This is a genomic window from Brachybacterium paraconglomeratum, assembly GCF_003994255.1.
Classification (GTDB): domain Bacteria; phylum Actinomycetota; class Actinomycetes; order Actinomycetales; family Dermabacteraceae; genus Brachybacterium; species Brachybacterium conglomeratum.
Map to the genome: position 1 here is coordinate 1 of NZ_ML133864.1, position 57,671 is coordinate 57,671.

The following is a 57,671-nucleotide window of genomic DNA, read 5'->3' on the forward strand; positions in this document are numbered from 1 at the left end:
GAGCTGACTGGTACTAATGGCCGATGACTTACAACAACATTCTTTGTGTTGGTTGTTTGCTCTGTGTGTGTTCGCGTCCACTGTGCGGTTCTTGGGGAACAACCCCGCTGCCGGCACCGGTTCTGGTGCGGGTGGGTGGCTGGTTGTGTCTCATCGTGTTACGGCGGTCATAGCGTCGAGGAAACGCCCGGTTCCATTCCGAACCCGGAAGCTAAGCTCGATCGCGCCGATGGTACTGCACTCGGGAGGGTGTGGGAGAGTAGGTCGCCGCCGGACATCTTCACTGGGAGTGGAGGAGTGCTTGAACCCCTTTTCGGGTGTTCGCCTCCTCCACTCCCATTTTTCATGCCCGCGAACAGAGACCGGCCCGTGAGCGAGGAGATTCCTCGGTCACGGGCCTTCTGCGGCCATTGGGGCTCGTCGCTCAGCCGCGTGCCGGCGCGGCCTCCTCCTGCTGCCAGCGGGACCAGCCGGCGTAGCTGCCGTCGACCTCGATCACCTCATGACCGGCTCGTCGCAGAGCGTTCGCGGCCACGGAGGCGCGCAGCCCCGACTGGCAGAAGGCGATCACGGCGCCCTCGGTGGGCGCGGGGAGCTGATCGCGATGGAACAGTGCCCTGCCGGCCGAGAGCTGCTGAGCACCCGGGATGGTCCCGGCGGAATGTTCGGACTTGTTCCGCACGTCGAGCAGCACGGCCTCCGGGCGGCTCGAGCGCAGCTGGTCGAGATCCGCGGGGGAGACGCGCTGAGGCACGCTCTGCTGGAGACCCTCCAGCGAGGTCACGTAGCCGCCGAGCACGTCGATCCCGACTCTCACGAAATGGTCCTGGATCCTCGCTGCGGTCTCCGCGTCCGGGGCGAGGACGATGATCTCGGCGTCGTCGGACTCCGGGTCGAAGGCCCAGCCGATATGGGAGGCGGCCTTGCCCGGGGCGGGGATGCTGAGCGCACCGGGCACCATGCCCTCGTGCACCGCGGCGACGGGCCTCGTGTCCACGAGGGCGATCGTTCCGGAGGCCATCCCTGAGGAGATCTCCGAGGCATCGACGCGGCGGGGGAGAGTCCTCTCTCCCAGCAGAGCCGGCCCGAGGACGTTCTGACGCTTCATCCGTCCGAAGTAGGCGTGGGCATCGGGCTGTCCGTCCAGGAGCTCGTCGATGAAGCCCTGCTCGTCGTCGGCCGCGAGGTGCGGAGCCCACCAGGCGAAGCTCCGCTCGTAGCCGACCGTCGTGGAGGGCACGGCCCCGAGGGCCTTCCCGCAGGCCGACCCGGCGCCGTGGCCCGGGAGCACCTGGACATGGTCGGGGAGGGAGAGGAACACGTCCCGCAGCGAGGCGAAGAGCTGCCGTGCCCCCTCGAAGCGCGTGTCCTGCATACCGGCCGCCTCGTCCAGCAGATCCGGGCGCCCCAGATCGCCCGCGAAGACGAAGTCCCCGCTGAGGAGATACCCGGGGCTCGGCGCGAAGGCGGTGTCGGTGATGAGGAACGAGAGATGCTCCGGTGTGTGCCCCGGCGTGTGGCGGGCGGTGATCGTGACCGCGCCGAGCTCGATCGTGTCGCCGTCGTGGAGGCGCTCGGCCGGGAAGTCGTACTGCCAGTCCTCGCCGCCCTCTCCCGAGACATAGGCGGTCGCGCCCGTCGCCGCGGCGAGCTCGCGCGTCCCCGAGAGGAAGTCCGCATGGACATGGGTCTCGGTCACGGCGACGATGCGCAGACCGTGATGCCGGGCGAGGTCGAGATAGTCAGCGATGTCGCGCCGCGGATCGACCACGAGCGCCTTCCCGCTGTCCTGGCAGGCCACGAGATAGCTCGCCTGGGAGAGGTCCTCGTCGTAGAGGCGTTCGAGAAGCACGGGTCCTCCTGGTGGCTGCGAGGCACGGTGACAGGGCGGGGCCGTCCATAATGGCGGAGGACTCACCCGCTCGCGAGGGTACGCCCCGTTCCTGAGGGACACACGGCGGGGGACCGGCGGGGATCGCGCAGGGGACCGGCGGGGATCGCGGAGAGGGAGGGGCGTGCGTCGCGGCGCCGAGCGGTGGTCCGGGGAGCCGGGTGCGGAGGGGGCGAGCGGTGCGCGACGCGAGGGCTCCGGGCAGCGCGCCGGGTGCGGGCGGGACGGGACGAGTGCGGCACGCCGCTGCGGCGGCGCCGGGTTCGCGGTCCCGAGCACCGTCGGTTCCCGGAGTCTGGGAGCCCCGTGAAAGCAGTCACGGATGATGCCGTTACCCGAGGGTCAAGGGTGTGCTCTGGCTTAGAGTCGCCGGGAGACAAACGCATAGGGCGCACAGGGCGAGACGAAGAGGCGGGCGGTCCAGGTGGCTGAGCACAGCAACAACGGGAGCGACCGCGGCCGGGACGACTGGGGTCGTGACGGTCGGCGGCGGGACGAGCGAGGCTCGACGCCTCGATCCGGCGCGTCCGTCGGCGGCCGCGCCGGGGGTCCTCGAGGCCGCCGCGACACAGGCCCCTCCCGCGACGGAGGAGCACGCCGTGAGGGCGGACCCCGCCGGGACGGCGACCGCCCCTACCGCCCCCGTCAGGACGACCGCCCGCGTCGGAACGATCGCCCCCGCACCGACGGCGCGGACCGCCGCGAGAACCGCCCCTACCGCGAGGACCGGGGACGGTGGCAGGATCGCCCGCACCGGGAGGACCGCCCGCGCCGTGAGGGCGAGCGCCGCGACGACACCCGCGGACGCGACGATCGTGCTCGCCGCGACGACCGCCCATGGCGCGAGAACCGCCCCCAGGGCGGGGAGCGCGGGGACCGCTACGCAGGGCCGCGCCGCGACGATCGGCCCTGGCGCGAGGACCGCGACCGACGGGGGAGCGGCGAGGAGCGTCGCGGAGGCACCGGTCAGCGCCGTGACGACCGGCCCCGCCGTGATGACCGGCCGCGCCGTGATGATCGGCCGCGCCGCGACGACCGAGACCGTCGAGGCGCTCCGGACCGCCGCGGCGGCCAGGACCGTTTCGACGACCGCCGGGGCGGCTCGCGCGACCGGGGCCGGGACGCAGGCCGCCGTGAGGACCGTCGCAGCGGTCGTCCGGGCGAGGAGCAGCGCTCCGATCGGCCGATCGAGCCGCGCGTGCCCGAGGGCGTCACCGGCCGCGAGCTCGACAAGGAGACCCACGAGGAGCTGCGGGGCCTGAGCAAGGAGACCGCGGAGCGCGTCGGCCGCCATCTGGTCTCCGCCCACCTCCTCGAGGACAGCGACCCCGAGACCGCCCTCGCCCACGCGCGCTTCGCCGCCCGTCTGGGCGGACGCGTCGGCATCGTGCGCGAGGTCTACGGGATCTTCGCCTATCACGCCGGCGACTACCGCACCGCCTCCCGTGAGCTGCGCACCGCGATGCGCATCACCGGGCGCACCGATGTGCTGCCGATGATCGCCGACTGCGAGCGCGGCCTCGGCCGCCCCGAGCGCGCCCTGGACATCGCCGCCTCGGAGGAGGCCGCCGCCCTCGGGGTCGAGTCCGCGATCGAGCTGATGATGGTCGTCGCCGGCGCCTACGCCGACACCGGCGACGTCCAGACCGCCCTGCGCACGCTCGAGATCCCGGCCCTGCGGCACAAGATCGACGGTCGCTGGCAGGTGCGGCTCTGGGTCGCCTACGCCGACCTGCTCGAGCGCGCGGACCGCGAGGACGAGGCGCGGCGCTGGATGACGCTCGCCGCCGACGCGGACACCGAGGGCCTCACCGATGCCGCCGAGCGTCTCGGCCGCCCGGCTCCCGCGCCCGCCGAGGCGCCCGTCCTGGAGGGCGACGAGCAGATCAGCGTGCTCGACGCCTTCGACCCCTACGCGCAGGACGAGCAGGACGGCGCCGACGACGCAGAGGACGGCGACGCCCCGGTGGATGCCGGCGCGGACGCCGACGCTGTCGAGACCGACGACGTCGACGGAACGGACGACGCGGCGGAGGCAGCGGACGACACCGAGGACGACGACGCGGAGGTCGCCGAGGGTGACGACGCGGAGGTCGCCGAGAGCGGCGCCGCGGAAGACACCGAGGGCGACGGCGCGGAGGCCGGCGACGCGACCGTGACGGCGGAGAGCGCCGACGTGGCCGACGACCCCGGCGCCCCGGAGTCCGGGACCCGGGAGGAGTCCGCGTGATCCGCCGGCCCGACCCCTCGCTCCTGGACCTCCACGACGCGCTGCTGTTCGATCTCGACGGCACGCTCATGCACGGCGCCCGGCCGATCCCGCACGCCGTCGAGGCGGTCGAGACTGCCCGCGCCGCGGGCCGCTCCGTCGTCTTCGCGACCAACAACGCCTCCCGCACTCCGCAGCAGGCCGCCGACCACCTCGCCGTGATCGGCCTCGAGGCGAGCCCCGAGGAGTTCGTGACCTCCCCGCAGGTCGCCTCGCGCCTGCTCGCCGAGGACCTCGCCCCCGGCGCGAAGGTGCTCGTCGTCGGCGGACCCAGCCTCGCCGACCAGCTCCGCGCCGACGGGCTCGAGCCCGTCGAGACGGATGCCGAGGACGTCGTCGCCGTGGTCCAGGGCTGGTCCCCGGACCTCGGCTGGGCGCGCCTGGCCGAGGGGGCCTACGCGATCCGCCGCGGGGCCCGCTGGATGGCCACCAACGTCGATGCGACCCTGCCCACCGAGCGGGGCCTCGCCCCCGGCAACGGCTCCCTCGTCGCCTCGCTGCGCCACGCCACCGGCGCCGAGCCGGAGGTCGCCGGCAAGCCCGAGCCGGGCATGTTCACCGTCGCCGCGACCCGGATCGGCGCCCGCCGCCCGCTCGTGGTCGGTGACCGGCTGGACACCGACATCGAGGGCGCCGTCCGTGCCGGGATGGACTCCCTGCTCGTCCTCACCGGCGTCGACACGGTCGAGACCGCCCTGCACGCCGAGCCGGTCCGGCGCCCCACGTTCATCTCCCCGGACCTCGTCGGGATCGCCGCACCCTTCCCGCTGCCCGTCGTCGACGGGGACGGTGCCCGCTGCGGCGCCGTCTCGGTGCGCCGCGAGGGCGAGGACATCGCCGTCGTCCACGGCGAGGCCGACGACCCGCGCGTGCTGCGGGCCGTGCTCGCGCTGCTGCGCGCTACCCATCCCGAGCACGCCTGGCAGGGACGCCTGCTGAGCCGCGACGGGGCCACCGCCCTGCCCGCCGCGGCCGCCGCCCGGTGAGCGGGGACCGGCTCGACGTCGCGCTGCTCGCCGCCGGCCTCGCACGGTCCCGCACCCATGCCCGTCGCATCGTCGAGGAGGGACGTGCGCGGATCGACGGGCGCCGAGCCGACAAGCCCTCCGCCCCCGTCCCCGACGGGGCGCGCCTGACCGTCGTCGACGTGCCCGACGGCATCGAGTACGCCTCCCGCGCCGCGCACAAGCTCGCCGGCGCCCTCGACCTGCTCGAGCTCGACCCCCGCGGCCTGCTCTGCCTCGACGCGGGCGCCTCGGCCGGCGGGTTCACCGACGTGCTGCTGCGGCGCGGCGCCGATCGCGTGATCGCCGTCGACATCGGCCACGACCAGCTCGCCGATCATGTGCGCGAGGACGTCCGCGTCGAGGTGCGCGACGGCATGAGCGTGCGCGACCTCACCCCGGACATGCTCGGCGCCCGCGTCGACCTCGTCGTCGCGGATCTCTCCTTCATCTCCCTGCGCACCGTCCTGCCCGCCCTCGCGGGCGTGACCGCGCAGCACGGGGAGCTGCTGCTCATGGTCAAGCCCCAGTTCGAGGTCGGGAAACAGGCGCTGCCCCGCACCGGCGTGGTCACCGATCCCGCCGCCCGGATCCGCGCCGTGGAGGGCGTGGTCGAGACCGCCGCCGAGCAGGGGATCGAGCTCGCGGCCATCGGCCCCAGCGCCCTGCCCGGCCAGGACGGCAACCGCGAGTACTTCGTGCACCTGCGGCCCGCCCGCTCGGTCCGGCCGCATGCTGCAGGGGCCACCGCGCCCGGCTCGTCCTGCACGCCGGATGCGCAGGCCTATGACATGATCGGGTCTGCCGTGGGTGGGGCACTCCCGCGGCGCCGCCGCGACCAGAACGCCCCCGAGGAGGACTGACCCATGCGACGGTTCCTCCTGTACGTGCACACCGGACGTCGGGCGGCGCTGCGCGCCATGCTCACGGTCCTCGAGGAGCTGCGCCGCCGGGGCGTGCGCGCGGTGGTCGTCGACGAGCAGGTCGACGAGATCCTCTCCCTGCCCGAGGACGAGGCGCCGCCGCGCCTGCTGACCTTCCTCACCAACGGCGGCGTGGACGTGCTCGACGCCGTCTCGGCCGCGGACGCCGTCGAGCTCGGCATCGTCCTCGGCGGCGACGGCACCATCCTGCGCGCCCTCGAGGCCGTGCGCGAGGCCGACATCCCCGTCCACGGCGTGAACCTCGGCCATGTCGGCTTCCTCGCCGAGAGCGAGGTCGAGGACCTCTCCATCACCGTCGCCCGGCTCCTGGACGGCGACTACGAGATCGAGAAGCGCTCCACCCTGGACATCGCCGTCCTCGACGAGCACGACGAGCAGATCGGGCACCACTGGGCGCTGAACGAGGCGTCCCTGGAGAAGGCCGACCGGCAGAAGATGATCAACGTCGCGATCGAGATCGACGGCCGGCCCGTCTCGAGCTTCGGCGCCGACGGGGTGCTGCTGTCCACCCCGACCGGCTCGACCGCCTACGCGTTCAGCGCCGGCGGTCCCGTCATCTGGCCCGAGGTCGACGCGATGATGCTCATCCCGCTCGCCGCCCACGCCCTCTTCGCCCGGCCGCTGGTGCTGGGGCGCTCCTCCGAGATCGCCGTCGAGATGACCATGGACAACCGCGAGGACGCGATCCTCACCCTCGACGGGCGCCGCGGGGAGGACATCGTGGCCGGGATGCGGATCGAGGCGCGGCTCTCCGAGCACTCGGTGCGCCTGGTCCGCCTCGCCCCGACCCCGTTCGCCGATCGACTGGTCGAGAAGTTCCAGCTGCCCGTCGTGGGCTGGCGGGGCCGCGGCCCGCGCACCCGCTGAAGGGCGCCGCCGTGCTGTCCACCCTGCGCATCCGCCACATCGGCGTGATCGACGATGCCCTGCTCGAGTTCGGGCCGGGATTCACCGCCCTGACCGGCGAGACCGGAGCCGGCAAGACCATGATCGTCACCGGCCTGACCATGCTGCTGGGCGGTCGCCTGGACCGAGGCCGCACCCGCGGCTCCAGCACCGTCGACGGTACTCTCGCGCTCGCCGGGCACGGGGAGCTCGCGGACGCGATGGACGAGCTCGGCGCCGAGGAGGAGGACGGCGAGGTGCTCGTGGTGCGCCGTCTGACCCGCGACGGCCGCTCCCGCGCCCAGATCGGCGGGGTCCCCGTCCCGATCGGGACCCTCGCCCGGCTGGTGGGCACCGCGGTCACCGTGCACGGCCAGTCCGACCAGCAGCGTCTGCGCGACCACGACGCCCAGCGCGAGGCCCTGGACCGCTTCGGCGCCGCCGAGATCGAGCCGCTGCTCGAGCGGCACCGCACGGTCTGGCGCGAGCGCACCGCCCTCACCGAGCGCCTCGCCGAGCTCGACGCCCTGCTCGCCGAGCGGGAGCGCCGCGGCACCGTCCTCACCGAGGCGCTGGAGCGGCTCGAGCAGGCCGACCCCCAGGCGGGGGAGGACGACGCGCTGCGCGCCGAGATCGAACGGCTCGGCAACGCCGAGGAGCTCCGCGGCGCCGCCGGGCAGGCCGCGCTCGCCCTGGTCGGCGACGACGACGGCCCCGCCGCCGGATCCCTGCTCGACATCGCGGGGGAGGCCCTCGCCCGCGCCGCACGCACCGACGGCACCCTCGTCCCCCTCACGGAACGGCTCGACGCGCTGCGGATCGAGCTCTCCGACATCGCCGGAGAGCTCTCGAGCTACGCCGACGGGATCGACGCCTCGCCCGGACGCATCGAGGAGGCCAACGAGCGCCTCCACGAGCTGACCGTCCTGGTGCGCGACCTCGGCGCCCTGCTGCCGGGCCAGGACGGCCCCGCCGAGGACGTCACCACCCTGCTCGAGACCTCCCGCACCGCGGCGCAGGAGCTCGACCGCTTCGAGGGCGCGGAGGAGGAGCGCGGCACCGTCGCGGCCCGCCTCGAGCAGCTCGAGACGGAGCTCGACGCGGCCGCTGAGGAGCTCACCGCGGCACGCACCGAGGCCGCCGGCGCCCTCTCCGGCGCGGTCCAGGAGGAGCTGCGCCACCTCGAGATGCCCGATGCGGAGATCCGGGTCGACGTCACGGGGCGCGCCCACCGCTCACACGGCCGGGACGAGGTCGCGATCCTGCTCGCCCCCCACCCCGGCGCCGACCACCTGCCGGTCGCGCAGGCCGCCTCCGGCGGCGAGCTCTCCCGCGTCATGCTCGCGCTCGAGGTGGCGCTGGCCTCCTCCCGCAGCGACCGCACCGCCGCGCCCGTGTTCGTCTTCGACGAGATCGACGCAGGCATCGGCGGGCGCGCCGCCCTCGCCGTCGGCCAGCGCCTCGCACGCCTGGCCCGCCACGCCCAGGTCATCGTCGTCACCCACCTCCCCCAGGTCGCCGCGCACGCCTCCACCCACCTGCAGATCGTGAAGACCTCGCAGGACGGCGCGACCAGCTCGACCGTGGAGACCCTGGACCGGCCGGGCCGGATCCGGGAGCTCGCCCGGATGCTCGCCGGGGACGACGCCTCCGACGTCGCCCTCGCCCACGCCGAGGAGCTGCTGGACGAGGCCGGACGGACGCAGCGATGAGCACGTCCCGCACCGAGGGCGTGGCCCGGCTCGGCAAGCGCACCAAGGACCTCACCAAGCGCCTCCGCCCCGGCGAGATCGCGATCATCGACCACGAGGACATCGACCGGGTCGCCGCCGAGGCGCTCGTCGAGCGGGAGCCGGCCGCGGTCCTCAACGTCGCCGCCTCCACCTCCGGCCGCTACCCCAACGCGGGCCCGCGCATCCTCGTCGACGCCGGGATCGTGCTCGTCGACTCCCTCGGGGACGAGGTCTTCGAGGGGATCCGCGACGGGGAGCGGATCACCGTCGAGGACGGGTGGGTGCTGCTCGAGGGGGAGCCGATCGCCGAGGGCGCCCGGCAGGACGACGCGAGCGTCACCGCCTCCCAGGAGGCGTCCCGTGAGGGGCTCTCCGAGCAGCTCGAGCTGTTCGCCGAGAACACGATGGAGTACATGCTCCGCGAGCGGGACCTGCTGCTGGACGGGATCGGCGCGCCCGAGGTCGCCACGCGCATGGACGGCCGGCCGGTGCTGATCGTGGTGCGCGGCTACCACTACAAGGAGGACCTGGCGACCCTCAAGCCCTTCCTGCGCGAGAACCGCCCGGTGATCATCGGGGTCGACGGCGGCGCGGACGCGGTGCTCGAGGCCGGGTTCCGCCCCGACATGATCATCGGCGACATGGACTCCGTCTCCGACCGGGCCCTGCGCTCCGGCTCCGAGCTCGTCGTCCACGCCTATCGCGACGGCCGCGCCCCCGGGATGGAGCGACTGGCGGAGCTGGGGCTGGCCGAGGGCGCGGTCTCCTTCCCCGCCTCGGGCACCAGCGAGGACATCGCCATGCTGCTGGCCGACGAGAAGGGCGCCTCGGTCATCGTCGCCGTCGGCACCCACGGCACCCTCGAGGAGTTCCTCGACAAGGGCCGTGCCGGCATGAGCTCGACCTTCCTCACACGTCTGCGCATCGGCTCCAAGCTCGTCGACGCGAAGGGCGTCTCCCGCCTGTACCGTCAGAGGATCTCCACCTTCCAGCTCGTGCTGCTGGCGCTGGCGGGTCTGGCCGCGCTCGCCGTGGCGCTCTGGGCCACTCCGGGCGGTCAGGCGCTCGTGCAGATCCTCTTCGCCCGCCTCGACGGGCTCCTGTCCTGGTTCACCACGCTGTTCACACCCCGGGCCACCGGGTCGTAGGAGGGTCCCGACCCCGTGATCGACTTCCGTTACCACCTCGTCTCGCTGATCTCCGTGTTCCTCGCGCTCGCCGTCGGCATCGTCCTCGGCGCCGGGCCGCTGCGCGAGAACCTGGGCGACCAGCTCGCCGGCCAGGTCGAGCAGCTGCGCACCGAGCAGGAGCAGCTGCGCACCGAGGCCGAGCAGCTCGCCGGCGAGAACGACCAGCTCTCCTCGTTCATCACCGAGGTCGGGCCGGAGCTCGTGGACGGCACCCTCGAGGGGCAGCGGATCGCGATCCTCACCGACGACGACTCCACCCGCGCCTCCACCGAGCGGATCACCTCGCTGCTGGACGCGGCCGGCGTCGAGCAGACCGTGCACGTCGAGCTGCAGAGCGCGCTGTGGGAGCCGGGACAGGAGCAGGCGCGGACCGACGCGGTCGCCGCGGCGGAGCAGATCGCGCCCGAGGCGCTCACGGCCGTCGGAGGAGAGGAGCTCACCGACTCCGAGCGCCTCTCCGCGCTGATCCCCGAGCTGCTGGCCGGCGGCGAGGGCGACAGCCTGGACGAGGAGCTGCGCGGGCAGCTGTGGCAGGTGCTCATCGATCACGGGATGGTGAGCGTGGACGGCGGGGCGCCGGGCACGGTCGACGGGGTCGTGCACGCGAGCGCCGCCCCCGAGGAGCTCGCCGTCGACACCGACGACGACCAGGCCGCCGCCGAGCGCGCCCAGGGCCTGCTCGCCTCCCGCACCAGCATGCTCACCGCCCTCGCCGGGACCGGCCTGCCCGCGGTGGTCTCCGCCGTGACACCCGCCAACGACGCCTCCACCGGCATCCTGCGCACCGTGCGCGGGGAGGCGACCTACGACGCGCTGTCGACCACGGACCGGCTGCAGGAGCCCGACGGCCCGGTCCTGTCCGTGCTCGCGCTGGTCGAGCAGACCCGCGGCGGCTCCGGCGCCTACGGCACCACGGCCGATGCCGCCGAGCGCCTCCCCGCCCTGCCCGAGACCGCCGAGGTCGGCACCGAGGGCGACGGCTCCGGGGGCGACGGCACCGAGGGCGGGGCCGCACCGTCCGACGGCGGGGGAGCGGAGTGATCGCCGCGCTGCGCGCCGAGCTCGCCCGCACCAACTTCGCCGGACGCGAGGTGAGCCTCGCCGAGGGCGCGCTCGTGGTCGCGGGCACCTGCGCCCTCGCACGGCGCACGGGCCGCCCCCTGGACCTCCTCGCGCTCGCCGGGATCGGCGGGCTCGGGCTGCTCGACGACCTGCTCGAGCCGCATCAGCGACGCGCCGGCCGCCCGGTCTCCAAGGGGCTGCGCGGCCATCTCGCCTCGCTCCGCTCCGGCCGGGTGACGACGGGTGCCGCGAAGGCGCTCGGCATCCCCGCCCTCGCGCTGCTCGCCGCGGCGGGCGGCCCGGCCCCGCGCGGCGGCGCGATGGTCCCCGTGGACGCCGCGCTCACGGCGGGCTGCGCGAACCTCGCCAACCTGCTCGACCTCCGCCCCGGCCGTGCGCTCAAGGCCGTGCTGCCGCCCGCGGCCCTGCTCGCGCTCACGGCAGGGCAGGACGAGCGCGCCCGCAGCGGTGCACGGCTCGCCGTCGCGGCACTGCTGCCCGGGGCGCTCGCGCTGCCGGCGGACCTGCGCGAGCACGGCATGCTCGGCGACGCGGGTGCGAACGTGCTCGGCGCCGCCGTGGGCGCCGCCGCGACCCGCACCCTCCCTGCGCCTGCCCGGCTCGCGCTGCTCGGCGGAGTCGTCGCGCTGACCCTGGCCAGCGAGAAGGTGAGCTTCAGCGCGGTCATCGACCGCACCCCGGCGCTGCGAGCGCTGGACCGCGCAGGCCGGCTGCCCGTGCCCTCCCGCGCCGTGGGCGGCTCCGCCGGCCCGGGGACGACCGACGGGCCCGCCGCGCCGTCGGAGCCGCCGAGGTCGTCCAGCGACCCGGACGACGCGGAGGAGGCACGATGACCGGGACCGGGACCGCACCGGAGGCACGGCCCGCGCCCTCGCCCCGCAGCGGCCGCATCGCCCGCTCCGTGCTGCGCGGCGCGGGGATCATCCTGATCGTCACCGTGTTCGCACGGATCGCGGGCTTCGTGCGCTATCTCGTGTTCGGCGCGAGCGTGGGCGCCGGCGACGTGGGCACCGCCTACACCACCGCCAACATGCTCCCCAACGTGCTCTTCGAGATCGTCGCGGGCGGGGCGCTCGCCGCGGCCGTCGTGCCGCTCATCGCGGGCCTCGTGCCCGAGCGGGACCCCGAGGAGACGGCGGGGACGGCCGACGTGCCCGTGCCTGCGCCCGCCGCCGGGACGACCGCGGTCCCAGAGCCGTCCACGGCGACGCCGGAGCCCACGACCCCGGCCCCGGCCTCACCGGCGTCGCCGCAGAGCGCCTTCTCGCCCGACTCGCCGACGCGCCCCGTCCCCGCCGGTGCGGCGCTCGCCGACCGGATCGTCTCGGCGCTGCTGACCTGGACGGTGATCGGCACCCTGCTCCTCGCCGCGCTCGTGATCGCCCTCGCCGAGCCGCTCTCGCAGCTGCTGCTCGCCTCCGACCAGACCGGGGCGGCCGGCGTCGGCCTCGGCGCGACGCTGCTGCGGATCTTCGCGGTCCAGCTGCCGTTCTACGGGATCTCCGTGGTGCTGGCCGCCTACCTCCAGGCCCGGCGGCGCTTCCTGTGGCCGGCGATGATGCCGCTGCTGTCCTCGCTGGTGGTGATGGCGTCCTATCGCGTCTACGCCCTGCTCGTGCCGTCGGTCGCGACGGTCTCCACCATCGACGGCGCCGCCGTGCAGTGGCTCGGCTGGGGCACCACCGCCGGGGTCGTCGTGATGGCGCTGCCCGTCGCGATCGCCGCCGCCCGGGCGGGGCTGCGCGTCCGCCCCGCGCTGACCATGCCCGCCGCGCACGCACGGTGCGCCCTCGCCCTCGGCGGCGCGGGGCTCGGCGCGGTCGGCGCCCAGCAGATCGTGCTCGCCCTGGTGATGCTGCTGGCCATGCGCGCGGGCGGCGTCGGCACCCTGCCCGTCTTCCAGTACGCCCAGGCGCTCTACCTGCTGCCCTACGCGGTGCTGGTGGTGCCGCTGGTGACCTCCGTCTTCCCGCACCTGTCCGAGCTGCGCCTGGTCGGGGACGTCACCGGCTTCGCCCGTGTCGCCGCCGTCTCGGTGCGCACCGTCATCGGCGTGTCCGTGGTCGGGGCGGCGATGCTCATCGCGGCCGGCCCGGCGCTCGGCCAGTTCTTCCGCCACATCGATCGGGCCGAGGCGACCGGGGTGGGCTCCGCGACCGCGGGCCTCGCGCTCGGGCTGGTCGGCTTCGCCGTGGCGACCCAGTGCACCCGCATCCTCTCCGCGGCGCTGCGCGCCCGGGACGCGCTGATGGTCGGCGCGGTCGGCTGGGGCATCGCCCTGGTCGCCCTGCTCGTCCTGGTGCTGCCCAGCCCCGCCCGCTCCGCCGCGGAGGCGGCCACCGCCTTCGCCCTCGCGATCGCGGCCGGCATGGCGGTGGGCGGCCTGGTCGGTCTCTCCCGCATCTGGGACATGCTCGAGCACGGCGGCCACGAGCGCCAGGTGCGCCGCACCGCCCTCGCGGTCCCCGTCGCCGTGCTCGTCGGGGCGGTGCCGGGACTGCTGCTGGGCCGTTTGCTGATCACGGTCGACACCGGCGAGGTGCTCACCGTGCTCTACGGCATCCTGTGCGGGCTGGTCGCGGCCGTGCTCTCCGCCGCGGTGCTCGGCGCGGTGGACCGGGAGCTCGCCGTCGGCGTGCTGCGACGCCTGCGGAGGGCGGGCTGATGCGCGTCCTGCTCGTGCGCCCCACCGCCAGCGGGGGACTGGCCGCGCACGTCGACCAGGAGCTCGCGCTGCTTGAGAGCGCAGGACGACGCGTCGCCGAGGCGCCGGTGCGGATCCGCGAGCGCCCCAGCCCCCGGCACGACGCCGCGACCGTGACGGCGCTGCGCCGGATCGTGCGCGGCGCCGGGGAGCCCGTCGCCGTCCATGCCCACGGGCTGCGCGCAGGGGCCCTGGCCGCCCTGGCCGTGCCCCGCCGGGGCGGGCACCGGCTCGTGGTCACCCTGCACAACCGCACCGTCGGCGGGGTCCCCGCCCGAGCGATCGGCGCCGCGCTGCTGCGGCTCCTCGCCCGCCGGGCCGACACCGTGCTCGCCGTCTCCCCGGACCTCGCCGAGGACGCCCGCCGCGCCGGCGCGCGCGACGTGCGACACGCCGTGATCCCCGCCCCGCGGCGCCCGGAGGAGGTGGGGGAGCAGCGGTCCGCGAGCGCCGGGAGCGGCGCCCGGGAGGCGACCGGGCCGGGAACGCCCGTGGCCCTCGTCGCCCTCGTCATCGCCCGGCTCGCCCCGCAGAAGGGGCTGCACGACCTGCTCGACGCGGCGGCGCTGCTGCGCGGCGAGGAGGTGCGGATCCTCGTCGCCGGCGACGGTCCGCTGGAGCGCGATCTCGCCGCCCGCATCAGCGCGGAGGACCTCCCCGTCGACCTGCTCGGCCGTCGTCAGGACGTCCCCGACCTGCTGCGCCGCGCCGATCTGGTGCTCTCCGCCGCCCGCTGGGAGGGACAGCCCGTCGCCCTCCAGGAGGCGCTCCTGGCCGGCCGCGCGATCGTCGCCACCGACGCCGGCGGCACCCGCTGGGTCACCGGAACGGCCGCGCACCTGGTCCCCGTCGGTGACGCGGAGGCGCTCGCCGCGGCGGTCAGCACGCTCCGCGCCCCGCTCGCACGGCGCCGCGCCGAGACCGCCTCCCGGCGGCGGGCCCGCGAGCTCCCGCGTGCCGAGGATCTCCTGGCCCAGCTCGAGGAGATCCTCGCCCCCGCACCCCGTCGATGGTAGGTTGGCCGTCCGTGGCAGACACGAGCGCGAGCGCACCCCAGACCGGCACCGGCCCCATCCCCCGGATCGGGGCGGCCGCATCGGCCAAGCCCTTCCGCAACGAGGGCACCACCAAGCACATCTTCGTCACCGGCGGCGTCGTCTCCAGCCTCGGCAAGGGATTGACCGCCTCCTCCCTCGGGATGCTCCTGCGCAGCCGCGGGCTGCGCGTGACGATGCAGAAGCTCGACCCGTACCTCAACGTGGACCCGGGCACGATGAACCCCTTCCAGCACGGCGAGGTGTTCGTCACCGAGGACGGCGCCGAGACCGATCTCGACATCGGCCATTACGAGCGGTTCCTCGACGAGAACCTCTCCGCGAACGCGAACGTGACCACCGGCCAGGTCTACTCCACCGTGATCGCCAAGGAGCGCCGCGGCGAGTACCTCGGCGACACCGTGCAGGTCATCCCGCACATCACCAACCAGATCAAGGAGTCGATGCGCTCCCAGGCCGGTGACGACGTGGACGTGATCATCACCGAGGTCGGCGGCACCGTCGGCGACATCGAGTCCCAGCCCTTCCTCGAGGCCGCGCGCCAGGTCCGCCAGGACATCGGCCGCGAGAACGTGTTCTTCGTGCACGTCTCCCTGGTGCCCTTCATCGGCCCGTCCCAGGAGCTGAAGACCAAGCCCACCCAGCACTCCGTCGCCGCGCTGCGCAGCATCGGCATCCAGCCCGACGCGATCGTGCTGCGCGCCGACCGGGCGCTGCCCGCCTCCGTGAAGTCGAAGATCTCCTCGATGTGCGACGTGGACATCGACGCGGTCGTCACCTGCGCCGACGCCCCCTCCATCTACGAGATCCCGCTCGTGCTGCACGGCGAGGGCCTGGACGCCTATGCGATCCGGCGCCTGGACCTGCTCAGCCACGACGTGGACTGGAGCCAGTGGGAGGAGCTGCTGCGCCGCGTCCAGCACCCCGCCTACGAGGTGACCGTCGCCCTGGTCGGCAAGTACGTCGACCTGCCCGACGCGTACCTCTCGGTCACCGAGGCGCTGCGCGCCGGCGGCTTCCACCACAGCGCGAAGGTCACGATCCGCTGGGTCGAGTCGGACCTGTGCGCGAGCGAGGACGGGGCCCGCGAGCAGCTCGCGGACGTCGACGCGATCGTCGTCCCCGGCGGCTTCGGCGTGCGCGGCGTGGACGGGAAGGTCGGCGCGCTGCGCCACGCCCGCACCCACGGCCTGCCCGCGCTGGGCCTCTGCCTGGGCATGCAGTCGATGGTGATCGAGTACGCCCGCACCGAGCTGGGCCTGACGGGAGCGCACTCCACCGAGTTCGACCCTGACACCGCCCATCCCGTCATCGCGACCATGGCCGAGCAGGAGGACATCGTCTCCGGCGCCGGGGACCTGGGCGGCACCATGCGGCTCGGCTCGTACGACCACACCCTCGCCGAGGGCTCCCTCGCCGCCGAGGTGTACGGCACCACCGAGGTCGCCGAGCGGCACCGTCACCGCTACGAGGTCAACAACGCCTATCGCGACCGGCTCGAGCAGGCGGGGCTGCGCATCTCCGGCGTCTCCGAGCTGACCGAGGACCACTCCCTGGTCGAGTTCGTGGAGCTGCCCGCAGAGGTGCACCCGTTCTACATCGGCACCCAGGCCCATCCCGAGCTGAAGTCCCGCCCCACCCGCGCCCATCCGCTGTTCGCGGGTCTGATCGGGGCGGCGCTCGACCTCCAGAAGGCCACCCGCCTGCTCGAGGTGGAGCCCGACGGGACCGTGCCCGAGCTCGCCGAGCGCGAGGACGACCAGGACCAGCAGGACTGAGACCCGCGCGGGCGCGCCGGGACCTCCCCTCCCGGCGGCCCGCGACGACCGAGGACGGAGCGGCGATGACCGACGGCACGACCCAGCACCCGCAGCACGGCGGCGAGGACCCGCTGCGCGACGAGGCCGACCAGCGCCCCGTCGCCGCGCACCGCACGGTGCACGAGGGGATGGTGTGGGACCTCGTGCGCGACACCATCGACTTCGCGCCGGGCGTGCGCTTCGACCGCGAGTACATCCGCCACACCGGCGCCGTCGCGGTCCTCGCCGTGGACGAGGCCGACCGGGTGCTGCTGATCCGCCAGTACCGTCATCCCGTCGGCCACCGGCTGTGGGAGATCCCCGCCGGGCTGCTCGACCTCGCCGGCGAGCCGCCCCACGTCGCCGCCGCCCGCGAGCTCGCCGAGGAGGCGGGATGCGAGCCGGTGCGGATGTCCACCCTGGTTGACCTCCGCCCGAGCCCGGGCGGCAGCGACGAGGTGATCCGGGTCTACCTCGCCGAGGGCGTGCGCGAGAGCGAGGAGGAGTTCGAGCGCGTCCACGAGGAGGCCGAGCTGATCAGCCGCTGGGTCCCGCTGGGCGAGGCCGTCGCCGCGGTGCTCGAGGGCCGGATCACCAACGGCACCACGGTCGCCGCCCTGCTCGCCCTGAAGTCGCTGCGCGGCGGTGGATCCCCCGCGGTCTCGCTGCGACCCGCCGACGCGCCGTTCATGGAGCGGCCCGGACGGGCCTGACAGGACGGTCGGCGGCCGGCGGTCCCCTGGACTCCGGGGAGCATTGCTGTGAGGGTCGAGGGCATGCTCGATCCCGACCTGCTCCCGCTCGCCTCCGACCGCGCCCGTCTGCGCCCGATGCGCGCCGAGGACGCCGCCGACTACGCCGAGGGCACCGCCGACGCCGCGGTCCGCGCCCGCGCCCACCTGCCCGAAACGCAGTACACCCCCGCCTCGGTCCGCGCGATGATCGCCGAGTCCGTGGAGCCCGGGCTCGCCCGCGGCGACCTCGCCGTGCTCACGATCGCCGATCCCGCCACCGACGCCTTCGCCGGGTCCCTGGTGCTCTTCGACGTCACCGCCGCCGAGGCCGAGGTCGGATTCTGGATGCATCCCGACCATCGCGGGCGAGGGCTCGCCCGGGCCGCCGTGGAGCTGGCCGCCGAGCTCGCCGCCGGCAGCGGCCTGAGGCGCCTGCGGGCGCGCACCGTGCCGGACAACACCGCCTCCCAGGCGCTCCTGACGGGCGCCGGCTTCGCCGTCGAGGGCCGAGGCGCGGGCACGGCCCCGTCCGGGGAGGAGGTCGAGCTGCTCACCCTCGTGCGGGAGCTGCCGCACCCCATGGACCTGCCCGTCGACACGGACCGTCTGCGCCTGCGCCTCCACCGCGAGCAGGACCGGGAGGCGCTGCTGGCCATCTACTCACGCCCCGACGTCGCCCGCCACCTGCTCGAGGAGCCGTGGACGCCGGAGGACTCCCGGCGCAGGATCGAGGAGCGGCTCGCGCGGACCGGGCTCCACACCGGCGAGGGCGCGCTCGCGCTGGTGATCGAGCACGAGGGACGCGTCCTCGGGGACGTGGCGCTGTGGCTGACCGACCGCGCGCACCTCGTCGCCGAGATCGGCTGGGTGCTCGATCCCGCCGCGGGCGGGCAGGGCCTGGCGACCGAGGCGGTGCGCGCGGTGCTCGACCTGGCCCTGAGGGAGAGCGGGCTGCATCGCGTCGCCGCCCGCATGGACGCGCGCAACACCGCCTCCGCCCGTCTCGCAGAGCGCGTCGGCATGCGGCGCGAGGCCCACCTGCGCGAGGACTGGTGGAGCAAGGGCGAGTGGACGAGCACCCTGGAGTTCGGGATGCTCGCGAGCGACCGCTGAGGTCAGCGCGCCTCGACGAGCGCCCGGTGGATCACCGGCGCGGACTGCTCCGCCTGCCAGGGACGGGCGCCCAGGTCGCGCAGCGCCTGCTCGACCTCCGCCTCGGTTCCGGCCTCCTCGTGCTCCCACACCCACTGGCGCAGCAGCGCGGGCTGGAGGAGGTTCTCCGGCGGCATCTCGAGATCCTCGGCGCGCTCGTTCACCGCGGCGCGCACCACCTGGTAGCGCTCGGCCACCTCGGGATGCTTCTTGGCCCAGAGCTTGTGCGGCGGGGGATAGGACCGCTCGGAGCGCTCCGGCAGGTGCGAGGCCGGCAGCTCGATGCCCGAGCGGGCGACCTGCCACCAGCGGTCCTTGTGCCGCATCTTCGACGGCAGCGCCCGGTCGAAGGCCTCCCTCCCGCGCGGCGCCTCCTTCGCGGCGGCGACGAGGTCGCGGTCCTTGATCACCCGGTGCGGGGAGAGGTCCGCCTCGCTCGCGAGCTCGTCGCGGCGGGTCCACATCTCCCGCGCCGCCGCGAGCTGCCGCACGGTGCGCAGGGCGCCCAGGCCGTGCAGCCCCCGCCAGCTCGAGGAGCGGGTGGGACCGTGCTCGCGGGTGCGCTCGTGGGCGAACTCCTGAGCGGCCCAGTCCGCCTTGCTGGCCTCCTCGAGGCGCTGCGCCAGCACGTCCCGCACCTGGACCAGCACCTCGACGTCGAGCGCGGCGTAGACCAGCCAGCTCTCCGGCAGCGGCCGCTTCGACCAGTCCGCGGCGGAGTGCTCCTTGGCCAGGCGCAGCCCGAGCGTGTCCTCGACCACCGCGCCGAGCCCCACCCGCTCCATGCCCAGCAGCCGCGCCGCGAGCTCGGTGTCGAACAGCCCGCCCGGGTGCAGGCCCAGCTCCGCGAGGCTCGGCAGGTCCTGGCCGGCCGCGTGCAGCACCCACTCGCGCTCGGCCAGCAGGGTGCGCAGCGTGCCCGGCATCGTGAACGCCAGCGGGTCGATCAGCGCGGTCCCGGCCGCCTCGGTGCGCAGCTGCACCAGATAGGCGCGGGAGCTGTAGCGGTAGCTGGAGGCGCGCTCGGCGTCCACCGCGACCGGCTCGGTGGGATCGGAGGCCGCGGCCTCGCACCAGGCCAGCAGCGGCTGGATCCGGTCGATCACGGGGACGAGTCCGTCGCGGGGTGCGGTGAGGTCGCGCAGATCGGGTCCTGCGGCGGGCGTGGTGGCGGTGTCGTGGGGCATCTGGGTGCTGGCTGCGCTGTCCGTGGTCTCGAGGGGGCGGGGGCGGCGAGGGCCGCGCGTGCGGGTGCGGCGGCGGGAGCGGGACGCCGCGTGATCGGCGGGGTCGGCGGGGGAGGCGTCGCTCGCGGCGTTCACCGCAGCTCCCCGTCGTCCTCCGCGGTGCGGGGCGCTCGCGCATGGTGGGTGGGGGCGATCGCCGAGATCTGTGGAGGCGCCGGGGGCAGCCCTCCGGCGGCGGCGAGCATCGCGGTCCACGCCGCGAAGTGCGGGGCGAGGGCGAGGTCGCCGTCCTCGGAGGGCTCCGGCGTCCACGACACCCGCATCTCGACGTCGACCGTGGAGGGCCGCGAGGCGAGCGCGCCGTAGGACTGGGAGACGACGCGGGTCGCCGTGCAGCCGAGCTCCCGGGCGTCGGCGTCGTGCAGCTCGAGGGACTCGGTCACCCAGGACCAGGCGACGTCGCCGAGCATCGACTCGATCGCGAACTCGGGCTCGAGCTGCGCCTGGACCAGCGCGACCATCCTCGAGGTGCCGTCCCAGGACTCCTGGCCGGCCGGGTCGTGCAGGACCACCAGACGACCGGAGGCGAGCTCGTCGTCATGGACCAGGATCTCCCCGGTGCAGGCCCACGTCGAGGGCGCCATCCGGGACGGCGCCGGGATGGTGCGCCATGTGAACTCCGGGCGATGGGGAGCGCTGGTCATGGCGTCGATGGCGGCGCGGAAGGTGTCGTCGCCGGTGCGGATTCGATGGACGGACACGCAGGGAGGGTATCCCCGGCGTGCCCGCCCGCCCGGCAGGCGCGCCGGGGTCAGCCGCGGTCGGCCCCGTCGTCGCTGTGCAGCAGGCTGATCGAGTTGATGCAGTAGCGCTGGTCGGTCGGGGTGGGGAAGCCCTCGCCCTCGAAGACGTGGCCGAGGTGCGAGCCGCAGCTCGCGCAGCGCACCTCGATGCGGCGCATGCCGAGCGAGGTGTCCTCGAGCAGCTCCACGGCGTCGGAGTCGCTCGGCGCGTAGAACGCCGGCCAGCCGCAGTGGGCATCGAACTGGGTCTCGGCGGTGAACAGCTCGACGCCGCAGGCGCGGCAGGCGTAGGTGCCGGCGGGACGCACCTCCTCGTACTCCCCGGTGCCGGGGCGCTCGGTGCCGCCCTGGCGGAGCACCTGGTACTCGGCGGGGGAGAGACGCTCGCGCCACTCCTCCTCGCTGATCGCGACCGGGTAGGGACGGGTGCCGATGGGCTCGGTGGACATGATGCCTCCGCTCTGCGGCGCCTGGCGCCGCCTGGGGCCGCGGACCGGCGGGGACGGGCTCGTCGCCGCCGGTGCGGACGGGTGTTCTCAGGGTCGATGCTAGTGCGTCGATAGGATGGGCGATATGACGTGCGACCCCTCCCGGAACCGCCCGGCCACGGCTGTGCCCCTTCGCGAGCGGCTGCTGTCCGCACGCCCCGACCAGGCCCGATGGCCCCACGTGGCGGGCTACGGGGTCACCGGCGCCGTCGGGGCGTTCGCGCTCAGCGCAGGGCTGCTGACCGTCGGCGCCCGGGTGATGGCGCGGCTGCCGCTGGTGCCGCGGGAGAGCCTGCGCGGACGGCCCGACGTCACCGTCCGCGCCGTCCACCCCGACCGGGTGCATCTCGACGCCTCCGCGACCACGCGCCGTGACGGCCTGATGGCGCTGCGCCAGTCCGGCGGGACCGTGCACGTGCGGCTCGGGCCGGTCGACGGCCGCCCCACGCCCACGACGGTCTCCCGTCCGCTGCTGGTCGAGGACACCGCCGAGCCGCTGCGCGTGGACCGGGCGAAGTCCAACGGCTTCTTCTGGGCGGGCACGCCGCAGACGGCGCACGGGCTGGAGACGGAGGAGGTGGAGATCAGCTCCCCCGTCGGCCCGATGCCTGCCTGGCTCGTACGGCCCGACGAGGCCGCGGGATCCGTGCCGGGTCAGGAGGACACCTGGGCGATCCTCGTGCACGGCCACGGCTCCGCCCGCGGCGAGACGCTGCGCGTGATCCCGCTGCTGCACCGGCTGGGGCTGACCAGCCTCGCGATCACCTATCGCAACGACGCCGGCGCCCCCGCCTCCGCGGACCGGATGCACCACCTGGGCTCGGCCGAATGGGAGGACGCCGAGGCCGCGATCGAGTACGCCGTCTCCCAGGGCGCCCGGCGCCTCGTGCTGGTGGGCTGGTCGATGGGCGGCGGGATCGTGCTGCGCACCTCCGTCCGCTCCGCACACCGCGACCGCATCGCGGCCCTCGTGCTCGACTCCCCGGCCGTGGACTGGCAGGACATCCTCGTCTACCACGCCACCGCGCTGAAGGCCCCCGCCCCGATGCGACGGCTCGCGCTGTGGATGATGACCTCGAGCATCGGGGCGCGGATGGTGCGCCTGCACGAGCCGCTGGCGCTGCACGAGATGACGCCCGCCTACTACGGCCGTCACCTGCGCCACCGCACCCTCCTCTTCCACGCGCTGGACGATGCGACGGTGCCCCCCGCCCCGAGCCGTCATCTCGCCGCGCTCCGGCCGGACCTCATCGAGTTCGAGCCCTTCGAGGGCGCCTCCCACACCCGCGAGTGGAACCGCGATCCCGCCCGGTACGAGCGGCTGCTGGCCGACTTCCTCGGCGATGCGCTCGGTCTCGGGGAGCAGGCCGCCGCGCTCGAGGTGCCGGTGCGCGATCCGGCCGCGCCCGCGCTCGAGGGGTCGATCGGGCTGCGTCTCTGAGCGCTCGAGCCCTGCGGGCCCCGGTCGCGCCCCGACCGGGGGTGCTCAGGCCCGCCGATAGCGCGACAGCGTCGCACCCTCGCCCAGCAGCAGGGACTCCAGCGTCCAGCGCGTCTCGTGCGCGGCGCCGTCGAGCACCCGCGGGGAGGGGCCGCCGACGGTGCGGTGCGCGGTGGTGAAGCACAGCTCGTCCAGCAGCTCCGCCTCCGCCAGCCGGGCGAGGGCCGACGGTCCGCCCTCGGCCTGGATCAGCCGCATCCCCCGGGCGGCGAGCGCCTCGACCGCCTCCTGCGGGGAGTCGGCGGCGAGCACCTGCGCGGCGGGCAGGCCCGAGCGGCGCGCGGCGTCCTTCGCCCCGGCCGACGGGGTGAGCAGATACGTCGGCTGATCAGGGTCGAGGTAGTCCGGCAGCTCCCCGCTGCGCGACCAGATCGCGAGCGCAGGTCGCGGGGCGCCGCCGGGCCGGAGGGAGGGCCGCAGCAGGTCCTCGCGGCCGCGCACGCTGCGGTAGTCCTCCGCCCGCACGGTCGAGGCCCCCACGAGCACCACGTCGGCGAGCGCCCGCAGCACGGAGAAGAGGAACGAGTCGTCGGGGTCGTGGAGCGAGCCGGAGGTCCCGTCGGCCCCCGCGATCGCGCCGTCGATCGTGGTGGTCATCATCGCGCGCACGTGCACCGCGCCCGGCGGGAGCTCCGGGGCGGCGTACAGCGCGGCGAGCGCGCGGGCGCCCTCGGCGTCGGCCGGGACGGGCACGGGGGAGGACAGCAGGGCGCCGTCGCGCAGCAGCAGGTGCACGGGGACTCCTTCGCACAGGGCACGGAGGGCAGAGGTGTGTCCTCGATCATCGCGCACCGGGGAACCGCCCGGGGCACGGCACGCGGTGCGGGATGCGCCCCTACACTGACCGGCGTGACCGACTCCCTCTGCGACCGTCGCCCCGAACCGACCCTCGAACGACTGCTCGCGGACCTCGTGCCCCCGCCCCGCTTCGCGCAGGCGCGCCTGGAGAACTACGTCCCCGACCCCGCGCACCCCTCCCAGCAGGAGGCCAAGGAGCGCGTCTCCGCCTTCGCCGCCGCCCTCGACCGGCCGCGCGGCGGATTCCTCTCCCGGCTGCGCCGACGCAGCGAGGCGGCCCGCGGCATCTACCTCGACGGCGGCTTCGGCGTGGGCAAGACCCACCTGCTCACCTCGCTCTTCCACGCGGTCGAGGGGGAGAAGGTCTACGGCACCTTCGTGGAGTACACCGACCTGGTCGGCGCGCTCGGCTTCCAGAAGGCCGTGGACCTGCTGGGGGCCTCGCGCCTGGTCTGCATCGACGAGTTCGAGCTCGACGACCCCGGCGACACCCTGCTCATGACGCGGCTGATCCGGGAGCTCTCCGACCGGGGCGTCTCCATCGTCGCGACCTCCAACACCCTCCCCGACGCGCTCGGCGAGGGACGCTTCGCCGCCCAGGACTTCCTGCGGGAGATCCAGGCGATGGCCGAGCGCTTCGAGGTGCTGCGGATCGACGGCGAGGACTACCGGCGCCGCGACGGGGTCGCCGAGATCTCCGCCCTGCCCGAGCAGGAGGTGCGCGAGCACGCCGCGGCGCAGGACGGCGCGACCCTCGACGGCTTCGACGAGCTGCTCGCGCATCTCATGCGCGTCCACCCCTCCCGCTACGGCGCCCTGATCGACGAGGTCGCCGCCGCGCACCTCACCGGGGTGCACGGGCTCACGCACCACCACGACGCGCTGCGCTTCGTGGTGCTCGTGGACCGGCTCTACGACCGGGAGGTCCCGGTGCTCCTCTCCCTCGCCCCGGTGGGCGGCGCGGACGCCGACGGCCGGGCCGCGGCGAGCGAGCCCGGGGACGGTGTGCTCGAGGACCTGTTCTCCGCCGAGCTGCTGCGCTCCGGGTATCGCAAGAAGTACCTCCGGGCGCTGTCGCGCCTGGCCTCCCTCGCCCGGGACGGGCTCGTCCTCAGCCGCTGAGGCGCGCCCCGCGCAGCACGGCCGCTCCCGCCCCGTCCAGGTGCACGCCCCCGTCCTGTCCGTGACGGAGCGGCCCGAAGGAGCCAAGCACCTCCTCGGCGTGGAGCACCCGCCCGTCGGCCGCGGCGAGCGCGCCCGGGCCGCGGTGGGCGAGCACCGAGAGCTCCCCGCGATGCATCAGCACCGTCTCCTCGGCGAGCACCTCGACGCGGGTCGCGGCCAGATCGCCCGAGCGCAGCGCCTCGTGCGCGCGGCGCAGCGCGATCAGCTCCCGGTACCACTCCAGCATCCGCCCGTGCTCGCCCTCGGTGCGCTCCTCCCAGCGCAGCTGCGAGCCGACGAAGGTCGAGCGCTGCTGCGGGTCGGGCACCTCCGCGGACCATCCCATCGCCGCGAACTCCTCGGCGCGGCCGGCGCTGACCAGGGGGCCGAGCTCGTCGTCGTGGTCGGTGAAGAAGGCGAAGGGGGTCGAGGCCGCCCATTCCTCGCCCTGGAAGAGCATCGGCGTGCCCGGGCCCAGCAGGATCAGCGCGATCGCGGCGGCATGCGCGCCCGAGGATATGCCGTGGTGGATCCGGTCGCCGGCGGCGCGGTTGCCGACCTGGTCGTGGTCCTGCAGGAAGGTGACGAAGGAGTGGCCGTCGTAGTCGGGGGAGGCGGGGTCCACCGGCGCGCCCCACACCCGGCCGCGGAAGCTCGAGTACGTGCCGGCGTGCAGGAAGATGCCCGGCAGGACGGCGGCGAGCACGTCGGCGTCGCCGAAGTCGGCGTAGTAGCCGGCGCGCTCGCCGGTGGCCCAGGCGTGCACGGCGTGGTGCACGTCGTCGGCCCACTGCATGTCCATCCCCAGGCCGCCCGCGCCCGTCGGCGTGACGGTCGCGGGCTGGTTGCGATCCGATTCGGCGATCAGGGTGAGGGGGCGCCCGGTCTCCTCCTGCCAGGCGGCGACGGCGCCGGCGAGCTCGGCGAGGAAGTGCGGGGAGGAGTCGTCCTTCAGCTCGTGCACCGCATCCAGCCGCAGCCCGTCCAGCCCCAGCTCCACCAGCCACTGCCGGGCGCTGCCCAGCAGGAAGTCGCGCACCTGGCGGGAGCCGGGCTGGTCGAGGTTCACCGCCTCGCCCCAGGGCGTCTCATGGCGGTCCGTGAAGTACGGGCCGAACATGCCCAGGTAGTTCCCCGAGGGGCCCAGATGGTTGTGGACCACGTCGAGCACGACGGCGAGGCCGCGGTCATGGGCGGCGTGCACGAAGCGGGCCAGCGCCTCCGGCCCGCCGTAGGCGGAGTGCACGGCGTACAGCCCCGCCCCGTCGTAGCCCCAGCCGCGCTCGCCGGGGAAGGTCGCCAGCGGCATCAGCTCGACCGCGTCCACGCCGAGCTCGACCAGCGCGTCGAGCCGCTCGATCGCAGTGTCGAGGGTGCCGCCGGCGCCGTCCGGGCCCGGGGCGAAGGTGCCCACGTGCAGCTCGTAGAGCACGGCCCCGCGCAGGTCCCTGCCCTCCCATCCCGGTGACGGCGCGAGCGCCTGCGCGTCGACGACCTCGCTCGCGGCGTGGACGCCGTCCGGCTGGGACAGCGACCGGGGATCCGGCAGCCACAGCTCCCCGTCGTCGAGGCGGAAGGCATAGCGCGCCCCCGCCACGGGCGCCGGGTCCGACAGCTCGAACCATCCCTCCTCGGCCGGGGCCATGGTGTGCACGGTCCCGTCCACGCGGATCGCCACGGCGTCGGCCGACGGGGCCCACACGCGATAGCGGTCCATCGCGCCGAGCGGGGTCGGGGGCTGCGGCGGCGTCGAGGGGCGGGGGGCGGCGGTCATCGCGTCTCCTCCAGGGGGTGGGGGACCGGCAGGGCACCGGTCGGCGTGGCGCCGACGCGCACCAGCAGCGCGACGGGGCTGTCGTCCAGCAGGTCGACCAGCGGGACCATCCCGCCCTCGTGCTCCGCGCCGCCGAGCACGTCGCGCCAGCGGCCCTCGGGCAGGCCGATCCGGCTCTCCCCCCAGCCGCCGCGCTGGGCGAGCCCGTGCGCGAGCCGGGTGACGACGGTGACCACCTCGACCGGCCCCTCGCCGCACGCGCGGCCGAAGGCGACGGCATGGCCGGTCGTGGTGGGCAGCGGGTGGTAGGCGGCGTCCCGGCCCTGGAACAGGTCCGGCCGCTCCCGGCGCAGCACCAGCGCACGGTGGGTCAGCCACAGCTTCTCGTCGCCGATCCCCTCGGGACGGGCTCCCTCGATCATCCGTCCCAGGCGGGCGGCGTGCGCGGCGTGGTCGACCTCGCGGCGGTTGTCGGGGTCCACCAGGGAGAGGTCCACGCTCTCGTTGCCCTGGTAGACGTCGGGGACGCCCGGCATTGTGAGCTGCACGAGCTTCTGGCCGAGGATCGCGGCGCGCTGCACGGCGGCCGTGCGCCGGGTCCAGTCGGCGAGGATCGCGGCGACCTCCTCGGACTCCAGCGCCGCTCGCCCCAGGGCCTGCACCTCGCGCTCGTACTCGGCGTCCTGCTCGGTCCAGGTGGTGTGGGTCTTCGCCTCGCGCATCGCCTTGGCGAGATAGCCCTCGAGCCGGTCCGCGTCCAGCGGCGCGGCCCCGGAGCCGGGCAGCTCCCAGCAGGCGGCCAGGGTCTGCCACAGCAGCAGCTCGATCGCCCCGTCGACCCGGTCGCCGCGATGCGCAGAGGTCGCCCGATCCAGGTCCTGCACCACCAGCGCCCACTCGAGCGGCTGCTCGGTGAGGACGGCCAGGCGCGCCCGCACGTCCTCGCTGCGCTTGGTGTCGTGGGTGGACAGGGTGGTCATCGCATCGGGCCGGGTGCGCACCATGTGCAGGGCGTGGTCGTGCAGCACATCCGACTCGACCCCGATCCGCTCCGGGTCCGAGCCCACCTCGTTCACGGCCAGGAAGCGGGTGTAGCGGTAGAACGCGGTGTCCTCGAGCCCCTTGGCGTGGACGGGGCCGCAGGTCTGCGCGAAGCGGACCACGACCTCGTCGCGCTCGGCGCTGCGGCTGCGCCCCGCGCTGCCCGCCTCGTCCCCGCACACCAGGGCGACGACCAGCTCGAGGGTCGCGGCGAGGTCCTCGTCGTCCCCGAGACGGGCCTGTGCCCGCGCCGCGGCCTGCTCGATCACGGCCCGCTCGGCGCCGGGGGCGGGCTCGCCCGGGACGATGTAGGCGCGGTAGCGGTCCATCGAGGTCAGCAGCGCGACGACGACCTTCTGGATGTTGCGCCGCGTGGTGTCGCGCAGGCGGATGTCGTCCTGGCAGATCCCGTGGATCAGCGCGGTCAGCCGTTCGATCTCGGCCCACAGGCTGGTGGTGACCACGAGGTCCGTGGACTCGGCGGCGACCTCCTCGAAGGGGCGCAGGTCACCGGTGCGCCGCTGCCACAGATGGGTCAGGCCCAGCGCGCCGTGCGGGTCGTGGAACAGGCCCGTCACCCGCCACAGCGCGTCGTAGCCGGTCGTGCCCGCGCAGGGGAAGTCGCCGGGCAGGTGCTCCTCGCCCTCGAGGATCTTCTCGATCACGGTCCAGGCCCCGTCGGTCGCGCGCTCGAGATCGCGCAGGTAGCCGCGAGGATCGGAGAGGCCGTCGGGATGGTCGATCCGGTAGCCGTCGATCACGCCCTCGCCCTGCAGCTGCAGCAGCGTGCGATGGGTCGCCTCGAACACGGCGGGGTCCTCGACCCGCACCGCGGCGAGGGTGTCCACGTCGAAGAAGCGCCGGTAGTTCAGCTCCTCGTCGGAGACCTTCCAGTACGCGAGCCGATACCACTGGCGGTCCAGCAGATCGGCGAGCCCGAGGTGCTCGGTGCCGGCGGCGACGGGCAGCACGTGGTCGTAGTAGCGCACCACGGTCTCCTCGGCGACCGACCCGTCGGCCTGCGGGACCTCCTCGACGCCCATCGTGATCTCCCCGTCGGCGAGGACCGCCCCGATGGGCCGTCCCAGCACCGGCACGAGCACCGAGCGCTCGCCGGAGAGCTCGAGGTCGAACCACTCGGCGAAGGGGGAGGCGGGGCCGTCGCGCAGCACCGACCACAGTGCCCGGTTGTGCCAGATCGGGGTCGGGATCGACATGTGGTTGGGGACGACGTCCACGACGATCCCCATCCCGTGGGAGTGGGCGGCCTCGGCGAGGCGGTGCAGCGCCTCCTCCCCGCCGATCTCCTCGCTGATGCGGGTGTGGTCCACGACGTCGTAGCCGTGGGTCGAGCCGGGCGCGGCCTGCAGCACGGGGGAGCAGAACAGGTGCCCCACGCCGAGCCGGGCGAGATAGGGCACGATCTCCGCCGCGTCGTCGGCGGTGAAGCCGGCGTGCAGCTGCAGGCGGTAGGTCGAGGTCGGGACCCGGCGCACCGCGGGCTGGGCCCCGGTGACGGCGGGTCGGGAGCGCCGGGACGGCGTCTCCCGGGTCGTGGGACGGGGACCGGTCTCGAGGCTCACTGCGGGGCTCTCCTTCTCGGGGGTCAGGCGCGGACCGTGCGCTCGAGGTCGTCGGCGGCGCGCTCCTCGTCCTCGCCCGTCTCCGGGGGCCGCATGAGGATCAGCATGGAATGGCCGGGGCGGACGACCTCCTGGCCGGCATCGAAGACGGAGCCGACGTCGATGGTGTCGCCCGTGCCGAGCACGACCTCCCACTCGGCGCCGTACTCCTCGCCGGGCAGCACGACATCGACGTCGTTGCCGGAGGCGTTGAACACCACCAGCGCCGAGTCGCCCTCGATCCGTTCGCCGCGGGAGTTGGGCTCGGGGATCGCGGAGCCGTTGAGGAACATGGTCAGGCACTTGTTCTGAGGATCGTTCCACTCCTCCTCGGTCATCGGCTCCCCGTCGGTGCCCAGCCACTCCACGTCCTTGAGCACGGAGCCGGCGTCCTCGCGCACCACGCCCTGCAGGAAGCGGCGTCGGCGGAAGATCGGGTGCTCGCGGCGCAGGGCGATCATGCGCTGGGTGAACCAGAGCATCTCCTCCTGGTGCTCGTCGAGCTCCCAGTCCACCCACGACAGCTCGTTGTCCTGGCAGTAGGTGTTGTTGTTGCCCTGCTGGGTGCGTCCCATCTCGTCGCCGTGCAGGATCATCGGCACGCCCTGGCTGACCAGCAGCGTGGCCATGAGGTTCTTGGCCCGGCGCTTGCGCAGGGCGAGCACGGCCTCGTCGTCGGTGTCGCCCTCGACTCCCGAGTTCCAGGAGCGGTTGTGGCTCTCCCCGTCGCCGCCGCCCTCCTGATTGGCCTCGTTGTGCCGCTCGTTGTAGGAGACGAGGTCCCGCATCGTGAACCCGTCGTGGGCGGTGACGAAGTTGATCGACGCGATCGGAGTGCGGCCGGTGTGCTGGTAGAGGTCCGAGCTGCCGGCCAGGCGCGAGGTGAAGTCGCCGACGGTGCCCGGCTCCGAGCGGTGGAAGTCCCGCACCGAGTCGCGATAGCGGCCGTTCCACTCCGACCACAGCGGCGGGAAGCCTCCCACCTGGTAGCCGCCCTCGCCCAGGTCCCACGGCTCGGCGATGAGCTTGACCTGGGAGATGATCGGGTCCTGCTGGATGATGTCGAAGAAGGCGGAGAGCCGGTCCACCTCGTGCAGCTCGCGCGCGAGGGTCGAGGCGAGGTCGAAGCGGAAGCCGTCCACGTGCATCTCGGTGACCCAGTAGCGCAGCGAGTCCATGATCAGCTGCAGCACGTGCGGGGTGCGCATCAGCAGCGAGTTCCCGGTGCCGGTGGTGTCGTAGTAGTGCGCCTCGTCGCCCTCGACCAGGCGGTAGTAGGCGCTGTTGTCGATGCCGCGGAAGCACAGGGTGGGGCCCAGGTGGTTCCCCTCGGCGGTGTGGTTGTAGACCACGTCGAGGATGACCTCGATGCCCGCCTCGTGGAGGTTCTTGACCATCTGCTTGAACTCCTGGACCTGCTGGCCCAGATCGCCCGCATAGGCGTACTCGTTGTGCGGGGCGAAGAACCCGATCGTGTTGTATCCCCAGTAGTTGCGCAGCCCCTTCTCGACGAGATGGCCGTCCTGCACGAACTGGTGGACCGGCATCAGCTCGACCGCGGTGACGCCCAGCTCCTTGAGGTGCTCGATCACGGCGGGATGGCCCATCGCGACGTAGGTGCCGCGGATGTTGTCGTCGATCTCCGGGTGCAGCATCGTCAGGCCCTTGACGTGCGCTTCGTAGATCACGGTGTCGTGGTATTCGTGCGCGGGCGGATGGTCGTTGCCCCAGTCGAAGAAGGGGGAGACCACGACCGAGTGCATGGTGTGGGCGGCGGAGTCCTCGGTGTTGCGCTTCTCGGGATCCTCGAAGTCGTAGCTGTACAGCGAGGGATGGTTGCTGGCCATGCCGGCGATCGCCTTCGCGTACGGGTCCAGCAGCAGCTTCGAGGGGTCGCAGCGCAGTCCCGCGGCGGGGTCGAAGGGCCCGTGCACGCGGTAGCCGTAGCGCTGTCCGGGCTGGACCGCGGGGAGGTAGACGTGCCACACGAAGGCGTCGACCTCGGTGACGTCGATGCGCCGCTCGGCGCCGTCCTCGTCGAACAGGCACAGCTCCACCCGCTCGGCCGCCTCGGAGAAGAGTGCGAAGTTGGTGCCCGAGCCGTCGAACGTGGCGCCGAGGGGATATGACTTACCTGTCCAGATCTGCATGGCCCCACAGTAGTGCGCGCGAGCGCGAAGGGGCCTGGGCACGGCGCGGCGGGCCCGATCGTGATATTCCCGCGGGCTCGGTCGGGCCCCGGCGGGGTCGGCGGGCTCGTCCACGCCGGGGCGGGGACGAGAAAGGCCCCGGCCGGAGCCGGGGCCTTGCATGGTGGGCGATACTGGGATCGAACCAGTGACCTCTTCCGTGTCAGGGAAGCGCGCTACCGCTGCGCCAATCGCCCGTCGCGCCGGAGGCGCGGGGGGGGGATGGAGCGGACGACCGGATTCGAACCGGCGACCCTCACCTTGGCAAGGTGATGCTCTACCAACTGAGCTACGTCCGCACATCGGCTGGGCCGACGAGGAGTTACCTTAGGCGCGTCCCGACCCCCGGCGCAAACCCGGACGGCGTTCAGTGTCCGAGGTCACGGGCGGCAGGGTCGGGGTGTGCGGAGTGCTCGTGTCGGCCGGTCGGCCGGGGCTTCGGGGCGCGAGGGGCGCGGACCGCGCTCGCGCTCCGCCCTCGCGCCTCACGGGCGCGGCGCGCCCGTGCAGTCGGATCGGCGGCGCGTCCGTGCGATCGGATCGGGGGGGGCGATGGGGTCCAGGTGCCGGCGGGGCCGGAGGGTCGGCTCGTCGGGTCCGACGCCGCTCCGACCGACCGGGACGCAGGTCACATCCAGAAGTGGCGCGAGCACCCGTCGGGAGCATGTAAGCTTCTTCAAGTCCGATCGAGAGAGCGGGCATCACCTCAGGGCGATTGGCGCAGCGGTAGCGCGCTTCCTTCACACGGAAGAGGTCACTGGTTCGATCCCAGTATCGCCCACGGCAGGATCCTCGGATCGCTGTCCTGCGGACGTAGCTCAGTTGGTAGAGCATCACCTTGCCAAGGTGAGGGTCGCCGGTTCGAATCCGGTCGTCCGCTCCGGGGGAACGGCGCTCCCGACCTCGCGTCGGGAGCGCTGTTCCGTATGATGCGTGAGCATCACCCGGTGGGTTGGCCGAGAGGCGAGGCAACGGCCTGCAAAGCCGTGTACACGGGTTCGAATCCCGTACCCACCTCGAACGGCACCCGTCGGTGCCGTCCCGGGCGATTGGCGCAGCGGTAGCGCGCTTCCCTGACACGGAAGAGGTCACTGGTTCGAACCCAGTATCGCCCACCCCAGCAGAAGAGCCTCGGCCCCCCCCCGGCCGGGGCTCTTCTGTGTCCGCGGAGAGGCGCCCCACGCCGGGTCCCGCAGCCGGGGCCCACCGGGCCCTCGGTCCCGGTGCGCGGCCTCCGAGGTCTCTAGGCTCGACGGTGACGAGACCGCCGTCACGTCACCCGCCGCGCCGACCCGGAGGAGACCTCAGCATGCGTGCCCTCATCGTCCGTGCCCATCCGCTGGACCCCAGCAAGTCCCGTTCCATGACGATGGCCGACGCCTTCGTCGAGGAGCTCACCGCGCATCGCCCCGACACGGTGGTCGACGACGTGCGGCTGTACGAGACCGCCGTGCCCGAGATCGACCTGGACATGATGACCGGCTGGGAGCGGCTGCGAGCGGGCGAGCACTTCTCCCACCTCACCGGTGCCCAGCAGAACAAGCTGGCGCTGTTCGACCAGTACACCAAGCAGTTCCAGAGCGCGGACCTGGTGGTGATCGCGAACCCGCTGTGGAACCTCTCGGTGCCCACGCGTCTGAAGGCATGGATCGACACCGTCTGCCGCGCCGGCGTGACCTTCCGGTACACGGCCGAGGGCGAGGCGGAGGGCCTCGTCACGGACAAGACCGTGGTGCACCTGCAGGCCAGCGGCGGCCACTTCGGCCAGCAGGATCCCGCGAGTCTGTACATCGCCGGGATGTTCCAGTTCCTGGGCTGCACTACCCACACCCTCGCCGCCGAGGGCATGGACCACGAGCCCGATCGTGCCGAGGAGATCATGGAGGCGGCGCTCCTCCGGGTGAGGGAGCTCGCGCGCTCCCTCTGAGCCGCCGGCGTCGAGGGGCCGGTCCGGCGCGGGCGTGCCGGCCGGTACCATCGACGGCGGAGCCGGCATCGTCGGCCGGCTCACCCCGACACGCAAGGAGCAGCACGTGGCCCAGATCGCCATCACCCTCGACGGTTCCCCCCAGCAGATCGAGGAGGGGACCACGGGCACCGCGCTCTTCGAGGGCACCGCCGCGATCGTCGCCCTGCGCATCGACGGGGAGCTGCGCGACCTCGACACCGTGCTCGAGGACGGGCAGGACGTAGAGGGCGTGGACATCTCCAGCCCCGACGGGCTCTCGATCCTCCGCCACTCGACCGCGCACGTGCTCGCGCAGGCAGTGCAGAAGACGAACCCCGACGCGAAGCTCGGCATCGGCCCGCCCATCACCGACGGCTTCTACTACGACTTCGACGTCGCCGAGCCCTTCACCCCCGAGACCCTCAAGGTGCTCGAGAAGGAGATGAACCGGATCGTCAAGTCCGGCCAGCGCTTCGTGCGCCGCGAGATCACCGACGACGCGGCCCGCGCCGAGGAGGCCGCAGAGCCCTACAAGCTCGAGCTCATCGGCCTGAAGTCCACCGCCGACGACGCCGCCGAAGGGGCGAGCGTCGAGGTCGGCGAGGGCGGCCTGACCATGTACGACAACGTCGACCGGCGCGGCGAGGTGGTCTGGACCGACCTCTGCCGCGGCCCGCACCTGCCCTCCACCAAGCTCATCGGCAACGGCTTCGCCCTGACCCGCTCCGCCGCCGCCTACTGGCGCGGCAGCGAGAAGAACCCGATGCTGCAGCGCGTCTACGGAACCGCCTGGCCCACCAAGGAGGAGCTGCGAGCCCACCAGGAGCGGATCGCCGAGGCCGAGCGCCGCGACCACCGACGCCTGGGCAGCGAGCTGGACCTGTTCTCCTTCCCCGACGAGATCGGCTCCGGCCTGCCGGTGTTCCATCCCAAGGGCGCCATGATCAGGATGGAGATGGAGGACTACTCGCGTCGCCGCCACGTCGAGGCCGGCTACTCCTTCGTCTCCACCCCCCACATCACGAAGAAGAACCTCTTCGAGACCTCCCGCCACCTCGAGTGGTACGCCGACGGCATGTACCCCCCCATGCACATGGATGAGGAGGTCGACGCCGACGGCAACGTCACCAAGCAGGGCCAGGACTACTACCTCAAGCCCATGAACTGCCCGATGCACAACCTCGTCTACCGCTCCCGCGGCCGCTCCTACCGCGAGCTGCCCCTGCGGCTGTTCGAGTTCGGCAGCGTCTACCGCTACGAGAAGTCCGGCGTGGTCCACGGCCTGACCCGCGCCCGCGGCTTCACCCAGGACGACGCCCACATCTACACCACCCGCGAGCAGATGAAGGAGGAGCTCTCCAGCCTGCTCGGCTTCGTCCTGGACCTGCTGCGCGACTACGGCCTGGACGACTTCTACCTCGAGCTGTCCACCCGCGACCCCGAGAAGTCCGTCGGCGACGAGGCGACCTGGGAGGAAGCGACCCGCACCCTCGAGGAGGTCGCCACCGCCTCCGGCCTCGACCTCGTCCCGGATCCGGGCGGCGCCGCCTTCTACGGCCCGAAGATCTCCGTCCAGGCGAAGGACGCGATCGGCCGCACCTGGCAGCTCTCCACCATCCAGCTGGACTTCTTCGAGCCGGAGCTGTTCGAGCTCGAGTACACCGCCCCCGACGGCTCCCGCCAGCGCCCGGTGATGATCCACCGCGCCCTGTTCGGCTCGATCGAGCGCTTCTTCGGCGTGCTCCTCGAGCACTACGCGGGAGCCTTCCCGGTCTGGCTCGCACCGGTCCAGGTGGTCGGGGTGCCGGTCGCCGCCGAGTACGTGCCCTACCTCGAGGAGGTCGCCGCGAAGCTGCGCGCCCGCGGCGTGCGCGTCGAGGTCGACTCCTCCGACGACCGGATGCAGAAGAAGATCCGCACCCACACCAAGGAGAAGGTGCCCTACCTCCTCATCGCCGGCGGCGAGGACCAGGAGAAGGGCGCGGTCTCCTTCCGCATGCGCGACGGCAGCCAGGACAACGGCATCGACGTCGACGAGGCCGTGGAGCGGATCGTCACCGCGATCGCCGACAAGGTGCAGGTGTGAGCCCGGCCGACCAGCCCGGCGGCGAGCCCGCGCTCGAGGACGCCCGCGACTTCGCGGGCGTCCCCGACGACACCCAGCGGCTGTGGACCCCGCACCGGATGGCGTACATCGGCGGCGAGAACAAGCCCGAGGACCCGCACGACGACGAGCAGTGCCCCTTCTGCGCGGGGCCGCGCCGCCGCGACGAGGACGCGCTCATCGTCCACCGCGGCCGCGTCGCCTACGCGATCCTGAACCTCTACCCCTACAACTCCGGCCATCTGCTGGTGTGCCCGTACCGGCACGTCTCGGACTACACGGAGCTGACCGAGGAGGAGGTGGCGGAGGTCGCCGAGATCACCCGCACCGCGATGACCGTGATCCGCGCGGTCTCCGGCGCCGCGGGCTTCAACCTGGGCATGAACCAGGGCGAGGTCGCGGGCGCCGGGATCGCCGCCCACCTGCACCAGCACGTGGTGCCGCGCTGGGCGGGGGACGCGAACTTCCTGCCCATCGTCGGCCGCACCAAGGCCCTCCCTATCCTGCTTGCGGACACCCGTCGGCTCTACGCCGAGGCGTGGCCCGGCGGCGACGGGGCCTGAGCTAGCATGGCCGAGCGCATCCGGGGGGAGCGCCGTGCGGACGGCGGGCACCGACCGACCGCGACCGAGCACCGGGGGAGAGGCAGGGCCACGCTGTGACCAGCTCGTCCGGCGCGCCCGCGCGCCAGCCCGGCCCGCCGCGGGCCGTCGGCCCCGGCGCCGCCGCCCCGGCCGGTCCCGACACCGGGTACGGCTACGACATCGCCCGCACCGACCCCCGCGCCCCCGGCCGGCTCGGCCCGGGCGCGCCCGCCGCCGCCCGACCCCGCCGACGCTGGCTGCGCTGGGTGCTGCTGATCGCCTCGCTGCTGGGCATACTCGCCTCCCTGGTCGTGCTGTACCTGGTGGTGATCAGGCCGCTCGGCATCGGCACCGCGCTGGTCGCCCTCACCGCGGCGCTCGTGCCGGTCGCGCTCGTGCTCGGCGCGGTGTGGTGGCTGGACCGGTACACGCCGCAGCCCCGGCTCTCGCTCGTCTCCGCCTTCGCCTGGGGCGCGATCGGCTCCGTGCTGCTGTCGCTGTTCTTCGGGACCTTCTTCGACGCCTGGATCTCCCCGCAGGAGGAGACCGAGCTGATCGACTCCTTCCTCGGCGCGACCGTGCAGGCACCGGTGATCGAGGAGACGATGAAGTCCGCGGGCCTGTTCGCCCTGCTCTTCTGGGGGCGCCGGTACATCTCCGGTCCGCTCGACGGCGTCGTCTACGCCGCCCTCATCGCGGGCGGCTTCGCCTTCACCGAGAACATCCTCTACTTCGGCAACTCGTTCCATCAGGCGCAGGCCGCCGGGACGGTCGACGTCTTCTGGCAGACCTTCTTCCTGCGCGGCGTCCTCTCGCCCTTCGCCCACGTGTCCTTCACCGCCCTGTGCGGCCTCGGCCTCGGCATCGCGGCCGAGCGCCGCTCGCTGATGCTCTACTTCGGCCTGGGCCTCGGCGGGCTGTCGCTCGGGATGGCGCTGCACGCGCTGTGGAACGGCTCGAGCTTCTTCCTCCCGGTGGACCCGGAGGCGCCGCTGGCCGGGTTCCTGCGCTACTACGTCACCGTGCAGGTGCCGATCTTCCTGCTGCTGGTGGGCATCGTGCTGTTCCTGCGCCTGCGGGAGAAGCGGATCCTGCGCCGCCAGCTGTCCGAGTACGGCAGGGCGGGATGGTTCTCGCCCGACGAGGTCGAGATGCTGGTCTCGATGCGTCGACGCCGTCGCGCCGAGACCTGGGCGGGCCGCCACGGCGCCGTCGCCCGGATGGGCATGCACGACCTGATCCGCGCCGCGATCTCGCTGGGCATGGAGCGGCACAGCGTCCTGTTCGGCCGGCCGACGGCGAGGACCCGCGCCCGCGAGCGCGAGCTGCTCGAGCAGATCACCGCCGATCGTCGCCTGATCGGTGCGCTGACCGCCCCCGTCGTCCGCGGCTGACCGTCCCGCGGGGGGCGGCCGGACGACACGGCGGGATGCGGCGGAGCCGCATCGGCGGGGACGCGACGGCGCGGTCGGCGGAGAGGCCCGGCGATGCGCGGCGTGGAGCGCCTTCGCCGTACCACTAGGATGGTGCGGCGATCCGCCACCCCATGGCGGACCATCGGAAGGAGCGAGATGTCCGGGCATTCCAAGTGGGCGACGACCAAGCACAAGAAGGCCGTCATCGATGCCAAGCGCGGCAAGCTGTTCGCCAAGCTGGTGAAGAACATCGAGGTGGCCGCACGCATGGGCGGCCCCGACCCATCGGGCAACCCGACGCTCTACGACGCCATCCAGAAGGCGAAGAAGACCTCCGTCCCCAATGACAACATCGACCGCGCCGTCAAGCGCGGCGGCGGGCTCGACGGCGGCGGCGTCGACTACGAGACGCTGATGTACGAGGGCTACGCCCCGGGCGGCGTCGCCGTGCTGGTCGAGTGCCTCACCGACAACAAGAACCGCGCCGTCTCCGAGGTGCGCCTGGCCTTCAACCGCAACGGCGGCAACATGGCGGACTCCGGCTCGGTCTCCTATCTCTTCGAGCGCCGGGGCGTGGTCACCGTCGCCAAGGGCGAGAACACCGAGGACGACCTGCTCGAGGTCGTGCTCGACGCCGGCGCCGAGGAGATCAACGACGAGGGCGAGACCTTCGAGATCCTCTCCGAGGCCACCGACGTGGTCGCCGTGCGCACCGCGCTGCAGGAGGCGGGGATCGACTACGAGAGCGCCGAGGCGCAGTTCGTGCCGACCATGCGAACCCCCGTCGACCTCGAGGGCGCGCAGAAGGCGCTCCGCCTGATCGACGCGCTCGAGGACAGCGACGACGTGCAGGCCGTCTACTCCAACCTCGACATCCCCGACGACGTCGCGGCCCAGCTGGACGAGCAGGAGTGAGCGGGCGGGACGGCGCGGCCCACGTCGGGGCCGCGCCGTCCCTCCTGACACGGGCCGCACCACCCGGACCGGGGAGAGGCCCGTTGACACCGCCGACGGCGATGCCGGGAGGGGAGGAGCGCAGATGACGACCCTGCGCGTGCTGGGGGTCGACCCCGGGCTGACCCGCTGCGGGATCGGCATCGTCGACGCGATCGGCGGACGACGCGCTCGTCTCGTCCACGCGGGCGTGATCCGCTCGGACTCCGAGGAGCCGCTCGAGCAGCGCCTGCTCGGCATCGCCCGCGGGCTGCGCGCCGTGCTCGAGGAGTTCGCCCCCGACGCCGTCGGCGTGGAGCGGGTGTTCAGCCAGTCCAACATCTCCACCGTGATGGGCACCGCGCAGGTCTCCGGCATCGCGCTGCTCGAGGCGGCGGAGCGCGGCATCCCCGTCGCGCTGCACACCCCCTCGGAGGTCAAGGCCGCCGTGACCGGCAGTGGGCGGGCGGACAAGAAGCAGATCCAGTCGGTGCTGGTGAAGGTGCTGGGCCTGGACGCGGCACCCCAGCCCGCGGACGCCTCCGATGCCGTCGCGATCGCGCTGACCCAGCTGTGGCGGGGCGGCGGCCCCGTGGCGCTGGACCGCACCGGCGGCGCCCGCACGAGCGCGCAGGCCGTATGGGCCGAGGCGGAGCGACGGGCCCGACGCGCCCGGGAACGCTCGACCTCCCGACAGTGATCGAACAGGTGTTCTAGGCTGGTGGCGTGATCGCATCCCTGACCGGGCGGGTCGTCCGCCTCGACCTCGACGCCCTCGTGCTCGAGGTGGCCGGCATCGGCTACCTCGTGCGCACCACGCCGCAGGCCCTCGCCGCGACCCGTCACGGGGCCGAGCTCACCCTGCACACCGAGCTCGTCGTCCGCGAGGACTCCCTGACCCTCTACGGCTTCCCCCAGGCGGAGGAGGCCGAGACCTTCCGCATCGTGCAGTCCGTCACCGGGATCGGCCCGCGCACGGCGCTGGCCGTGCTCGCCGTGCTCGACCCGGAGGAGCTGCGCCGCGCCGTCGCCGAGCAGGATGTGAAGACCATCACCCGCACCCCGGGCATCGGCCCGAAGGTCGCCGGCCGGATGCTCCTCGAGCTCGGCGGGAAGCTGCCCGCGCCGAGCGAGGCCTCGACGGAGGCGCCGTCGGTCCCGGGCGCGGCGCCCGGCGGCCCCGACGCCGACGTGGTCGAGGCCCTCATCGGGCTCGGCTGGGCGGAGAAGGCGGCGCGCAGCGCCGTCGAGGCCGCGCGCGAGGAGGGCGGGGAGCAGCTCGACGCCGCCGCGCTCCTGCGCACGGCTCTGCGCGGTCTCGGAGGACATCGATGAGCGCGCGGGCGGCGGGCCGCGAGGAGGAGCCGGCCGGCGGGTCCTTCGACGACGGCTCGTGGGAGGCGACCGAGGACGCGCCGCACACCGTGACGAGCCCCGAGTCGATGCCGCCCGAGCGCACCGCGGAGGCCGCGCTGCGCCCGCGTCGGCTGGAGGAGTTCGTGGGCCAGCAGGTGGTGCGCGACCAGCTCTCGCTCGTGCTCGACGCCGCCGCTGCACGTGGCCGCGCCCCCGAGCACATGCTGCTCTCGGGACCGCCGGGACTGGGCAAGACGACCCTCGCCATGATCATCGCCGCCGAGCTCTCCGCCCCGCTGCGCATCACCTCGGGACCTGCGATCCAGCACGCCGGCGATCTCGCCGCGATCCTCTCCTCCCTCGACGAGGGGGAGGTGCTCTTCATCGACGAGATCCACCGCCTCGCGCGGCCCGCCGAGGAGATGCTGTACATCGCCATGGAGGACTTCCGCGTCGACGTGGTGGTCGGCAAGGGCGTCGGGGCGACGTCGATCCCGCTGGACCTGCCGCCCTTCACCGTCGTCGGCGCCACCACCCGCGCCGGTCTCCTCCCGGCGCCGCTGCGCGACCGCTTCGGGTTCATCGGCCACCTCGACTTCTACGGCGCCGAGGAGCTGCGCGAGGTGGTGCGCCGCTCCGCCGTGCGGCTCGAGGTCGAGCTCGAGGACCGTGCCGCGATCGAGATCGCCTCCCGCTCCCGCGGCACGCCCCGCATCGCCAACCGTCTCCTGCGCCGCGTGCGCGACTGGGCCCAGGTGCGCGGCAGCGGCGCCCTCGACCTCGGCGCCGCGAAGGAGGCGCTGCGGGTCTACGAGGTCGACGACCGGGGCCTGGACCGACTGGACCGCGCGGTGCTCAGCGCCCTGTGCGGTCGTTTCGCCGGCGGGCCCGTGGGCCTGTCGACCCTCGCCGTCGCGGTGGGGGAGGAGACCGAGACGGTCGAGACGATGATCGAGCCGTATCTCGTGCGCGAGGGCTTCCTGCTGCGGACCCCGCGCGGCCGGGCGGCCGCCCCCGCCGCCTGGGAGCACCTCGGCCTCGAGCCGCCCGCAGGGGCGGAGGGCACCCCGCCCATGCTCGGCCGCTTCTGAGGCCGGGCGCCGGCCGGCCGCCTCGTGCGGAGCTCGGCGCCCCCGGGCGCCGGCTGGGAGGACCGCGGCGGACCGACGGGTACAGTGGGGCGGTCAGTCGCCCGCGGCAGGACCTCGCCCGTGCAGCAGCATGGACCCGAGGGGCTGTCCGTCGAGAGGAAAACCGTGGAGTTCCTTCCCATCCTGCTCATCATCCTCGTGATGATGCTGCCCCTGTTCCTGCTCTCCCGCAGTCAGCGCAAGGCGCAGGCCAGGCAGCAGGAGCTCGTCAAGAAGCTCGGCGTGGGCGACGAGGTGCGCACGCACTCCGGCTTCTACGGCCTCATCGTCGAGGAGTACGACGACGTGGTGGTGCTCGAGTCGGAGGACGGCACGCAGACCAAGTGGGCCCGCATGGCGATCGCGATGGCCGTGGACCCGGTCGAGGACGAGCAGGGCGAGACCCTCGAGGGCGAGACCGTCGAGGGCGAGACCGTCGAGGGTGAGACCGTCGAGGGTGTCGCCCCTGAGGGCGCCGACCCCCGGGGGGCGCAGGACGCCTCCGCCACCGGCCAGGTCCCCGGCGTCACCGTCGCCGACGAGGACCCCCGCGAGGACGGCTCCGCGCGCGGTCGCTGACCCGACCCGCGCCGCGCGCCCGACCGCGCACGACGCCGTACGACCCGCGGGGCCTCCTCGCCCCGCCCTCCGCTCCCTGGCCCGTCGTCCTGAGGAATCCCCACCATGCCTGCACGCCGCATCGCCCTGGCGACCCTTGCGGTGCTGATCCTGCTGCTCGGCGGCGGGATCGGCGCCGGGGTCTGGAAGGGTGGCTGGCAGCCCGCCCCCAAGCTCGCCCTCGACCTCGAGGGAGGCACCCAGGTCATCCTCCAGGCGCAGTCGCGCGACGGCTCCGCGATCGACGAGACCGCCATGGAGCAGGCGCGGCAGATCATGAGCCAGCGCATCAACGCGATGGGCGTGGCGGAGACCGAGATCACCGTCCAGGGCGGCACGAACATCGTCATCGACGTGCCCGGGCAGATGGATCAGCAGACCTCCGCCGCGATCCGCCAGACCGCCGCGATGTCCTTCCGCCCCGTGCTCGGCGTGGTCGCGCCCGAGGGCAGCGGCGAGGCGCTCCCCTCCGACGGCGGCGGCGCCTCCGACGCCGGGGGCGACGAGTCCGCGGGGGAGACCTCCGAGGCCCCCGCCGATCCCTCCCAGCAGCTCTTCTCCGGCCTGCTCAGCGACGACTCCTCGATGGCTCCCGCGACCGGGACCGGCGAGGGCGACCTGCCCTACCCGGCCTGGAGCATGGACTGGATGACCCCCGAGGTCCAGACCGAGCTGATGAGCGCGGACTGCGTCGACCCGGCCGCGCAGCAGGAGCGCGCCACGGAGACCGCCCCCGACGAGCCGATGGTCGCCTGCGCCCCGGACGGGAGCGCGAAGTACCTGCTGGGCCCCGAGGTCATCGCGGGCTCCTCGATCGAGGACTCCTCCGTCGCCTCGGACGTCACCCCGACCGGCCAGCCGACCGGCTACTACGTCGTGAACATGTCCTTCGACGAGACCGCCGCGGAGTCCTTCTCGACCATGACCGGCGCCCTGTACAACGGCGAGGGCGCCACCGCCGCCTTCGGCATCGTGCTGGACGGGATGGTCATCTCCGCTCCCGAGGTGCAGGAGCCCTCCCCGGGCGGCGAGGCGTCGATCTCCGGCAACTTCTCCCAGGAGCAGGCGACCCAGCTCTCGGACCAGCTGCGCTTCGGCGCGCTGCCGCTCGAGTTCGAGGTCGCCTCCGAGCAGCAGATCTCCGCCACCCTCGGGGCGGACCAGCTGCAGATGGGCCTGATCGCGGGCCTGATCGGGCTCGCGCTCGTGGTCGCCTACGCCTTCGCGCAGTACCGCCTGCTCGCGATCGTGACCACCTCGAGCCTGCTCATCATGGGCGTGCTCACCTACGCCACCCTCACGGTGCTCTCGAACATCCCCGAGATCGGCTACCGACTCTCCCTCGCGGGCGTGGTCGGTCTGATCGTCGCGGTCGCCTTCACGGCGGACTCGTTCATCGTCTACTTCGAGCGCGTGCGCGACGAGATCCGCGAGGGCCGCGGCATCGCCGCGGCCGTGGACCACGGCTGGGTCCGCGCCAAGCGCACCATCCTCGCCTCCGACACGGTCAACATCATCGCGGCTGTGGTGCTCTACCTGCTCTCCACCGGCGGCGTGCGCGGCTTCGCCTTCGTGCTGGGGCTGACCACTCTGCTGGACCTCCTGGTCGTCTTCCTGTTCACGCATCCGGTGCTGCAGGCGCTCGTGCGCACGCGATTCTTCGGGAAGGGCCATCCGTGGAGCGGCCTGGACCCGGCGCGCCTGGACCGCGACGTCCCCGCCTACGCCGGGCGCGGACGCGTCCGCCTCGGCGAGGAGCGCGGCCGCGGCGGTCGCCGCAGCGCCCGCGCGGAGGAGGAGGCGGCCGAGCGCGAGCCGATCGCGGTGCGCCGCGCCCGTGAGGCCCGGGAGGCGCGTGAGGCGCAGGAGGCCCGTGACGGGGTCCCCGCGGACGGCACCGCCGACGACGACAGCTCCGGCGACGGTGCGGCCGACGTCGGCGCCCCTGCCGACGAGGACACCGACGAGACCGAGGAGCAGGGCCGATGAGCACCACCTTCGCCACCTTCGGCAACGACCTCCACGCCGGCAGGCGGATCCTGCCGATCGTCTCCCGCCGACGCACCTGGTACCTGATCAGCGTCGTCGTCGTGGTGCTGCTGGGTGCCCTCGCGGTCGTGCGCGGGCCCAACCTCGGCATCGAGTTCACCGGCGGCTCCGAGTTCCAGATCGCCGGGGTCGCCGACACCGAGCAGTCCTCCGCCCGTGAGGTCGTGCGCGAGCACCTGCCGGACAACGAGCCGAAGGTCACCCAGCTCGGCGGCGACACCCTGCGCGTGCAGACCGAGCAGCTCGACTCGACCCAGACGGCCGAGCTCGCCGGAGAGCTCGCGGCGGCCTACGAGGTGCCCGCCGACGCGGTCTCGACCTCCTACATCGGCCCGGTGTGGAGCGGTGACGTCACCCAGAAGATGGCCCGCGGCGTCGTGGTCTTCCTGGTCCTGGTCGCCGCGATGATGGCGCTCTACTTCCGCGACCTCAAGGCGTCCCTCGCCGCGATGATCGCGCTGGGCCACGACATGCTGCTCTCCGCTGCGGTGTACGGCGTGGTCGGGTTCGAGATCACCCCCGGCACGGTCATCGGATTCCTCACCGTCATGGGCTACTCGCTCTACGACACCATCGTCGTGTTCGACAAGGTGCGGGAGAACACCGTGGACCTCACGGGCCAGCGCCGACGCACCTTCGCCGAGCTCGTCGAGCTCGCCGCGAACCAGACCCTGGTGCGGTCGATCAACACCTCCGTCGTCGCGCTGCTGCCGATCGGCTCGATCCTCGCCATCGGCGCGTTCCTGCTCGGCGCCGGCACCCTCAAGGACATCTCCCTCGCCCTGTTCATCGGGATCATCGCCGGCACCTACTCCTCGATCTTCCTCGCCCCGGGGCTGCTCGTGGACCTCCGCCGGCGCGAGGACACGATCGCTCGCCACACCCTCGCCCTCGAGCGGGCGCGCCGCGGGGAGACCGGCTCGACGTCCGAGGACTCTCCCGGGAGCCCCCGCGGAGAGGACGCCGCGACCCGCGCCGACGGCGCCGACCTCGACGCCGTCGACCCCGATGCCGCCGACCCTGCCGACGCCGACGCGGCGGACGAGGGTGAGGGGCGCACCCCGGAGGCCGACCCCGCCGACGAGGACGACGGCACCGTCGGCCGCGCCGCCGCACCCCGCTCCGCCCGGCAGCAGCCGCGCAGGACCACCCGACGCCGACGCTCCGGCAGGTGAGGAACCGATGAACGACCCGCAGACCGCCCCTGCCCCGCTCCGCACCACGGAAGAGATCCCCACCGCCGCCGAGATCGAGACGCTGCGCAGCACGCACATCGCCGAGTACCCGGACTTCCCGACCCCGGGCGTGCTCTTCCGCGACATCACCCCGCTGCTGCGCGACGCGAACGCGCTGCGCCGCATCATCCGCTACTGGACCACGTTGCTGCCCGAGGGCATCGAGTACATCGTCGGCACCGAGGCCCGCGGCTTCGTGCTCGGCGCACCGCTCGCCTACGAGCTCGGCGCCGGGTTCATCCCGGTGCGCAAGGCGGGCAAGCTCCCCGGCCGCCCGGCCGGGTTGAAGTACGAGCTCGAGTACGGCAGCGCCGAGATCCAGATCCCCGAGAACTCGCTCCCGGCCGGCGCGCGGACCCTCGTGCTCGACGACCTGCTCGCCACCGGCGGGACCGCCGCGGCGACGGTCGAGCTCACCCGACGCTTCGACGTCGAGCTGCTCGGCGCCTCCTTCCTCATCGAGCTCGAGGGCCTCGGCGGCCGCGACCTGCTGCCGGACGTTCCGCTGACCACTGTCTGGTCCATCCCCGACTGATCCCCGGGACGTCGCCGTCCGCCGCCGGCGGACGCGGCGCGCACCACTGTCGCCCGCGCGTAGACTGTGGCCTTCCAGGCAGGGAGGTGTGCATGCAGGAGCGGACCGCATCCGAGCAGGCCGGGGCCGAGGCAGGCCCGGCCGACCAGGCCGCGCGCCCTCCCGCCGCACCGCCCGCACAGCCCGATTCGCCGCGCACCCCCTCGACCGCGCCACGACGCTCCCGCTCGCGCCTGTCCTTCTTCGCCCCGCGCTCCTCCCCGGTGGATCCGCTGCTCGCACCGCTGCTGGAGACGATGACGGCGGTGAGCCCGAAGGAGAACCAGGAGCTTGTGCGCCAGGCGTACACCGTCGCCGAGCGCGCCCACCGCGGCCAGACCCGCCGCAGCGGCGACCCGTACATCACCCACCCGGTCTCGGTCGCCACGATCCTCGCCGAGCTCGGCTCGCCGGCCGATGTCGTCGCCGCCGCGCTCCTGCACGACACGGTCGAGGACACCGACTACTCCCTGGACCAGCTGCGCGCCGAGTTCGGCGAGGTCATCGCCGTCATGGTCGACGGCGTGACGAAGCTGGACAAGGTCACCTACGGCGAGGCCGCGCAGGCCGAGACCGTGCGCAAGATGATCGTGGCGATGAGCCGCGACGTGCGCGTGCTGCTGATCAAGCTCGCCGACCGCCTCCACAACGCCCGCACCTGGAAGTACGTGCCGGCCGCCTCGGCGGAGCGCAAGGCGAAGGAGACCCTCGAGATCTACGCCCCGCTCGCGCACCGCCTGGGGCTGAACACGATGAAGTGGGAGTTGGAGGACCGCTCCTTCCAGGTCCTCTACCCCAAGGTGTACGAGGAGATCGTCTCGCTGGTCGCCCAGCACGCCCCGGCGCGCGAGCAGTACCTCTCCACCGTCTCCTCCCAGATCCAGGAGGATCTCAAGAAGGCGCGGATCAAGGCCGAGGTCACCGGCCGGCCCAAGCACTACTACTCGATCTACCAGAAGATGATCGTGCGGGGCCGCGACTTCTCCGACATCTACGACCTGGTCGGCGTGAGGGTGCTCGTGGACACGGTCCGCGACTGCTACGGCGTGCTCGGCACGCTCCACGCGCGCTGGTCGCCGGTGCAGGGCCGCTTCAAGGACTACATCGCGCTGCCGAAGTTCAACCTGTACCAGTCGCTGCACACCACCGTGATCGGCCCGACCGGCAAGCCGGTCGAGGTCCAGATCCGCACCCGCGAGATGCACCGTCGGGCCGAGTACGGCGTCGCCGCGCACTGGAAGTACAAGGCGATGGCGGGCGGCCAGGGCGGCGGCGAGTCCGCGGCGATCACGAACGACGCCGCCTGGCTGCGCCAGCTGATGGACTGGCAGAAGGAGACCACCGACTCCGGCGAGTTCCTGGACTCGCTGCGGTTCGAGATCAACACGCAGGAGGTGTACGTCTTCACGCCGAAGGGGGACGTGCTCGCCCTGCCGCAGGGCTCGACCCCGGTCGACTTCGCCTACTCGGTCCACACCGAGGTGGGGCACCGCACCATCGGGGCCCGGGTGAACGGGCGCCTGGTCTCCCTGGAGTCCGCGCTCGCCACCGGCGACGTCGTGGAGGTCTTCACCTCGAAGTCCGCCGACGCCGGCCCCAGCCGGGACTGGCTCGGCTTCGTGAAGTCCCCGCGGGCGCGCAACAAGATCCGCCAGTGGTTCTCGAAGGAGCGTCGCGAGGAGGCGCTGGAGCGGGGCAAGGAGGAGCTCGCCAAGGCGCTGCGCCGGCAGGACCTGCCCATGCGCCGCCTGCTCACCCACGACACGCTCGCCACGATCGCCTCGGAGCTCAACCTCGGCTCGATCGATGCGCTGTACACCTCGATCGGCGAGGGTCACACCGGCGCCCAGCACGTGGTCGAGAAGCTTCGCGCCTCCTTCGGCGGCGCCGACGGGGCGGAGGAGGACCTCGCCGAGATCACCCTGCCCTCGAAGGTCCGCCCTCGGGGCAGTCGCGCCGAACGGCACACGGCGGAGACGGACCAGGGCGTGATCGTGGGCGGCCACGCCGACCTCTGGGTCAAGCTCGCCAAGTGCTGCGCTCCGGTGCCGGGCGATCCGATCGTCGGCTTCATCACCCGCGGCTCGGGGATCTCCGTGCACCACACCAGCTGCACCAATGCGACCCAGCTCCAGCAGCAGCAGCCCGATCGCATGGTCGAGGCGAGCTGGTCCGGGCGGCACTCCACCGCCTATCTCGTGCACATCAAGGTCGAGGCGCTGGACCGTCCCCGACTCCTCACCGATCTGGCGCTGGTGATCTCGGAGCAGCAGGTCAATCTGCAGTCCGCCTCGGCGCAGTCGAACACCGACCGGCTCGCGACGACCTTCTTCTCCTTCGAGCTGGCCGATCCCGCGCACCTCCAGTCCGTGCTCGCCCAGGTCAGGCGCGTCGAGGGCGTCTATGACGTCTACCGCGTCACGGCCGACGGCCGGCCCGTCGGCCTCGGCGCACCGCTCACGGCGAGCTGAGAGGCCCGGTCCGCTCCGACCGTGCTGTGATCAGCGGACCCTCGAGGCGCACCCCCGCGAGCGGCCGCACCGTGGGCGGCTGCTCCGGGGCCCGTCGCGGCCCGCACCGTCCGGTCCCGTCCTGCTGTGCCGTGTCCGACCGCGCCGCGAGCGGTGTGAGCGCCCGGTCCAGCCGCTCCCGGGCCTCCTGCACGCCGGGATGCCGGTGCAGCCGGTGCAGATGCGCGCGCAGCTCCTCGTGCTCCACCAGACCCGCCCGTTCGAGCCGCCTCAGCAGCGGGCGGGCGATCGCCTCGGGGCTGAAGCGCAGCAGGTCCGAGGCGGTGCGGCGGGGCGTGGTCACGGGCGCGCCGCCGACGGTGTCGATGTCGCCCGGGCCGAGCCGGGCATGGCGCTGGACCACGCCGGCGAGGATCCCTCGGTGCGCCGGGGAGAGCAGCTCGAGCGATGCCGGCGGCCGACCGCCCAGATGCACCCAGGCGGCGCTCCTCCCGGCGATCACGTGATGGGACTGCAGGTGCTCCCCGAGGGCGCAGCCGAGCGCCAGGGCCCGGCGCACCGAGGTCCCGAGGAGATCCGGGGGCAGGAACACCCCGGGCAGCAGTCGGACGATCTCCCCGCGGGCGACCATCGCGGCGGTGGTGGGGGTCTCCTCCCAGCGCTGCAGCTCGGCGCCGAGGGGGAGGGCGAGGTCCGCCGCGTGATGCGACCAGGCCGCGCACAGCCCGATCGGGCGTAGCCTCACAGATGGGGGCGGGCGGTCGCAGGGCGGGGGAGCGTCCTGTGCGGGCTCGTCGGCGAGGAGCTCGCGCAGCACGGGGTCCGCCACGGCGTCGCGGAGCGCGGCGTCGACGGGCACTCCGAGGGCGGGTGCGGTGAGAACGGGCGCGGTGAGGGCGGGCGCGGCAGCGGCGAGGGTCTCCATGCATCGACCCTGGCCCCCACCGGTCCGCACGGCAACGCCCCGCCCGTCCCTGTGGACGAGCGGGGCAGTGGGGAGGAGAGGTGCGCGGCGCCGGCGGCCGGCGCGCGGGCGCCTCAGCCCAGGTCGCGGGCGGAGCGCTCGATCACGGCGAGCCACTCCTTGCGGGCCTCGAGCGCCGCCTCGGCCTCCGCGATTTTCTTCGGGTCGCCGCCGGCGCGGGCCTTCTCCAGCGCCTCCTCGTAGGAGGCGATCGCGGAGTGCAGCTGCGAGGACGCACCCTCGACGCGCGCCTTGGTGCGCGGATCGGTGCGGCGCCACTCGGCCTGCTCGGCGTCCTTCACGGAACGCTCGACGGCCCGCAGGCGGTCGTCGATCCGGCGCATGTCGCCGCGAGGCACCTTGCCCGCCTCCTCCCAGCGGTCCTGGATCGAGCGCAGCGCGGACTTCGCCGCGTCGAGGTCCTTGCCCGGGTCGAGCGCCTCGGCCTCGACCAGCAGCGCCTCCTTCACCTCGAGGTTCTTGCGCTGCTCGGCCTCGGTCTCGTGGAGGTCCGCGTTGCGCGCCGCGAAGAACGTGTCCTGGGCGGCCTTGAACCGCTTCCACTGGGCGTCGTCCTTCTTGCGGCTGCCGCGCGGCGCACGACGCCACTGGTCCATGAGGTCCTTGTACGCCCGGACCGTCGGACCCCAGTCGGTGGAGTCCTGCATCGCCTCGGCGCGGGCGATGAGCTCCTCCTTCTGCGCGGCGGCCTCGGCATGCCGCTCGTCGAGCTGGGAGAAGAACTGCTTGCGCATCCGGTCGAAGGAGGCGCGGGCGGCCGAGAGCCGCTTCCACAGCGCCTCCTCGGTGGGGCGGTCCAGACCGATGTCCTCGGACTGCATCTGCTTCCACGTCGGGACCATCTGACGCATCGTCTCGCCGGCGTTCTTCCAGGAGATCTGCTCCGGGTCGGTGGCGACCAGGGCCTCGATCGACTCGACGAACTCGGTGCGGCGACGGGTCGCGGCCTCCCGGCCCTCGGCCCGCTTCGCCTCGAGCGCCCGGATCTTCTCCTTGGCCTGCTCGCGCAGCTCGGAGGCGCGTGCGCGCAGCGCCGGGACGTCGCCGACGACCTGCGGCTCCTTCATGTTCTTGCGCAGGTTCTCCAGGAGCCGGTTGAGCTCGTTCTGGGTGTGCTCGGGCGCGGTGAGGGCGGAGGCGGTCTGGTCGAGGAAGGCGACCAGGTCCAGGTACCCCTTCGCGAAGGGCTCGAGCGCGGCGTCGTGGTCGGTCTCGGTCGTGGTGCCGATCGTGCGCACCTGGGTGCCGTCCTGGACGGTGACGGTGCCGTCCTCCGCCACGCTGCCGAAGGCCTTCGCCGCGGCGATCTCGGCGGGGTCGTGCTCGGCGGCCGCGGGAGCGACGGGCAGCAGCGCCGCCGTCGGCTTCCTCCCCGCCAGCGCGGCGGGGGAGGGGGCGGCCGGGCGCGGGCGGGGACCGCCCGGCGCGGGCTTCGGCACGGGAGTCGGTGCAGGCGTCGACGGCGTCGCCGCGGTGGAGGCGCCCGCTCCCGCGGCGGGGGCCGCGTCGTCGGCGGGAGTCGCGTCGTCCGAGGAGGTCGTGGCCTCCGAGGCGGTCGTGTCGGCCGCGGAGGACTCCCCGGTCGAGGCGCTCTCCTCGGTCGTGGTGCTCTGCTCGGCCTCGACGCCGTGCTCGGCCGCTGCGGCCGGCTCGCCGTTCTCGGCGGCGGCGACGGGACCGGCCTTCTCGGCGGCGGTCGCCTGCTCCGAGGTCGACAGTTCCGCGGTCGCCTGCTCGGCGGCCGTGGTCTGCGCCTCGGGGGTGGAGGGCTCCGCGGAGGTCTGCTCGGCCGTGGCGTCGACGACGGCGTCGGCGGGCTGGGCGGCTGCCTGGTCGGCGGGGAGGGAAGTCTCGGACTCGCTCACGATGAGCTCCTTCGATGGGATCCGCTGCGGGGCGGGACACTGCCGTCACCAGGACGGCCGGGCTGATGGGTGCTCGTCACGGACGGACCGGGGCGACCACGTCACGGAACTCTACAGCGGAGCGCGCCGGCGTTCCGCCTCGTCCGGCGCCGTGCGACCGCACCTCGGGCACGCCCGGCCCCGAGAGGGGATAATGGGCGCGCACCGCAGACGACCAGAAGGAAGTGCACCGCATGGCGAAGATCGCCGCCCTGTCAGGATTCCCGGAGTGGCTCCCCTCCGAGCGCCTCGTCGAGCAGCACGTGATCGACGTGTTCCGGGAGGTCGCCGAGCTGCACGGGTTCTCCGGCATCGAGACGCGCGCGGTCGAGCCGCTCGAGCAGCTGCTGCGCAAGGGCGAGATCGACAAGGAGGTGTACGTGCTGCGCCGCCTCCACGCCGAGGAGGGCGACGAGGACACCGGCGCCGACCGCTCCCGCACCCTCGGCCTGCACTTCGACCTCACCGTCCCGCTCGCGCGCTACGTGCTCGAGCACCAGAACGACCTCGCCTTCCCCTTCCGGCGCTACCAGATCCAGAAGGTGTGGCGCGGCGAACGCCCCCAGGACGGCCGGTTCCGCGAGTTCTACCAGGCCGATCTCGACGTGATCGGCCAGGACACCCTGCCCGGCCACGTCGAGGCCGAGGTCGCGATCGTGATGGCGGAGATCCTCTCGCGCCTGCCGCTGCCGCAGGTGAGCATCCACGCCAACACCCGCCGCCTCTCCGAGGGCTTCTTCCGCGCGATCGGCTTCGAGGACCACACCCCCGTGCTGCGCGCCCTGGACAAGCTCCCGAAGATCGGCGCCGACGCCGTGGCCGCCCTGCTGCACGACGAGGCCGGCGCGAGCGAGGAGCAGGCGCAGAAGGCGCTCGCCTTCGCCTCGATCCGCACCCGTGACGCCTCCTTCGCCCAGCAGGTCCGCGACCTCGGCGGAAGCGGCGAGATGGTCGAGGAGGGCATCGCCGAGCTCACCGCCGTCATCGAGCGGGTCGAGGCGGCCGTGCCCGGCATGATCGTCGCGGACCTCTCGATCGCCCGAGGCCTGGACTACTACACCGGCACCGTGTTCGAGAGCTTCGTCGCCGGGCACGAGTCGCTCGGCTCGATCTGCTCCGGCGGGCGCTATGACCGCCTCGCCTCCGACAACCGCCACACCTATCCCGGCGTCGGCCTCTCCATCGGCCTCTCGCGGCTGGTCTCCCGCCTCGTCTCGGCCGGGATGGCGGCCCCGAGCCGCGCGGTCCCCACCTGCGTGCTCGTCTCGGTCGCCGACGAGGAGCACCGGGGCCGCAGCGACGCGGCCGCCCGAGCGCTGCGCGCCCGCGGCATCTCCTGCGAGGTGGCCCCGAGCGCCGCGAAGTTCGGCAAGCAGATCCGCTACGCCGACCGCCGCGGCATCCCCTTCATCTGGTTCCCCGGCGAGGAGGGCACCGGCGGAGAGGTCAAGGACATCCGCAGCGGCGACCAGGCCGCGGCCGACGCCACCACCTGGCAGCCCCCCGCCGAGGACCTGCGCCCGCGCGTCCTCGCCGCCCAGGAGGACCAGACGGACTGACGGCCCGTCCGACCGCCGGCGGATGAGCTGGCTCACATCGCGGCCCTGGGGGAATGACCCCCGGGGCCGCGGCGTTCCAGCGGTCATGGCTACGCTCACTCTGACCACCGAGAACCACGACAAGACCGTCGAGGACGGCATCGTCCTGATCGACTTCTGGGCGGGCTGGTGCGTGCCGTGCCAGCGCTTCTCCCCGATCTACGAGGAGGCCTCGGAGACGCACGAGGACGTCACCTTCGCGAAGGTCGACACCGAGGACCAGCAGGACCTCGCCATGCGCTACGGCGTCACCTCCATCCCGACCCTCGTCGCCTACCGCGAGGGCATCCCGGTCTTCTCCCAGGCCGGCGCCCTGCCGCAGTCCGCGCTCGAGGACCTCATCGGCCAGGTGAAGAACCTGGACATGGACGAGGTCCGCAAGGCCTACGCCGAGGCCCAGCAGAAGCAGGGCTGATCCCTCAGCAGGGTCGACCCCGGTCGCGCCCCGCGACCCCGACGACGACAGGACCCCGCCACCCGGGAGGGTGGCGGGGTCCTGTCTGTGCGGAGGCGGTGCGCCGCGAGATGCCCGGCGGAGCCGTGCACCGCCGAGCTCACGCCCCGGGCAGCCCCACCGAGGCGGGGCCGGCCCCGGGGCGGGAGCGGCGCTCAGCCCTCCCGGCGGAAGGGGCGGCGCCTGCCCTCGGGGCGGCCGCCGCGGTCGTCACGGCGCGGACGGTCGTCGCGGCGGAAGGGACGCTCGGCGTCACGACGCGGGCCCTTGCCCCCGCGCGGCCCGCGGTCCGGGCCGATGCGCAGCTCGCGACCGCCGAGCTTCGCCCGGCTGATGCGGTCCATCTGCTCCGGGGTGAGCGAGCCGCGGATCTGGACCAGCGAGAAGTGCGGGAAGATCTGGATCTTGCCGATGTCCTTGCCGTGCAGGCCGCCCTCGCCGGTCATGGCGCCGACGATGCCCGGCGGGCGCGCGCCGTGGGAGTGGCCGACCCCGACCTTGTAGGAGGTGTACCCGCGCTCCGTCGGCGTCGCCTCCCGCGGGCCGCGGTCGCCGCGCTCGCGGTCGTCGCCGCGCAGCTGCGCGCCGGTGAACTCCTCGTCCTCCGTCGCCGCGCCGGGGCCCTCGTCGCCCACGGTCATCGCGCCGAGCACGGCGGCGAGCTCGAGCGGGTCGATCTCGTTCTCGGCGACGAACTCGCCGATCAGCTCGCGGTACAGCTCCAGACGGCCGCGCTCGATCCGCTCGGGGACCTGGGTCAGCAGTGCGGCGAGGCGATGCTTGGAGACGTCGCGGGGCGAGGGGATGTCCGCCTCGGCGAGGGTCTGCTTGGTGGCGCGCTCGATGTTCTTCAGCGCACGGCGCTCGTGCGGGCCGATGAAGGTCAGCGCCTCGCCGGTGCGGCCCGCGCGACCGGTGCGGCCGATGCGGTGGACGTACGACTCCGCCTCCTTGGGCACGTCGAAGTTCACCACCAGGCCGATCCGCTCGACGTCCAGGCCGCGGGCGGCGACGTCGGTGGCGACGAGCACCTGCAGGGAGCCGTCGCGGAGCCGCTCGACGATCTTCTCGCGCTCCTTCTGCGGCACGTCGCCGCTGATCGACGCCGCGATCAGGCCGCGGGCCACCAGCGCGGAGCCCACCTCCTCGGCGGCGGCGCGGGTGCGCACGAAGACGATCGCCGCCTCGGCGGACGAGGTGGCCAGCACGCGGGCGAGCGCGCCGGTGCGGTGCTTGAAGGGCACCACGGCGTAGGTCTGGGTGACGCTCTTGACGGTGGAGGACTGCGGGGTGACGCTCACGCGCACCGGGTCCTTCATGTGGGTCTGCGCCACGCGCTGGATCGCGGCGGGCATCGTGGCGGAGAACAGTGCGACCTGACGGCTCTCGGGGGAGTGGGAGAGGATCTCCTCGACGTCCTCCGCGAAGCCCATGCGCAGCATCTCGTCGGCCTCGTCCAGGACCGCGAAGCGGATCGTGTCCAGCTTGAGGTTCGCGCGACGCATGTGGTCCATCACGCGGCCGGGGGTGCCGACGACGACCTGGGCGCCGCGGGAGAGCGCGCGCTCCTGCGGGCCGTAGGGGGAGCCGCCGTACAGGGCGACCACGTCGAGCCCGCCCATGGAGGTGGCGAAGGAGGAGATCGCGTCGGCGACCTGCATCGCGAGCTCACGGGTCGGGGCGAGCACCAGCGCCTGCACCTCGCGGACGGACGGGTCCACGGCGGCCAGCAGCGGCAGGCCGAAGGCGGCCGTCTTGCCGGTGCCGGTCTGGGCGACGCCGATCACGTCGCGGCCCTCGAGCAGCGAGGGGATCGCCTGCGCCTGGATCGCCGAGGGGGTGGTGAAGCCGAGCTCGTCGACCGCGCGGCGCAGCGGCGCCGGCAGGTCGATGTCGTCGAAGCTGGGCCCGGCCGGGGCCTGGGGCTCCTCGGCGGCCGACGGGGCGATCCCGCTCCGCGCGCCCGCCCCCTCGGTGCTCTCGGTCACGGTCTCGGCAGGGACGTCGGACCCGGCGGCGGGGTCGACGGCATCGGAGGCAGGGCGGGATTCGGTCATGGCGTCCTTACGACGGTCAGGGGTTTCAACAGGCCCCAACAGGTCGCAGGGCGTGGCTGCCCATACATTCCGCGCTGCGAGCGTCATGCGCGGGGCACGGCATGCTCGGGCGGACTCGGGCGGAAGGACCTGCGCTTCGGCAGGTCGAACAGATCTCGAGTCTACGGGGGAGAGGGCCCGCTCCGACAGGTCGGCGGTGGCGAGATCCCTCACCTCGGACGGTAGGCTGGCCTCTCCGCGCACCCCGTGCGCCGGACCCCGCGCGCCCCGCGCCGGGGAGCCATCGACCCCCGACACCGCGAAGGACATCCCGTGCTGCGCACCCACACCGCCGGTGAGCTCCGCCAGGAGCACATCGGACAGACCGTCACCCTCACCGGCTGGATCGGCCGTCGCCGTGACCACGGCGGCGTGACGTTCCTCGATCTGCGCGACGCCGCGGGCGTCACCCAGGTCGTCGTGCGCGAGGACGAGGCGATGCACCTGCGCAGCGAGTACGTGCTGAAGGTGACCGGCTCCGTCGACCGCCGCCCCGAGGGCAACGAGAACCCGCAGCTGCCCACCGGCGAGATCGAAGTCACCGCGACCGAGGTCGAGGTGCTCAGCACCTCCGCGCCGCTGCCCTTCCAGCTCGACGAGCACAGCGAGGTGGGTGAGGAGACCCGCCTGCGCTACCGCTACCTCGACCTGCGCCGGCAGGGCCCGGCCGCCGCGATGCGCCTGCGCTCCGAGGTCAACCGCGCCGCGCGCGACACCCTCCTGGACCAGGGCTTCGTCGAGGTCGAGACCCCGACCCTGACCCGCTCCACCCCCGAGGGCGCCCGTGACTTCCTGGTCCCCGCGCGCCTCGCGCCCGGCTCCTGGTACGCGCTGCCGCAGTCCCCGCAGCTGTTCAAGCAGCTGCTCATGGTGGGCGGCATCGAGAAGTACTTCCAGCTCGCCCGCTGCTACCGCGACGAGGACTTCCGCGCCGACCGCCAGCCCGAGTTCACCCAGCTCGACGTCGAGATGAGCTTCGTGGACCAGGAGGACGTGATCGCGCTGGCCGAGCAGATCCTCTCCGCCGTCTGGGCGAAGGCCGGCCACGAGATCTCCGGCCCCTTCCCGCGCATCACCTACGCAGAGTCGATGCGCCGCTACGGCTCGGACAAGCCCGACCTGCGCTTCGACCTCGAGCTGGTCGAGATGACCGAGTACTTCGCGGACACGCCCTTCCGCGTGTTCCAGGCCCCCTACGTCGGCGCGGTCGTCATGGCCGGCGGCGCCTCCCAGCCCCGTCGCCAGCTCGACGCCTGGCAGGAGTGGGCCAAGCAGCGCGGCGCGAAGGGGCTCGCCTACGTGCTGGTCCAGGAGGACGGGACCCTCACCGGCCCCGTCTCCAAGAACATCTCCGAGCAGGAGAAGGCAGGTCTGCTCGAGAAGACCGGCGCGGCCCCCGGCGACTGCGTCTTCTTCGCCGCCGGCGAGCCGAAGAGCTCCCGTGCCCTGCTCGGCGCGGCCCGGAACGAGATCGCCGAGAAGCTCGGGCTCATCGACGAGGACGCCTTCGCCTTCGTGTGGGTCGTCGACGCGCCGATGTTCGAGCCCGCCGCGGACGCCCGCGCGGCCGGTGACGTCGCCGTGGGCGGCGGCGCCTGGACCGCGGTCCACCACGCCTTCACCTCGCCGAAGCCCGAGTTCCTCGACACCTTCGACACGGACCCCGGCTCCGCGCTCGCCTACGCCTACGACATCGTCTGCAACGGCAACGAGATCGGCGGCGGCTCGATCCGCATCCACTCCCAGGACGTGCAGCAGCGCGTCTTCGAGGTGATGGGGATCGGCGCCGAGGAGGCGCAGGAGAAGTTCGGCTTCCTTCTGGACGCCTTCCAGTTCGGCGCCCCGCCGCACGGTGGCATCGCCTTCGGCTGGGACCGGATCGTGGCGCTGCTGGCCGGGGAGGAGTCGATCCGCGAGGTCATCGCCTTCCCCAAGACCGGCAACGGCTACGACCCCCTGACCGCGGCCCCCGCCCCGATCACGCCGCAGCAGCGCAAGGAGGCGGGCGTCGACGCGAAGCCCGCCGCGAAGGACGCGCCGCAGGGCGAGACGGGCACCGCCTCCCCGAAGGCCTGAGCCCTCTGCACACGAGAACGGCCGACGCGAGTGATCGCGTCGGCCGTTCTCGTGGTCCCGGGGAGTCGCTCAGCGAGGCGCCTCGCCGTGCTTGATCTGCGGCTTCGGCAGGCGGAAGCGGCGGATCTGGATCGCTCGCATGATCCCGTAGCCGACCAGGCCCTGGCCCACCGAGCCGAAGCGCTCGGTGAGCTTCGCGCGCAGGGAGCGGCGCAGGACGAGGCTGTCGATCACGCACAGCGCGATGCCGCCCCACAGCACGACGATCATGCCCGTGCTCATCGCGGTGGTGATCTCCGGACGGATCAGAGGCAGCACCAGCGCCACCAGCATGAACACCAGCGCGATCGGGAAGAAGTACTCGGCGACGTTGCGGCGCGAGTCCACGACGTCGCGCACGTAGCGGCGCTCGGGGCCGCGGTGCTGCGCCGGCATCTTCCGCTCGTCGCCGGTCACCAGCGCCTGCTGCGCCTCCATGCGCTCCTGGGAGGCGCGCTCGCGATCGCGCTTCCGCGCCTCCTTGCGGTCGTCGACGACCAGCGGACGGCGGCGCGCCGCCTCGGCCTCCTTGCGGGTGCGCGTGGGGCGACCCTTGGTGCCGGGGCGGGAGGGGGCCGAGGACTGCTCGACGGGATGCGGGGGCTCGGACTTGCGGAAGATCACCGGGGCATTCTAGGCGACGGGGACGGGAGCCGCCTGGGACCCCTGCGAGGGCCTGCCCCGTGCTCGGGTCCGTCGCCCGGCCGCGGCGGTACCGTGAGGGCCATGAGCCTGAACGAAGACCCCGTCTCGCCCACCGCCGACGCCGCCTCCCCGGAGGAGGTTAAGGCGCTGCGCGAGCGTCTGGATCCCCTGCTCCCCGCCGCGATCGAGGATCTGAAGGATCTGGTGCGGATCCCGTCGATCGCCTTCGAGGGCTACGACCAGGAGCCCGTGCGCCGCAGCGCCGAGGCCGTCGCCGAGCTGCTGCGCGGCGCCGGCATGCAGCAGGTGGACATCGAGTCCGTCGCGGGCGGGAGCCCCGCGGTCATCGGACGCAGCCCGGCCGCCCCGGGTCGCCCGACGGTGCTGCTCTACGCGCACCACGACGTGCAGCCCACCGGCGAGGTCTCCGACTGGAGCAGCGACCCC

44 protein-coding genes, 6 tRNA genes and 1 rRNA gene (1 of these 51 running past the window's edge) are annotated in these 57,671 nt (G+C 73.5%); 37 read left to right on the forward strand and 14 right to left on the reverse strand.

The features are described 5' to 3' along the window. Positions 1–159: 159 nt before the first annotated feature. A 5S ribosomal RNA gene (gene rrf / locus DS079_RS15915) occupies positions 160–276 on the forward strand. A gap of 148 nt (positions 277–424) precedes the next feature. Here rrf and DS079_RS15920 read toward each other — a convergent pair. After that, positions 425–1,852, reverse strand: a complete 1,428-nt coding sequence (locus tag DS079_RS15920) for an MBL fold metallo-hydrolase (RefSeq protein ID WP_126988778.1) — start codon at positions 1,850–1,852, stop codon at positions 425–427. 1,237 nt (positions 1,853–3,089) lie between these two features. Here DS079_RS15920 and DS079_RS15925 point away from each other — a divergent pair. The 13 genes from DS079_RS15925 to DS079_RS15985 all read left to right on the forward strand — a co-directional run bounded on the left by DS079_RS15925 (position 3,090) and on the right by DS079_RS15985 (position 18,404). Further along, on the forward strand, positions 3,090–4,121 hold the full coding sequence (locus tag DS079_RS15925; RefSeq protein WP_126988779.1) for a hypothetical protein: 1,032 nt from the start codon (positions 3,090–3,092) through the stop codon (positions 4,119–4,121). Then, positions 4,118–5,146 (forward strand): HAD-IIA family hydrolase, encoded by a 1,029-nt coding sequence (locus tag DS079_RS15930; RefSeq protein ID WP_126988780.1) that lies wholly within the window; start codon positions 4,118–4,120, stop codon positions 5,144–5,146. The genes DS079_RS15925 and DS079_RS15930 overlap by 4 nt, the downstream gene beginning before the upstream one ends. Next, positions 5,143–6,027 carry a TlyA family RNA methyltransferase gene (locus DS079_RS15935; RefSeq protein WP_126988781.1) on the forward strand — a complete coding sequence of 295 codons (885 nt, stop codon included), beginning with the start codon at positions 5,143–5,145 and terminating at the stop codon, positions 6,025–6,027. Before DS079_RS15930 ends, DS079_RS15935 begins: the two co-directional genes overlap by 4 nt. 3 nt (positions 6,028–6,030) lie before the next feature. Beyond that, complete coding sequence (locus tag DS079_RS15940) at positions 6,031–6,975, forward strand: NAD kinase (protein ID WP_053917743.1); 945 nt, start codon at positions 6,031–6,033, stop codon at positions 6,973–6,975. 11 nt (positions 6,976–6,986) lie between these two features. Next, on the forward strand, positions 6,987–8,705 hold the full coding sequence (recN, locus tag DS079_RS15945; protein ID WP_126988782.1) for a DNA repair protein RecN: 1,719 nt from the start codon (positions 6,987–6,989) through the stop codon (positions 8,703–8,705). Further along, positions 8,702–9,874, forward strand: a complete 1,173-nt coding sequence (gene steA, locus DS079_RS15950; protein ID WP_126988783.1) for a putative cytokinetic ring protein SteA — start codon at positions 8,702–8,704, stop codon at positions 9,872–9,874. Before recN ends, steA begins: the two co-directional genes overlap by 4 nt. A gap of 15 nt (positions 9,875–9,889) precedes the next feature. Next, complete coding sequence (locus DS079_RS15955) at positions 9,890–10,957, forward strand: copper transporter (RefSeq protein ID WP_126988784.1); 1,068 nt, start codon at positions 9,890–9,892, stop codon at positions 10,955–10,957. Beyond that, positions 10,954–11,832, forward strand: coding sequence for a hypothetical protein (locus DS079_RS15960; RefSeq protein WP_126988785.1), 879 nt, complete (start codon positions 10,954–10,956; stop codon positions 11,830–11,832). The genes DS079_RS15955 and DS079_RS15960 overlap by 4 nt, the downstream gene beginning before the upstream one ends. Then, positions 11,829–13,664 (forward strand): murein biosynthesis integral membrane protein MurJ, encoded by a 1,836-nt coding sequence (murJ, locus tag DS079_RS15965; protein WP_126988786.1) that lies wholly within the window; start codon positions 11,829–11,831, stop codon positions 13,662–13,664. The genes DS079_RS15960 and murJ overlap by 4 nt, the downstream gene beginning before the upstream one ends. After that, positions 13,664–14,719, forward strand: a complete 1,056-nt coding sequence (locus DS079_RS15970; protein ID WP_126988787.1) for a glycosyltransferase — start codon at positions 13,664–13,666, stop codon at positions 14,717–14,719. The genes murJ and DS079_RS15970 overlap by 1 nt, the downstream gene beginning before the upstream one ends. An 11-nt stretch (positions 14,720–14,730) precedes the next feature. Continuing rightward, positions 14,731–16,536 (forward strand): CTP synthase, encoded by a 1,806-nt coding sequence (locus DS079_RS15975; protein WP_010552386.1) that lies wholly within the window; start codon positions 14,731–14,733, stop codon positions 16,534–16,536. A gap of 65 nt (positions 16,537–16,601) precedes the next feature. Further along, positions 16,602–17,270: an NUDIX domain-containing protein gene (locus DS079_RS15980; RefSeq protein WP_126988788.1), complete on the forward strand. Its 669-nt coding sequence runs from the start codon at positions 16,602–16,604 to the stop codon at positions 17,268–17,270. Between the two features lie 63 nt (positions 17,271–17,333). Beyond that, complete coding sequence (locus DS079_RS15985; RefSeq protein WP_126988789.1) at positions 17,334–18,404, forward strand: GNAT family N-acetyltransferase; 1,071 nt, start codon at positions 17,334–17,336, stop codon at positions 18,402–18,404. 2 nt (positions 18,405–18,406) lie between these two features. On the opposite strand, the gene DS079_RS15990 is transcribed toward DS079_RS15985, so the two are convergent. Genes DS079_RS15990 through msrB form a run of 3 tightly spaced genes read right to left on the reverse strand, consistent with a single transcriptional unit; the run spans position 18,407 to position 20,882 of the window. Then, positions 18,407–19,765 (reverse strand): ribonuclease D, encoded by a 1,359-nt coding sequence (locus DS079_RS15990; RefSeq protein ID WP_164736298.1) that lies wholly within the window; start codon positions 19,763–19,765, stop codon positions 18,407–18,409. Beyond that, positions 19,762–20,391, reverse strand: a complete 630-nt coding sequence (locus DS079_RS15995; RefSeq protein ID WP_010552383.1) for a DUF3000 domain-containing protein — start codon at positions 20,389–20,391, stop codon at positions 19,762–19,764. The genes DS079_RS15990 and DS079_RS15995 overlap by 4 nt, the downstream gene beginning before the upstream one ends. A 50-nt stretch (positions 20,392–20,441) precedes the next feature. Further along, positions 20,442–20,882, reverse strand: coding sequence for a peptide-methionine (R)-S-oxide reductase MsrB (gene msrB, locus DS079_RS16000; RefSeq protein WP_010552382.1), 441 nt, complete (start codon positions 20,880–20,882; stop codon positions 20,442–20,444). Positions 20,883–21,006: 124 nt separating this feature from the next. On the opposite strand from msrB, the gene DS079_RS16005 reads away from it, so the two are divergent. Continuing rightward, positions 21,007–22,362, forward strand: a complete 1,356-nt coding sequence (locus tag DS079_RS16005; RefSeq protein ID WP_126988790.1) for an alpha/beta hydrolase family protein — start codon at positions 21,007–21,009, stop codon at positions 22,360–22,362. A 45-nt stretch (positions 22,363–22,407) separates the two neighbouring features. Here the strand turns inward: DS079_RS16005 and DS079_RS16010 are convergent, their stop codons facing one another. Next, positions 22,408–23,157, reverse strand: a complete 750-nt coding sequence (locus DS079_RS16010; RefSeq protein ID WP_126988791.1) for a dihydrofolate reductase family protein — start codon at positions 23,155–23,157, stop codon at positions 22,408–22,410. Between the two features lie 114 nt (positions 23,158–23,271). Between DS079_RS16010 and zapE the strand changes: the two genes are divergently transcribed. Next, positions 23,272–24,342, forward strand: a complete 1,071-nt coding sequence (gene zapE, locus DS079_RS16015) for a cell division protein ZapE (protein WP_126988792.1) — start codon at positions 23,272–23,274, stop codon at positions 24,340–24,342. On the opposite strand, the gene treZ is transcribed toward zapE, so the two are convergent. The 5 genes from treZ to DS079_RS16040 all read right to left on the reverse strand — a co-directional run bounded on the left by treZ (position 24,332) and on the right by DS079_RS16040 (position 31,309). Then, positions 24,332–26,158, reverse strand: coding sequence for a malto-oligosyltrehalose trehalohydrolase (gene treZ, locus DS079_RS16020; protein ID WP_126988793.1), 1,827 nt, complete (start codon positions 26,156–26,158; stop codon positions 24,332–24,334). The genes zapE and treZ overlap by 11 nt on opposite strands. After that, complete coding sequence (gene treY / locus DS079_RS16025) at positions 26,155–28,782, reverse strand: malto-oligosyltrehalose synthase (RefSeq protein ID WP_126988794.1); 2,628 nt, start codon at positions 28,780–28,782, stop codon at positions 26,155–26,157. Before treY ends, treZ begins: the two co-directional genes overlap by 4 nt. A 23-nt stretch (positions 28,783–28,805) precedes the next feature. Further along, entirely contained in the window at positions 28,806–30,971 is a 2,166-nt protein-coding gene (gene glgX, locus DS079_RS16030) for a glycogen debranching protein GlgX (RefSeq protein WP_164736299.1), read from the reverse strand. A 161-nt stretch (positions 30,972–31,132) separates the two neighbouring features. Then, a tRNA-Val gene (locus DS079_RS16035) sits at positions 31,133–31,207 on the reverse strand. A 26-nt stretch (positions 31,208–31,233) separates the two neighbouring features. After that, positions 31,234–31,309, reverse strand: a tRNA-Gly gene (locus tag DS079_RS16040). Between the two features lie 410 nt (positions 31,310–31,719). On the opposite strand from DS079_RS16040, the gene DS079_RS16045 reads away from it, so the two are divergent. The 17 genes from DS079_RS16045 to DS079_RS16125 all read left to right on the forward strand — a co-directional run bounded on the left by DS079_RS16045 (position 31,720) and on the right by DS079_RS16125 (position 47,427). Next, positions 31,720–31,791, forward strand: a tRNA-Val gene (locus DS079_RS16045). 26 nt (positions 31,792–31,817) lie between these two features. Beyond that, positions 31,818–31,890: transfer RNA gene (locus DS079_RS16050), tRNA-Gly, on the forward strand. 66 nt (positions 31,891–31,956) lie between these two features. After that, positions 31,957–32,027: transfer RNA gene (locus tag DS079_RS16055), tRNA-Cys, on the forward strand. Positions 32,028–32,053: 26 nt separating this feature from the next. Continuing rightward, positions 32,054–32,125: transfer RNA gene (locus DS079_RS16060), tRNA-Val, on the forward strand. 194 nt (positions 32,126–32,319) lie between these two features. Continuing rightward, positions 32,320–32,937, forward strand: a complete 618-nt coding sequence (locus tag DS079_RS16065; protein WP_010552375.1) for an FMN-dependent NADH-azoreductase — start codon at positions 32,320–32,322, stop codon at positions 32,935–32,937. A 106-nt stretch (positions 32,938–33,043) separates the two neighbouring features. After that, positions 33,044–35,044, forward strand: a complete 2,001-nt coding sequence (thrS, locus tag DS079_RS16070) for a threonine--tRNA ligase (RefSeq protein WP_126988796.1) — start codon at positions 33,044–33,046, stop codon at positions 35,042–35,044. After that, on the forward strand, positions 35,041–35,625 hold the full coding sequence (locus tag DS079_RS16075; RefSeq protein WP_126988797.1) for an HIT family protein: 585 nt from the start codon (positions 35,041–35,043) through the stop codon (positions 35,623–35,625). Before thrS ends, DS079_RS16075 begins: the two co-directional genes overlap by 4 nt. A gap of 95 nt (positions 35,626–35,720) precedes the next feature. Next, the gene (locus tag DS079_RS16080; RefSeq protein ID WP_126988798.1) at positions 35,721–37,040 is read left to right on the forward strand and encodes a PrsW family intramembrane metalloprotease; all 1,320 of its coding nucleotides are present in this window, start codon (positions 35,721–35,723) and stop codon (positions 37,038–37,040) included. Positions 37,041–37,217: 177 nt separating this feature from the next. Further along, positions 37,218–37,976 carry a YebC/PmpR family DNA-binding transcriptional regulator gene (locus DS079_RS16085; RefSeq protein WP_010552371.1) on the forward strand — a complete coding sequence of 253 codons (759 nt, stop codon included), beginning with the start codon at positions 37,218–37,220 and terminating at the stop codon, positions 37,974–37,976. 124 nt (positions 37,977–38,100) lie between these two features. Continuing rightward, positions 38,101–38,694 carry a crossover junction endodeoxyribonuclease RuvC gene (gene ruvC, locus DS079_RS16090; protein ID WP_070500231.1) on the forward strand — a complete coding sequence of 198 codons (594 nt, stop codon included), beginning with the start codon at positions 38,101–38,103 and terminating at the stop codon, positions 38,692–38,694. A 26-nt stretch (positions 38,695–38,720) separates the two neighbouring features. Beyond that, on the forward strand, positions 38,721–39,329 hold the full coding sequence (ruvA, locus tag DS079_RS16095) for a Holliday junction branch migration protein RuvA (RefSeq protein WP_126988799.1): 609 nt from the start codon (positions 38,721–38,723) through the stop codon (positions 39,327–39,329). 107 nt (positions 39,330–39,436) lie between these two features. Further along, a complete protein-coding gene (ruvB, locus tag DS079_RS16100) occupies positions 39,437–40,441 on the forward strand; it encodes a Holliday junction branch migration DNA helicase RuvB (RefSeq protein WP_126988813.1) in 1,005 nt (334 codons plus the stop codon). Between the two features lie 165 nt (positions 40,442–40,606). Continuing rightward, positions 40,607–41,059 (forward strand): preprotein translocase subunit YajC, encoded by a 453-nt coding sequence (gene yajC, locus DS079_RS16105; protein WP_126988800.1) that lies wholly within the window; start codon positions 40,607–40,609, stop codon positions 41,057–41,059. Between the two features lie 105 nt (positions 41,060–41,164). After that, positions 41,165–43,087: a protein translocase subunit SecD gene (secD, locus tag DS079_RS16110; protein WP_126988801.1), complete on the forward strand. Its 1,923-nt coding sequence runs from the start codon at positions 41,165–41,167 to the stop codon at positions 43,085–43,087. After that, positions 43,084–44,322, forward strand: coding sequence for a protein translocase subunit SecF (secF, locus tag DS079_RS16115; RefSeq protein WP_126988802.1), 1,239 nt, complete (start codon positions 43,084–43,086; stop codon positions 44,320–44,322). The genes secD and secF overlap by 4 nt, the downstream gene beginning before the upstream one ends. A 7-nt stretch (positions 44,323–44,329) precedes the next feature. After that, positions 44,330–44,917: an adenine phosphoribosyltransferase gene (locus DS079_RS16120; RefSeq protein ID WP_126988803.1), complete on the forward strand. Its 588-nt coding sequence runs from the start codon at positions 44,330–44,332 to the stop codon at positions 44,915–44,917. Positions 44,918–45,009: 92 nt separating this feature from the next. Then, positions 45,010–47,427, forward strand: a complete 2,418-nt coding sequence (locus tag DS079_RS16125; RefSeq protein WP_126988804.1) for a RelA/SpoT family protein — start codon at positions 45,010–45,012, stop codon at positions 47,425–47,427. Here the strand turns inward: DS079_RS16125 and DS079_RS16130 are convergent. Then, complete coding sequence (locus tag DS079_RS16130) at positions 47,414–48,352, reverse strand: hypothetical protein (RefSeq protein ID WP_126988805.1); 939 nt, start codon at positions 48,350–48,352, stop codon at positions 47,414–47,416. The genes DS079_RS16125 and DS079_RS16130 overlap by 14 nt on opposite strands. A gap of 113 nt (positions 48,353–48,465) precedes the next feature. After that, positions 48,466–50,277 (reverse strand): DUF349 domain-containing protein, encoded by a 1,812-nt coding sequence (locus DS079_RS16135; protein WP_126988806.1) that lies wholly within the window; start codon positions 50,275–50,277, stop codon positions 48,466–48,468. 233 nt (positions 50,278–50,510) lie between these two features. Here DS079_RS16135 and hisS point away from each other — a divergent pair, with 233 nt between their 5' ends. Together hisS and trxA are read left to right on the forward strand one after the other, a co-directional pair. Then, positions 50,511–51,875 carry a histidine--tRNA ligase gene (gene hisS / locus DS079_RS16140; protein ID WP_126988807.1) on the forward strand — a complete coding sequence of 455 codons (1,365 nt, stop codon included), beginning with the start codon at positions 50,511–50,513 and terminating at the stop codon, positions 51,873–51,875. 85 nt (positions 51,876–51,960) lie between these two features. Further along, the gene (trxA, locus tag DS079_RS16145) at positions 51,961–52,329 is read left to right on the forward strand and encodes a thioredoxin (protein WP_010552359.1); all 369 of its coding nucleotides are present in this window, start codon (positions 51,961–51,963) and stop codon (positions 52,327–52,329) included. 194 nt (positions 52,330–52,523) lie between these two features. Here the strand turns inward: trxA and DS079_RS16150 are convergent, their stop codons facing one another. Further along, positions 52,524–54,425, reverse strand: coding sequence for a DEAD/DEAH box helicase (locus DS079_RS16150; protein WP_126988808.1), 1,902 nt, complete (start codon positions 54,423–54,425; stop codon positions 52,524–52,526). Positions 54,426–54,737: 312 nt separating this feature from the next. Between DS079_RS16150 and aspS the strand changes: the two genes are divergently transcribed. Further along, positions 54,738–56,540, forward strand: a complete 1,803-nt coding sequence (gene aspS / locus DS079_RS16155) for an aspartate--tRNA ligase (RefSeq protein ID WP_126988809.1) — start codon at positions 54,738–54,740, stop codon at positions 56,538–56,540. Positions 56,541–56,609: 69 nt separating this feature from the next. Here the strand turns inward: aspS and DS079_RS16160 are convergent, their stop codons facing one another. Beyond that, the gene (locus tag DS079_RS16160; protein ID WP_126988810.1) at positions 56,610–57,203 is read right to left on the reverse strand and encodes a DUF3043 domain-containing protein; all 594 of its coding nucleotides are present in this window, start codon (positions 57,201–57,203) and stop codon (positions 56,610–56,612) included. Between the two features lie 102 nt (positions 57,204–57,305). Here DS079_RS16160 and DS079_RS16165 point away from each other — a divergent pair, with 102 nt between their 5' ends. Beyond that, on the forward strand, positions 57,306–57,671 hold the start of the coding sequence (locus tag DS079_RS16165) for a dipeptidase (protein ID WP_126988811.1). 1,074 nt of this gene lie beyond the right edge of the window; 366 of the gene's 1,440 nt are visible here — the first part of the coding sequence; its start codon is at positions 57,306–57,308; the stop codon falls past the right edge of the window.

Excerpts from the sequence above, each read along its gene's own strand:
- DS079_RS15940 (WP_053917743.1), top strand. The coding sequence starts at position 6,031 with ATGCGACGGTTCCTCCTGTACGTGCACACCGGACGTCGGGCGGCGCTG.
- steA (WP_126988783.1), top strand. The coding sequence starts at position 8,702 with ATGAGCACGTCCCGCACCGAGGGCGTGGCCCGGCTCGGCAAGCGCACC.
- murJ (WP_126988786.1), top strand. The coding sequence starts at position 11,829 with ATGACCGGGACCGGGACCGCACCGGAGGCACGGCCCGCGCCCTCGCCC.
- DS079_RS15970 (WP_126988787.1), top strand. The coding sequence starts at position 13,664 with ATGCGCGTCCTGCTCGTGCGCCCCACCGCCAGCGGGGGACTGGCCGCG.
- DS079_RS15980 (WP_126988788.1), top strand. The coding sequence starts at position 16,602 with ATGACCGACGGCACGACCCAGCACCCGCAGCACGGCGGCGAGGACCCG.
- DS079_RS15985 (WP_126988789.1), top strand. The coding sequence starts at position 17,334 with ATGCTCGATCCCGACCTGCTCCCGCTCGCCTCCGACCGCGCCCGTCTG.
- msrB (WP_010552382.1), bottom strand. The coding sequence starts at position 20,882 with ATGTCCACCGAGCCCATCGGCACCCGTCCCTACCCGGTCGCGATCAGC.
- DS079_RS16005 (WP_126988790.1), top strand. The coding sequence starts at position 21,007 with ATGACGTGCGACCCCTCCCGGAACCGCCCGGCCACGGCTGTGCCCCTT.
- treZ (WP_126988793.1), bottom strand. The coding sequence starts at position 26,158 with ATGACCGCCGCCCCCCGCCCCTCGACGCCGCCGCAGCCCCCGACCCCG.
- glgX (WP_164736299.1), bottom strand. The coding sequence starts at position 30,971 with ATGCAGATCTGGACAGGTAAGTCATATCCCCTCGGCGCCACGTTCGAC.
- DS079_RS16065 (WP_010552375.1), top strand. The coding sequence starts at position 32,320 with ATGCGTGCCCTCATCGTCCGTGCCCATCCGCTGGACCCCAGCAAGTCC.
- DS079_RS16085 (WP_010552371.1), top strand. The coding sequence starts at position 37,218 with ATGTCCGGGCATTCCAAGTGGGCGACGACCAAGCACAAGAAGGCCGTC.
- ruvC (WP_070500231.1), top strand. The coding sequence starts at position 38,101 with ATGACGACCCTGCGCGTGCTGGGGGTCGACCCCGGGCTGACCCGCTGC.
- ruvB (WP_126988813.1), top strand. The coding sequence starts at position 39,437 with ATGCCGCCCGAGCGCACCGCGGAGGCCGCGCTGCGCCCGCGTCGGCTG.
- secD (WP_126988801.1), top strand. The coding sequence starts at position 41,165 with ATGCCTGCACGCCGCATCGCCCTGGCGACCCTTGCGGTGCTGATCCTG.
- secF (WP_126988802.1), top strand. The coding sequence starts at position 43,084 with ATGAGCACCACCTTCGCCACCTTCGGCAACGACCTCCACGCCGGCAGG.
- DS079_RS16120 (WP_126988803.1), top strand. The coding sequence starts at position 44,330 with ATGAACGACCCGCAGACCGCCCCTGCCCCGCTCCGCACCACGGAAGAG.
- DS079_RS16125 (WP_126988804.1), top strand. The coding sequence starts at position 45,010 with ATGCAGGAGCGGACCGCATCCGAGCAGGCCGGGGCCGAGGCAGGCCCG.
- DS079_RS16130 (WP_126988805.1), bottom strand. The coding sequence starts at position 48,352 with ATGGAGACCCTCGCCGCTGCCGCGCCCGCCCTCACCGCGCCCGTTCTC.
- hisS (WP_126988807.1), top strand. The coding sequence starts at position 50,511 with ATGGCGAAGATCGCCGCCCTGTCAGGATTCCCGGAGTGGCTCCCCTCC.
- trxA (WP_010552359.1), top strand. The coding sequence starts at position 51,961 with ATGGCTACGCTCACTCTGACCACCGAGAACCACGACAAGACCGTCGAG.
- DS079_RS16150 (WP_126988808.1), bottom strand. The coding sequence starts at position 54,425 with ATGACCGAATCCCGCCCTGCCTCCGATGCCGTCGACCCCGCCGCCGGG.